This is a genomic window from Stenotrophomonas sp. INTA L402-1 (assembly GCF_059295135.1).
On the sequence record NZ_JCAFWP010000035.1, the window covers coordinates 1 to 53,074 of the forward strand.

Annotated in this window: 47 protein-coding genes; 26 read left to right on the forward strand and 21 right to left on the reverse strand. The window is 63.8% G+C overall.

Annotated features, from left to right (window positions below):
- The first annotated feature begins 243 nt into the window (after positions 1-243).
- Entirely contained in the window at positions 244-651 is a 408-nt protein-coding gene (locus AC5O77_RS17380) for a YciI family protein (RefSeq protein WP_005412102.1), read from the forward strand.
- On the opposite strand, the gene AC5O77_RS17385 is transcribed toward AC5O77_RS17380, so the two are convergent.
- Complete coding sequence (locus AC5O77_RS17385; protein WP_494506991.1) at positions 629-2,710, reverse strand: NHL domain-containing protein; 2,082 nt, start codon at positions 2,708-2,710, stop codon at positions 629-631. The genes AC5O77_RS17380 and AC5O77_RS17385 overlap by 23 nt on opposite strands.
- 165 nt (positions 2,711-2,875) lie before the next feature.
- On the opposite strand from AC5O77_RS17385, the gene AC5O77_RS17390 reads away from it, so the two are divergent.
- Positions 2,876-4,396: a tetratricopeptide repeat protein gene (locus AC5O77_RS17390; protein WP_494506992.1), complete on the forward strand. Its 1,521-nt coding sequence runs from the start codon at positions 2,876-2,878 to the stop codon at positions 4,394-4,396.
- A gap of 42 nt (positions 4,397-4,438) precedes the next feature.
- Here AC5O77_RS17390 and AC5O77_RS17395 read toward each other — a convergent pair whose 3' ends face one another.
- Both AC5O77_RS17395 and cycA read right to left on the reverse strand, forming a co-directional pair.
- Complete coding sequence (locus AC5O77_RS17395) at positions 4,439-5,215, reverse strand: lytic transglycosylase domain-containing protein (RefSeq protein WP_032130442.1); 777 nt, start codon at positions 5,213-5,215, stop codon at positions 4,439-4,441.
- 218 nt (positions 5,216-5,433) lie between these two features.
- Complete coding sequence (cycA, locus tag AC5O77_RS17400; protein WP_049399140.1) at positions 5,434-6,807, reverse strand: D-serine/D-alanine/glycine transporter; 1,374 nt, start codon at positions 6,805-6,807, stop codon at positions 5,434-5,436.
- Positions 6,808-7,036: 229 nt separating this feature from the next.
- On the opposite strand from cycA, the gene AC5O77_RS17405 reads away from it, so the two are divergent.
- Positions 7,037-8,653: an EAL domain-containing protein gene (locus AC5O77_RS17405; RefSeq protein WP_494506993.1), complete on the forward strand. Its 1,617-nt coding sequence runs from the start codon at positions 7,037-7,039 to the stop codon at positions 8,651-8,653.
- A 393-nt stretch (positions 8,654-9,046) separates the two neighbouring features.
- Here the strand turns inward: AC5O77_RS17405 and AC5O77_RS17410 are convergent, their stop codons facing one another.
- Both AC5O77_RS17410 and AC5O77_RS17415 read right to left on the reverse strand, forming a co-directional pair.
- Positions 9,047-10,231: an MFS transporter gene (locus AC5O77_RS17410; protein ID WP_494506994.1), complete on the reverse strand. Its 1,185-nt coding sequence runs from the start codon at positions 10,229-10,231 to the stop codon at positions 9,047-9,049.
- Complete coding sequence (locus AC5O77_RS17415) at positions 10,228-11,406, reverse strand: serine hydrolase domain-containing protein (RefSeq protein ID WP_494506995.1); 1,179 nt, start codon at positions 11,404-11,406, stop codon at positions 10,228-10,230. The genes AC5O77_RS17410 and AC5O77_RS17415 overlap by 4 nt, the downstream gene beginning before the upstream one ends.
- A gap of 228 nt (positions 11,407-11,634) precedes the next feature.
- Between AC5O77_RS17415 and AC5O77_RS17420 the strand changes: the two genes are divergently transcribed.
- Positions 11,635-12,534: a LysR family transcriptional regulator gene (locus AC5O77_RS17420; protein ID WP_494506996.1), complete on the forward strand. Its 900-nt coding sequence runs from the start codon at positions 11,635-11,637 to the stop codon at positions 12,532-12,534.
- 298 nt (positions 12,535-12,832) lie between these two features.
- On the forward strand, positions 12,833-14,440 hold the full coding sequence (locus AC5O77_RS17425; protein WP_494506997.1) for an ATP-binding cassette domain-containing protein: 1,608 nt from the start codon (positions 12,833-12,835) through the stop codon (positions 14,438-14,440).
- A 104-nt stretch (positions 14,441-14,544) separates the two neighbouring features.
- Here AC5O77_RS17425 and AC5O77_RS17430 read toward each other — a convergent pair whose 3' ends face one another.
- Positions 14,545-15,870, reverse strand: a complete 1,326-nt coding sequence (locus AC5O77_RS17430; protein ID WP_494506998.1) for a GTP-binding protein — start codon at positions 15,868-15,870, stop codon at positions 14,545-14,547.
- Between the two features lie 69 nt (positions 15,871-15,939).
- Here AC5O77_RS17430 and AC5O77_RS17435 point away from each other — a divergent pair, with 69 nt between their 5' ends.
- The gene (locus AC5O77_RS17435) at positions 15,940-16,314 is read left to right on the forward strand and encodes a MerC domain-containing protein (RefSeq protein ID WP_253079187.1); all 375 of its coding nucleotides are present in this window, start codon (positions 15,940-15,942) and stop codon (positions 16,312-16,314) included.
- A gap of 221 nt (positions 16,315-16,535) precedes the next feature.
- Here AC5O77_RS17435 and AC5O77_RS17440 read toward each other — a convergent pair whose 3' ends face one another.
- The gene (locus AC5O77_RS17440; RefSeq protein ID WP_197584825.1) at positions 16,536-16,820 is read right to left on the reverse strand and encodes a metal-sensing transcriptional repressor; all 285 of its coding nucleotides are present in this window, start codon (positions 16,818-16,820) and stop codon (positions 16,536-16,538) included.
- Between the two features lie 48 nt (positions 16,821-16,868).
- Here AC5O77_RS17440 and dmeF point away from each other — a divergent pair, with 48 nt between their 5' ends.
- Positions 16,869-17,843 (forward strand): CDF family Co(II)/Ni(II) efflux transporter DmeF, encoded by a 975-nt coding sequence (gene dmeF, locus AC5O77_RS17445; protein WP_494506999.1) that lies wholly within the window; start codon positions 16,869-16,871, stop codon positions 17,841-17,843.
- A 119-nt stretch (positions 17,844-17,962) separates the two neighbouring features.
- Here dmeF and AC5O77_RS17450 read toward each other — a convergent pair whose 3' ends face one another.
- Positions 17,963-18,238 (reverse strand): hypothetical protein, encoded by a 276-nt coding sequence (locus tag AC5O77_RS17450; protein ID WP_494507000.1) that lies wholly within the window; start codon positions 18,236-18,238, stop codon positions 17,963-17,965.
- Between the two features lie 90 nt (positions 18,239-18,328).
- On the opposite strand from AC5O77_RS17450, the gene AC5O77_RS17455 reads away from it, so the two are divergent.
- The 3 genes from AC5O77_RS17455 (at position 18,329) to AC5O77_RS17465 (ending at position 20,108) form a co-directional block, all read left to right on the forward strand.
- Entirely contained in the window at positions 18,329-18,745 is a 417-nt protein-coding gene (locus AC5O77_RS17455; protein ID WP_004139692.1) for a hypothetical protein, read from the forward strand.
- Between the two features lie 69 nt (positions 18,746-18,814).
- Positions 18,815-19,138: a hypothetical protein gene (locus AC5O77_RS17460; RefSeq protein ID WP_494507001.1), complete on the forward strand. Its 324-nt coding sequence runs from the start codon at positions 18,815-18,817 to the stop codon at positions 19,136-19,138.
- Between the two features lie 127 nt (positions 19,139-19,265).
- Positions 19,266-20,108, forward strand: a complete 843-nt coding sequence (locus AC5O77_RS17465; RefSeq protein WP_494507002.1) for a class I SAM-dependent methyltransferase — start codon at positions 19,266-19,268, stop codon at positions 20,106-20,108.
- A gap of 3 nt (positions 20,109-20,111) precedes the next feature.
- Here AC5O77_RS17465 and AC5O77_RS17470 read toward each other — a convergent pair whose 3' ends face one another.
- Entirely contained in the window at positions 20,112-21,080 is a 969-nt protein-coding gene (locus tag AC5O77_RS17470; protein ID WP_494507003.1) for a polysaccharide deacetylase family protein, read from the reverse strand.
- A gap of 70 nt (positions 21,081-21,150) precedes the next feature.
- Positions 21,151-21,810 (reverse strand): hypothetical protein, encoded by a 660-nt coding sequence (locus AC5O77_RS17475; protein ID WP_494507004.1) that lies wholly within the window; start codon positions 21,808-21,810, stop codon positions 21,151-21,153.
- A gap of 133 nt (positions 21,811-21,943) precedes the next feature.
- Between AC5O77_RS17475 and AC5O77_RS17480 the strand changes: the two genes are divergently transcribed.
- Complete coding sequence (locus tag AC5O77_RS17480; RefSeq protein WP_494507005.1) at positions 21,944-22,624, forward strand: hypothetical protein; 681 nt, start codon at positions 21,944-21,946, stop codon at positions 22,622-22,624.
- A gap of 91 nt (positions 22,625-22,715) precedes the next feature.
- Here the strand turns inward: AC5O77_RS17480 and AC5O77_RS17485 are convergent, their stop codons facing one another.
- Both AC5O77_RS17485 and AC5O77_RS17490 read right to left on the reverse strand, forming a co-directional pair.
- Positions 22,716-22,889, reverse strand: coding sequence for a hypothetical protein (locus AC5O77_RS17485; protein ID WP_004139657.1), 174 nt, complete (start codon positions 22,887-22,889; stop codon positions 22,716-22,718).
- 9 nt (positions 22,890-22,898) lie between these two features.
- Positions 22,899-23,711: an alpha/beta fold hydrolase gene (locus AC5O77_RS17490; RefSeq protein WP_494507006.1), complete on the reverse strand. Its 813-nt coding sequence runs from the start codon at positions 23,709-23,711 to the stop codon at positions 22,899-22,901.
- Between the two features lie 222 nt (positions 23,712-23,933).
- Between AC5O77_RS17490 and AC5O77_RS17495 the strand changes: the two genes are divergently transcribed.
- On the forward strand, positions 23,934-24,413 hold the full coding sequence (locus AC5O77_RS17495; RefSeq protein WP_494507007.1) for a nuclear transport factor 2 family protein: 480 nt from the start codon (positions 23,934-23,936) through the stop codon (positions 24,411-24,413).
- A 75-nt stretch (positions 24,414-24,488) separates the two neighbouring features.
- Positions 24,489-24,905 (forward strand): XVIPCD domain-containing protein, encoded by a 417-nt coding sequence (locus AC5O77_RS17500; protein ID WP_494507008.1) that lies wholly within the window; start codon positions 24,489-24,491, stop codon positions 24,903-24,905.
- A gap of 63 nt (positions 24,906-24,968) precedes the next feature.
- Here the strand turns inward: AC5O77_RS17500 and AC5O77_RS17505 are convergent, their stop codons facing one another.
- From AC5O77_RS17505 to AC5O77_RS17525, 5 genes are all read right to left on the reverse strand, one after another.
- Entirely contained in the window at positions 24,969-26,036 is a 1,068-nt protein-coding gene (locus tag AC5O77_RS17505) for an XVIPCD domain-containing protein (protein WP_494507009.1), read from the reverse strand.
- Between the two features lie 40 nt (positions 26,037-26,076).
- Entirely contained in the window at positions 26,077-26,652 is a 576-nt protein-coding gene (locus AC5O77_RS17510; RefSeq protein ID WP_494507010.1) for a hypothetical protein, read from the reverse strand.
- Positions 26,653-26,729: 77 nt separating this feature from the next.
- On the reverse strand, positions 26,730-27,305 hold the full coding sequence (locus tag AC5O77_RS17515; RefSeq protein WP_494507011.1) for a hypothetical protein: 576 nt from the start codon (positions 27,303-27,305) through the stop codon (positions 26,730-26,732).
- Between the two features lie 143 nt (positions 27,306-27,448).
- Positions 27,449-28,594 carry a YncE family protein gene (locus AC5O77_RS17520; protein WP_494507012.1) on the reverse strand — a complete coding sequence of 382 codons (1,146 nt, stop codon included), beginning with the start codon at positions 28,592-28,594 and terminating at the stop codon, positions 27,449-27,451.
- Positions 28,595-28,759: 165 nt separating this feature from the next.
- Positions 28,760-29,686, reverse strand: a complete 927-nt coding sequence (locus AC5O77_RS17525) for an XVIPCD domain-containing protein (RefSeq protein WP_494507013.1) — start codon at positions 29,684-29,686, stop codon at positions 28,760-28,762.
- A gap of 503 nt (positions 29,687-30,189) precedes the next feature.
- Here AC5O77_RS17525 and AC5O77_RS17530 point away from each other — a divergent pair.
- Positions 30,190-30,699, forward strand: a complete 510-nt coding sequence (locus AC5O77_RS17530) for a hypothetical protein (RefSeq protein ID WP_253079199.1) — start codon at positions 30,190-30,192, stop codon at positions 30,697-30,699.
- 1 nt (position 30,700) lies between these two features.
- Positions 30,701-34,516 (forward strand): XVIPCD domain-containing protein, encoded by a 3,816-nt coding sequence (locus tag AC5O77_RS17535; RefSeq protein WP_494507014.1) that lies wholly within the window; start codon positions 30,701-30,703, stop codon positions 34,514-34,516.
- A 324-nt stretch (positions 34,517-34,840) separates the two neighbouring features.
- On the opposite strand, the gene AC5O77_RS17540 is transcribed toward AC5O77_RS17535, so the two are convergent.
- Complete coding sequence (locus AC5O77_RS17540) at positions 34,841-35,395, reverse strand: DUF6988 family protein (protein ID WP_494507015.1); 555 nt, start codon at positions 35,393-35,395, stop codon at positions 34,841-34,843.
- A gap of 131 nt (positions 35,396-35,526) precedes the next feature.
- On the opposite strand from AC5O77_RS17540, the gene AC5O77_RS17545 reads away from it, so the two are divergent.
- The 9 genes from AC5O77_RS17545 (at position 35,527) to AC5O77_RS17585 (ending at position 46,518) form a co-directional block, all read left to right on the forward strand.
- The gene (locus AC5O77_RS17545) at positions 35,527-35,742 is read left to right on the forward strand and encodes a hypothetical protein (protein WP_494507016.1); all 216 of its coding nucleotides are present in this window, start codon (positions 35,527-35,529) and stop codon (positions 35,740-35,742) included.
- 487 nt (positions 35,743-36,229) lie between these two features.
- Positions 36,230-36,598, forward strand: a complete 369-nt coding sequence (locus tag AC5O77_RS17550; protein WP_021202978.1) for a hypothetical protein — start codon at positions 36,230-36,232, stop codon at positions 36,596-36,598.
- 100 nt (positions 36,599-36,698) lie between these two features.
- Entirely contained in the window at positions 36,699-37,061 is a 363-nt protein-coding gene (locus AC5O77_RS17555) for a hypothetical protein (protein WP_494507017.1), read from the forward strand.
- 755 nt (positions 37,062-37,816) lie between these two features.
- On the forward strand, positions 37,817-40,408 hold the full coding sequence (locus AC5O77_RS17560; RefSeq protein WP_494507018.1) for a Z1 domain-containing protein: 2,592 nt from the start codon (positions 37,817-37,819) through the stop codon (positions 40,406-40,408).
- The gene (locus AC5O77_RS17565; protein WP_171956744.1) at positions 40,401-41,405 is read left to right on the forward strand and encodes a PD-(D/E)XK motif protein; all 1,005 of its coding nucleotides are present in this window, start codon (positions 40,401-40,403) and stop codon (positions 41,403-41,405) included. The genes AC5O77_RS17560 and AC5O77_RS17565 overlap by 8 nt, the downstream gene beginning before the upstream one ends.
- Entirely contained in the window at positions 41,402-43,246 is a 1,845-nt protein-coding gene (locus AC5O77_RS17570; protein WP_494507019.1) for a hypothetical protein, read from the forward strand. Before AC5O77_RS17565 ends, AC5O77_RS17570 begins: the two co-directional genes overlap by 4 nt.
- Positions 43,243-44,157 (forward strand): hypothetical protein, encoded by a 915-nt coding sequence (locus tag AC5O77_RS17575; RefSeq protein WP_494507020.1) that lies wholly within the window; start codon positions 43,243-43,245, stop codon positions 44,155-44,157. The genes AC5O77_RS17570 and AC5O77_RS17575 overlap by 4 nt, the downstream gene beginning before the upstream one ends.
- Positions 44,154-44,918: a DUF6339 family protein gene (locus AC5O77_RS17580; RefSeq protein ID WP_494507021.1), complete on the forward strand. Its 765-nt coding sequence runs from the start codon at positions 44,154-44,156 to the stop codon at positions 44,916-44,918. The genes AC5O77_RS17575 and AC5O77_RS17580 overlap by 4 nt, the downstream gene beginning before the upstream one ends.
- An 88-nt stretch (positions 44,919-45,006) precedes the next feature.
- The gene (locus AC5O77_RS17585; protein ID WP_494507022.1) at positions 45,007-46,518 is read left to right on the forward strand and encodes a DNA cytosine methyltransferase; all 1,512 of its coding nucleotides are present in this window, start codon (positions 45,007-45,009) and stop codon (positions 46,516-46,518) included.
- Here AC5O77_RS17585 and AC5O77_RS17590 read toward each other — a convergent pair.
- The 3 genes from AC5O77_RS17590 to aceE all read right to left on the reverse strand — a co-directional run bounded on the left by AC5O77_RS17590 (position 46,497) and on the right by aceE (position 50,967).
- Complete coding sequence (locus tag AC5O77_RS17590; protein ID WP_494507023.1) at positions 46,497-46,958, reverse strand: very short patch repair endonuclease; 462 nt, start codon at positions 46,956-46,958, stop codon at positions 46,497-46,499. The genes AC5O77_RS17585 and AC5O77_RS17590 overlap by 22 nt on opposite strands.
- A gap of 405 nt (positions 46,959-47,363) precedes the next feature.
- Entirely contained in the window at positions 47,364-48,176 is an 813-nt protein-coding gene (locus tag AC5O77_RS17595; RefSeq protein ID WP_494507024.1) for a hypothetical protein, read from the reverse strand.
- Positions 48,177-48,279: 103 nt separating this feature from the next.
- Positions 48,280-50,967 carry a pyruvate dehydrogenase (acetyl-transferring), homodimeric type gene (aceE, locus tag AC5O77_RS17600; protein ID WP_494507025.1) on the reverse strand — a complete coding sequence of 896 codons (2,688 nt, stop codon included), beginning with the start codon at positions 50,965-50,967 and terminating at the stop codon, positions 48,280-48,282.
- A 568-nt stretch (positions 50,968-51,535) separates the two neighbouring features.
- Here aceE and AC5O77_RS17605 point away from each other — a divergent pair.
- Positions 51,536-52,096: a PadR family transcriptional regulator gene (locus AC5O77_RS17605; RefSeq protein WP_494507026.1), complete on the forward strand. Its 561-nt coding sequence runs from the start codon at positions 51,536-51,538 to the stop codon at positions 52,094-52,096.
- A 59-nt stretch (positions 52,097-52,155) separates the two neighbouring features.
- Complete coding sequence (locus tag AC5O77_RS17610) at positions 52,156-52,953, forward strand: siderophore-interacting protein (RefSeq protein WP_100433931.1); 798 nt, start codon at positions 52,156-52,158, stop codon at positions 52,951-52,953.
- Positions 52,954-53,074 lie beyond the last annotated feature (121 nt).

Below are 53,074 nucleotides of genomic sequence, written 5' to 3' on the forward strand. Positions count from 1 at the left end.
AGATGTGTATAAGAGACAGGGATGGCGCGGCTAAGCCTCCAGGGACGGATTCACGGCGTCCCCGCCAATCCCACCCGCCCGACCCACCCTCTGAAACCCAGCTTTCAGCGACCAACCCACCCCCACCACGGAGGGGCTCCGCCGTTCGCCGAATCCCCGCCGAAGGCGCGCCTCCCGCGCTGCAACATGCCCACGCGCCATCCTGCGCCATCATGGGCACCCCGCCCCCGCCAGGACCGTCCCATGCAGCAGTACCTGCTTCTGATCTACATCGAGCCTGCCCTGCTGCAGGCGCTGCCCACCGAAGAATTCAACGCGCTGATGCGCGACTGCCTCGCCCACGCCGACAAACTGCAGGCGGAAGGCACGCTGCTGGCCGCGCAGAAGCTGCAGCCGGTCGACACCGCGCAGACCCTGCGCGTGCGCGATGGCCACAGCCGTGTATTGGATGGCCCGTTCGCCGAAACCCGCGAACTGCTGGCCGGCTTCAACCTGATCGTCGCCCGCGACCGCGACGAAGCCATGCGCATCGCCCGCGATTTCCCGTGGGCACGCTTCGGCAGCATCGAGGTGCGGCCGCTGGAAGACATGGACGCCGAGCGCGAACGCTGCGGCGCCCCGGCTGCGGCTATGGCAGCAGCCGTACTCTGATCTCGCGCGGGCCCACGCCTTCGTTGCCGCTGTAGTCGCGCACGCTGGCGCGCACGGTGTACTCGCCCGGTGGCAATGCCGCCGGCTGCCAGCGCCCGGTTTCCATCAGGCCATCACGCACGGTGTTGGTGGCGAGGTAGCGGAAGCGGGTCACCGCACTGCCATGCACGGTGATGCCGCTGTCCGGTGCATAGGCCACGCGCACCGCTTCGGTCTGCGGCGGCATGCGGTTGAACACGATGTTCCAGCGCGGCTGCTCATAGCCCTGCAGCGGCTGCCCGGCAGCATCGAGGATCTGGTAGCCCACCTGGTACATGCCCAGCCGGCGCCGCGGCAGGTTGTTGTCGACCTGGTCCCAGGCCTCGACCACGATCTGCACGCCGCGGCCCTGCCGCGCCAGCATCACCACGCCGTCGCTGCCGGCCGCCAGCGGTTGGTCGTTGTCGTCCAGCAGCGCCACATCGGTGATGCGCGGTGCGAAGTGGTCGGCGTAGTTATGGAAACCCAGCGCCACGGCGTTGGTTTCGAAGCCGCCGGTGCCCACCGCCAGGTGCACGTGCGCCTGGTTGTTGATGCTGCCCAGGCGATCGCCGACGTGGATGCGCGTGCCGCGACGCACGCGCATCCGCTCCAGCTTGCCCTGCTCGTCGTACAGCGCCTGCCAGCGCGCATCGAACGGCTGGTCGCGCGGGGTGCGGCCGACCCGCATGTGGATGTACTTGAGACGGTCCACGGCCAGGCCCTCGGCCTGCCCACCCAGGCTCCACGCCGCTACCGGGCTGCTGATCTTGCCATCGGCGATCGCCAGCACGGTCTGGCCGACATCGCCGCGCACATCGAAACCGCCGTGCAGGTGGTGGCGGCTCTCGCCCTTGAAGTTGCCGCGCACCTCGCCCAGCGTGCCGACCACTTCATGCCAGCCATCCTGGGGTGCCAATGGCCAGCGCCCACCGGTGTCCGGCAATGCTGCATCGGCAGCGGGCCCGACCAGCGCCGGTGCCGGCAGGTCACCCACCGGCAGCGGGCGCAGGCGGTGCAGGCGATAGCTGGCGGAATCGGCGACCAGCACGCTGCCATCGGCATCCATCGCCAACCCACTGGGGCGGGCCAGGCGTGGCAGGCGGCCGTTGCCCACCAGCGCGATCTGGTGGCCCTGCGGTGTTACCTGCACGATGCGGCCATCAAGGTCACCCACGTACAGCACGCCGTCGTGCGTGGTGGCCAGCGACAGCGGCCCATTGATCACGCCGCCATCGCCCAGCAGCGTGCTGACCATGCCGTCGGCACCGACCCGACGCACCGCGTTGTTGAACAGGTCGGCCACCAGCAGCACGCCGTGCGCATCGAAGGCCAGTGCCACCGGTGTATCGAAGCGTGCATCGCCCGCCAGGCCATCGGCCAGCCCCGGGCGCTCGCCGCCGGCCAGGGTACGCACGTTGCCATCGGTACCAATCACCCGGATGCGGTCGTTGAAGGTGTCGGCCACATAGACCTGGCCCTGCGCGTCCACCGCGATGCCCATCGGTGCATCGAAGCGCGCCTGCGCGGCAGGGCCATCGGCGCAGCCCTGTTCGCCACCGGCCAGCGTGGTCACCTGGCCATCGGTGCCGATACGGCGGATCGCGTGGTTGCCGGTGTCGGCCACATACAGGTTGCCCTGCGCATCGGCGGCGATGCCCGAGGGCGTATTGAAACTGGCCTGCAGTGCAGGGCCATCGATACGCCCCTCGCCCTGCCCGGCCACCGTTTCAACGCGGCCATCGGGAAGGCGGCGACGGATCCGGTTGTTGTCACCGGCATCGGTGAAATAGACGCTGCCATCGGCACTGCGCAGCAACGCGTACGGATCGGCGAAACGCGCCTGCGCGGACGCGCCATCGCGGTCACCGGGATGACCGTCGCCGGCCAGCATCTCGATCTGTGCGGTCCACGCCAGCGGCGTGGGCGCCGGGCCTGCCGGTTCAGCCAAGGTCTGCAGCGGTGAATCCCACCAGGTCGCGGCCAATGCCACTACGGTCGCCAACGCTACGCCTGCCGCCATCCATTGCCACCGTGCCATCGTGCTGCGCTGCCTGCATGCTGTCTGAAGAGGCACCGACAATAGACGCTGAACGCAGGATCCGCCACGGCCAAACGTACTGCCGGATACCAGAGTTCCATGCGTCGCGCTTGTTCTCCCTGGCTACAGCGGGTTCAATGCTCTTCCCACGGATGGAGATCCTCCATGCCCCGCATCTTCCCCCTCGCCGCCCTGCTGGTGGCCGCACTGGCCAGCACGCCGGCCTCCGCCTCGATCTCGGTGGCACCACAGAAGCCGTCAGTCACCGCCGATGCGATGCACCAGGCCTATGCCACGCGATGGGATGAGGCGATCCAGCAGTCACGCAGTGGCAACACGCTGGGCGCACTGATCGCGATGGAACGGCTGATGGAAGATCCGATGCTGGATGACTTCGATGCTGAACATCGCGGCCGCGCCGCGCAGGTGGCCGGCTGGACCGCGATGGTGCAGAAGAAGCCGGACCAGGCTCGCCGCTATCTGCAGCGCGCGCAGGAGGCACTGCCGGACGATGCGCAGATCCTGCTGACCCTGGTCTCGGTGGAACTGTCCGAGAACCAACCGGCGCCTGCCACCCAGCACCTGGTGCAGGCGCTGAAGCATGCCGATGCGCCGTTGCCGGTGGACCACCACGCGATCAACTACCTGCAGTTCCGCCTGCGGGACCAGCCGCAGCAGCGCATGGAACTGCTGCAGGCACTGTTCGACAACGGCTGGAAGAGCGGCGGCCTGGAACCCACCGGTCTGTGGCTGGCACTGGCCACGCTGCAGGCCGACAACGGCCGTGGCGAGGCCATCCCCGCGACCCTGGCCCGCATCTCCGCGCCCGCCGAAATCATCCGGCTGCGCAGTGACAAGCGCTTCGATCCCTATGTCGACCGCGCCAACCCGCGCTTTGATCCCGTGCAGGCTGCACAGAAGCACCTCGACGAACTGCGGGTTTCCGGCCTGCTCGACCGGGCGCTGGACGCGCGCATGGCCGAGTTCAGCAGCACGCTGCTGATGCTGGACCGCAACGAGGAAGTGCTGGCGCTGACCGATGGCATGGCCGCTGCGGCCGCCGAGGGCGAGGCGCCTTCGGCGGCAGAAGCCGAATGGGTGGCATGGCTGCTCAACAGCCGGCTCACCGCGCTGCGCCGGCTGGGCCGCAACGAGGATGCGCTGGCGGCAGCCAAGCTGGCCGCACGCATCGGTGCACTGGGCCCCGATGGTGCCGAGCACCAGTTCAACGTCGGCTTCGTGTTCAGTTCGCTGGGCCGCATGCAGGATGCCGCCACGGCAGTGAATGACATGCCGGGCCTGGCCGGTTACGGCAAGGCGGCCCAGGCACTGCTGCAGTTCGTTGCCGCCCGTGAACGTGGCGATGCCAAGGCCGAACGGGCCGCGCGTGCAGCGATCCTGGCCCAGGGCGATGACGCGCGCCTGTTCCAGCGCGAAATGCTGCTGGACGAGGGCAATCTCGACGGCGCAGCTGCCGTGCTGATCGAACAGTTGCGCTCACCCGTTGAACGCGGAGAAACGCTGGCCAGCCTGCAGGACATGCGCACCTATCCGTCGCTGCCCGGTGACGTGAAGATCGATGCGGCCTGGCGTGCGCTGAAGCAGCGCGCCGACGTGCAGGCCGAGGTTGCCCGCCTGGGCCGCGTCGAACGCTACGAACTGGTCAGCACCTCCACCTCGCGCTGAGCAAGCTCCCATGTAGAACCACGTGCGTGCAGCACCACCCGCCTAGCGCGCCGGCACCTCGGTACGGATGCCCATCGCCTCGCGGTAGCGTGCGTACAGGGCCATCACCTTGTCCACATAGGCCAGGGTTTCGGCATAGGGCGGCACGCCCTTGTAGCGGGTGACCGCGCCGATGCCGGCGTTGTAAGCGGCCGCTGCCAGCGGCCGATCACCGTTGTAGCGACGCAGCAACGCGCGCATGTAGCGGGCGCCGCCATCGATCGACTGCTGCGGCGAGAACGGATCATTCACCCCGTACTCCTGCGCGGTGTCCGGCATCAACTGCATCACGCCCTGTGCGCCTTTGCTGGACACCGCCAGCGCATCGAAGTTGCTTTCGGCATGGGCGATCGCGCGCAGCCACGCATCATCCACGCCGGTGGCCTTGGCGGCGGCCTTGAACTGTTTGGCATGCTGCGCCAGCTGCGGCTTGCCGACCTTGCCCAGGCCTTCGTGGGCAGGCTCACCCGGCGGCGTGGCCATGGTGAACTTCAGGAACACCCGCGAGCCGGGCAGGTTGCGGGTGGAATAGACCAGCGCGCCATCCTGCTCGCGCTCGTACAGCACGCCGCTGAACACGCCCATGTTGCCCCACAGATTCGGGGTCTGGATGGCGTTGTCGTCGATTTCCTTCGGGGTGCAGCGTGAACCGGGTTCCGGCGCGGTGGCCAGGCTGACGGTGTTGCCCTGCACGCAGCGGTAGACGGTGCGCGCGGCGGCCAGCCCGGGCCACAGGCTGGGCAGCAGCAACAGCGCAAGCAGGAGAGGGCGACGGGACATGGCGGCCGGATCATCCGGCCGCGCCCGCTAATGTTGGGTGAATGGGGGTCGGCAGGGCTGCGCCCTGCACCCGTGGTAGTGCCGGCCGCTGGCCGGCAACCTCAACAGCAACGGCAACGGCCGATTTCCTGCGGGGGTCGGATCCCGTTGCTGCGCAACGGCCTCTGACCCCACTCCAGAGAGATCTCTGGATCAATCGATGGAACACAAACGCTGGGTTACTTCGCGGTCCTCCGCCGCACCCAATACCCCACGCCCAACAGCACGAACCACACCGGGCTGGCGACCAGCGCCTGGCGGGTGTCGGCCTGCAGGCTCAGCAGCACCAGCACGGCGGCGAAGAACACCAGGCAGGCCCAGCACATGGCGACGCCGCCGGGCATCTTGAAGATCGAGGCGGCGTGGCGTTCCGGGTAGCGGCGGCGGTAGGCCATGTAGGCCACCAGGATCAGCGACCAGACGAAGATGAAGAGCACGGTGGCCAGCGTCGTCACCAGGGTGAAGGCGGTCACCAGGTTCGGGATCAGGTAGATCAGCAACGTGCCGCCCAGCAGGCACAGGCACGAGAACAGCAGGCCACGGGCGGGCACTGCGGCGCGTGACAACTTCGACAACCCGCGCGGTGCGTGGCCCTCTTCGGCCAGACCGTACAGCATGCGGCTGGTGGAGAAGATGCCGCTGTTGGCCGAGGACGTGGCCGAGGTCAGCACCACGAAGTTGATCAGGCTGGCCGCGGCGGGAATGCCGGCCAGCACGAACAGCTGCACGAACGGGCTCTTGTCCGGCACCACCTGGCGCCACGGGGTGACCGCCATGATCGCGATCAGCGCCAGCACGTAGAAGATGATGATGCGCACCGGGATCGAGTTGATCGCCTTGGGCAGGTTGCGCTCGGGGTCTGCGGTTTCAGCGGCGGTGGTCCCCACCAGCTCGATGCCGACGAAAGCGAACACCGCGATCTGGAAACCGGCGAAGAAGCCGACAAGGCCCATCGGGAACATGCCGCCGTCATTCCACAGGTTCGACAACGACGCGGTGTGGCCACTGGGCGAGGTGAAGCCCCACGCCACCAGCCCGGCGCCGGTGATGATCAGCGCACAGATCGCCACGATCTTGATCAGCGCGAACCAGAATTCCATCTCGCCGAACAGCTTCACCGTCACCAGGTTCAGTGCCAGCAACAGCAGCACGCAGGCCAGTGCCGGTATCCACGCATCCAGCCCGGGGAACCAGAACTGCGCGTAGGCGGCAATCGCGATCACGTCGGCGATGGCGGTGACGATCCAGCAGAACCAGTACGTCCATCCACAGAAGAAGCCGGCCCAGGGACCGAGCAGATCGGTGGAGAAATCGATGAAGGATTTGTACTGCAGGTTGGACAGCAGCAGCTCGCCCATCGCGCGCATCACGAAGAACAGCATCGCGCCGATGATCAGGTAGACGAAGACGATGGACGGGCCGGCCAGGCTGATGGTCTTGCCCGAGCCCATGAACAGGCCGGTGCCGATGGCACCGCCGATGGCGATCAGCTGCAGGTGGCGGTTGGACAGGCTGCGGCGCAGGTGCTCGGGGGGCGTTGCGGGCTCGGTCATGGGCGTGCACTGGGGCGGGCGAAGCGTTCGACGTTAGTCCTCCCCGGCCCGGAGCGCCAGCGCCAGACGGCCCGATTACGTCAATGGCGGTCGCTTTCACCACATTGTGACCAAATACCGGATTCGTCCCATTCCGCCCGGCCCGGCGCCATGCTCAGATAGCCGCACCTGCCCAAGGACCGGCCCCGCCCATGCGCCCTGACCTGCCTGCCCCGCCGGAGCTCCAGCCATGAGCCGCCTGCGCATCATCATTGGTGGCACCGCGCTGGCGCTGCTGGCCGCAGCGGTGCCGATCGCGGTGATGGCCTATGCCACCTGGGACCGTGCGGTCAGTGTCGAGCAGCAGCGCCTGCGCGACATCGCCGGCCGCGCGCTGCGCCGTTCCGACCAGTCCTACCATGACGCGCTGGCCGCGCTGAAGTCGGCGGAGGCGGGCGCCCATGTGCCGTGCAGCCCGGACCATATCCAGCGCATGCAGACCCTGGTGATGACCACGCCGTCGATCGACCAGATGGGCTATTTCGAAGGCGGCACGCTGCGGTGCACGTCGTGGGGCCCGTTCCTGGCCGATGTGAAGCAGCCCAAGGCCGACCATGTGACCAGCGAAGGGGCCGGCATCGCGGTGGACGTGCGCCCCGAAGCCAGCGGCCGCCGCCAGGTGCTGTCGATCCTGTACGGCGCCTACGACGTACTGGTCGACCCGCGCCGTTTCGTCGATGTCATCGCCGACCCCAACGTGCGCCTGGCCCTGGCCAGCCCGGACGGCCGCCTGCTGGCCAAGCAGGACGGCATGGATCCGGCGCTGCTGGAGACCCTGCTGCGCAACCCGGGCGAAGGGCTGGACCACAACACCCTCTACGCCACCGCCCGCAATGGCGAATGGCTGGCGATCGCCACCACGCCACGCACGGCACTGGCCGCCACCTTCCGCCAGCAGGCATGGCTGTACGTACCGCTCGGGTTGCTGATGGCTGCCGTGGGTGCCGGCCTGGTGATCTGGCTGTCGCGCCGCCGGCTGTCGCTGCGCGGCGAACTGGCCACGGCGATCCGCCGCCGCGAGCTGTACCTGCACTACCAGCCGATCATCGAACTGGATACCGGCATCTGCGTCGGCGCCGAAGCATTGATTCGCTGGCAGCGTCAGGATGGAACCCAGGTCCGCCCCGACCTGTTCATTCCCCTGGCCGAAGAGACCGGCATGATCGGCGCGATCACCGACCTGGTGATCGAGAACGTGGTGCGCGACATGCGCGAGCTGCTGGTGGCCGACCGCAGCGCGCACATCGCGATCAATCTCGCCGCCGAGGACATCAGCAGTGGTCGTGCATTGAAGTTGATCGCCAAGCACATGGCCGGCAGCGGCATCCTGCCGCAGCAGATCTGGATGGAAGCGACCGAGCACGGCTTCCTCGACCTGGACCGCGCACGCACGATGCTGGCGCAGGCACGCCGGGCCGGCCACAGCGTGGCGATCGATGACTTCGGCGTGGGCTTTTCCAGCCTGCAGTACCTGGAGCAGCTGCCACTGGATGCACTGAAGATCGACAAGTCGTTCATCGATGCGATCGGCACCGAGAGCGCAACCAGCCCAGTCACGCCGCACATCATCGACATGGCCAAGGAGCTGGGCCTGTGGGTGGTCGCCGAGGGCGTGGAGACCGAGGCACAGCTGGCGTATCTGCATACCCGGAAGGTCGAGTTCGCGCAGGGTTGGCTGTTCTCGCGGCCGCTGCCGCGGGATGAGTTCGTGGTGTTCCATCACAAGCGGCAGCAGCGCTATGGCGCGGCGCGGGAGCACATGCAGAATCCGCGCAGCGTGCCGATCGAGCGTGAGGGGATCGAGTAGGACGGCCAACGGCAGAGCCCCTCGTGGTGGGTCGCGTACGGCTATCCCGGGGTTGGCCGGGACGGTCGGGTTCGCGGGGGACGCCGTAGACCCGTCCATGGGGGCTTGGCCGCGGCTTGCTCGTGTGCGCTGTCCTGCGCACACGGCAAGACCGGGGTTGGGCGTCCTGCCCAACCCGCCCGAGGCATGCCTCGGGCCCATGCCGCGGACACCCCCGCGAACCCGACCGCCCCGGCCTCTGACAGGTTCCGGCGGCGTCCCACCACGGAATCAACAGGAAAATCAAAAGCAAACGCGGGTCGCTGCGCTCGGTGGATCCACGCCATGCGTGGATGGCGTGGACCACGGTAGTGCCGGCCGCTGGCCGGCACCTCGGTAACGTCTGGTCTGCGCCTACGCCCAGGCCTTCGGCCGTGCCAACAGCCACGCCGCGCTCACCGCCAGCAACAGCAACGGCAACCAGCCCAGCTGGCTCGGGCCGCTGACCTGCAACAGCACACCGCCTGCTACGCCACCGGCGGCAATCGCCAGGTTCCAACCGGTCACCAGCATCGACTGCGCCAGGTCGGCGGCAGCACCGGCACGGCGTGCGAGCGCGGTCTGGAACAGGGTCGCAACCGACCCGAACGCCACACCCCACAGGATCGTTGCCAGCAGCAGCGGTGTGGCCTGTCCTGGCCACAACAGCAGGGCCAACACCGGAAGAATGAAACCGATCACGGCCGCCCACACCAGCGTGCGCAGATGACGGTCCACGCCCCAACCGGCAATGCCGATACCAACGATGGCAGCCACGCCGAAGGCCAGCAGCAGGCGGTCCAGCCACCGGCCGGCGCCGGCCTCCACCGCCAGCGGTTCGATGTAGGTGTACAGCACGTTGTGCGCCAGCACGTACAGCACCATCACCGCCAGCGCGCTGCGCACGCCGGGCATGCGCCACACCGTACCCAACGACGTGCGCTGACCGGCCGCGGCCGCCGGTAGCGCCGGCAGTGCCCAGCGCGCGTACGCCAGCAGGCCGACCCCCAGCACGCTCATCAACGCGAACGCCCAGCGCCAGCCGATCTGCTGGCCCAGCAACGTGCCCGCCGGTACACCCAGCGACAGCGCCAACGGCGATCCAACCATCGCCACCGCGATTGCCCGGCCCTGCAGCGACGGCACCACCATGCGCGCCGCATAGCCGGCCACCAGCGACCACAGCAGGCCACCACTCACACCGGCCAGGAAACGCGCGGCAAGGATCAGCGGATAGCTGCTGCTCACGGCGGTCAGCGTGTTGACCACCACGAAGCCGGCAATGGCGGCCAGCAACAAGGGGCGTCGCGGCAGGCGCTGGGTCAACGCGGTCATCGGCAGTGCGGCCATCACCGATCCCAGCGCGTACACGCTGACCAGCTGGCCCACCGCCGCATCACTCACGCCCAGGCTCTCGCCCATCGGCCGCAGTACACCGGCGGGCAGGGTCTCGGTCAGCAGGGTGATGAAGCCGCCACCTGCAAGCGCCAGCAGGCCGGCCCACGGCAGGTGTGTAGCTTCGCCGGCAGGACTCGCCGCATCAATGGCATGGCCGCTCATCGTGCAGCCTCCAGATCGGCGTAGACCGCGTCACGCAGTTCATCGACGAAGGCGCCATCCATGCCTTCGTACAGGGTGTTGGTGAGCGCCACCACGCTCAGCCCGCGCGCGGGATCAACGAACCAGCTGTGGCCATAGGCACCGCCCCAGCGCCAGCTGCCTTCGCTTTGTGGCGTGCCACTGGCGGCGGCATCGCGCAGCACCGCAAAGCCCAGCCCGAAGCCCCAGCCGGCCGGCTCCGGCGGCCCCTGCTCGCCCACCTGCGGAGTGGCCATCTCCGCCACCAGCGCGGGCGGCAACAGATTCGAGGCCTGTACGTCGCGCAGTGCTTCCAGCACCGCCATCACCTCATCGGCGCTGCCAATCAATCCAGCACCGGCCGAAGGGAAACGGCTGGCATCGGTAGCACGGGCGAGGCTGTACTCGATGCCGACCGTACCCTCGAACGGTGCGACCACTTCGCCTTCCTGCAGGCGATGCGGCTGCGGTGCGTCACTCACATACGGCGTGGCCAGCCGCGCCGCGTTGGTGGTCGCGAATGCGGTGTCGCGCAGGCCCAAGCGTGCGGCCAGCAAGCGCTCGAACAGTGCCTGCAGCGTTTCACCGGTCGCGGCTTCGGCCACGGCACCGGCCACATCCACGCCCAACGAGTACAACCATTGGCTCCCCGGCTCGAACAGCAGCGGCGCCTGCGCGATGCGATGCACGTTGTCGGCCAATGTCAGCGGATTCGCATCCATGCCATCGCTGACGCCGGCCCGGGCGTACGGGCCATCCGCATCGGCTTCGAGGAAGCGGTAGCCCAGCCCGCTGCTGTGGCTGAGCAGTTGGCGCAGGCTGATCGGCGGCGTGCTGCCATCGGCCAGCGCCGGACGGAAGTCCGGCAACCAGCGCTGTACCGGCGCATCCAGGTCCAGCACACCTTCGGCCACCAGGCGCAGGATCACCGTGGTCAGCAGCGGCTTGCTCACCGACGCCAGCCGGAACAACTGCTCGCGCTGCATCGCGGCACCCGATTCACGATCGGCCAGGCCGGTGGCGCTGGCATGGCGCAGCACGCCGTGCTCGCGCACCAGCACCACCGCGCCGACCAGGCGTTGCGGGTGGACCTGCTGCAGCAACCGCTGCACCGACGGCAGGGCCGGCGCGGGGGCAAGGGAAAGGGCAGCGTTCATCGCGGTGATCCGTGGGGAGAGGCCCGCCACGTTAGGCAGCAGGCCACCGGGCAAAAAGCCGGTTGCCGCTCCGTGCATCATGGACCCTGCAGTCCGCAATCGGCATGATGGCCGGAACTGCAAGGCCGCAACGGTCGCCGCGCCGCCCCGCACCACAGTGTTGCGGTGGCGGTGCCTGGCCCCGCGATCGCAGCCACCTACCCTGCCGCTTTCATTGCCCACACGCCCATGTCAGTCCTGGACAACCTCGCCAATCTGCAGACCTTCGTGCACGCGGCCGATACCCGCAGCTTCGTCGAGACCGGGCGCCTGCAGGGCATCTCGGCCTCGGCCGCCGGCAAGTGCGTTGCACGGTTGGAGCACGCACTCGGCGTGCGCCTGTTCCACCGCAGCACGCGCAGCATCACCCTCACCGCCGAGGGCCAGCTGTTCCTGGCACGCTGCCGGCGCATCCTCGACGAGCGCGATGCCGCGCGCACCGAACTGGCGCAGCCGCATGCCGCACCGAGCGGCACACTGCGCATCGGCCTGCCGTTGGTGGGTGACCTGACCCTGCCGCTGATGGCCGAGTTCATGGCCGCGTATCCGGACATCCGTCTGGACCTGGATTTCAGCGACCGGCTGGTCGATGTCATCGAGGAAGGCTTCGACGCTGTGCTACGCGTCGGCGAACCCAGCGACTCACGCATGAACGCCCGACGCCTGGGCGTGTTCCCGCGCCGCATCGTCGCCTCGCCGGCGTACCTGCAGCGTCGCGGTGTTCCGCGTGCGCCGGCCGACCTGCTCCAACACACCCTGCTGCATTACCGCTTCCCCAGCACCGGCAAGCTGGAGCTGTGGCCGATCCAGTGGCCCGGCAATGACGCCCCGCAGGAGCTACCCGTGCACATGGTGGCCAACACCATCGAAGCGCGCGTGGCGCTGGCACTACGCGATACTGGACTGGCCTTCGTGCCAGTGCACTCGGTACGCGATGCGCTGGCCGATGGCCGGCTGGTGACCGTGCTCGACGAGCATGTGCACTCCTGCGGTATCTTCCACCTGCTGTGGCCGTCCGGCCGCCACGTGCTTCCGAAGCTTCGGGTGTTCATCGACTTTGTCAGCGCACGCCTGGAAACCGTGCCGTAGGTCATGCCATGCGCGGATGCCTCTTGTAGAGTCGAGCCATGCTCGACTCACCGCATGCCAAGCGAAGCGCAGCCGAGCATGGGCTCGGCTCTACAACGGAACCACCCGAACACTGGTAGCGCCGGGCCATGCCAGCGGCCGCCGCACCCGACCATTCAGCCAACCCCGCTATACTGGCCGCTCATTCCTCCCAGAGGCTCGCGACCAATGCGCCATTGATGCCGCCGTCTTCCCACTAGACGGCCTGACTCTTCCCGCCCCTGCGCGCAGGGGAGAACCCGGCATCCATGGAGGTCGCATGACCCCGCATTCCCTCACGCTCGATCGCGTGTCGTATCGATTGGCCGACGGCCGAGTGCTGTTTTCCGATCTGTCGTTTTCCTTCGAACCGGTCGCCACCGGCCTGGTCGGTGCCAATGGCACCGGCAAAAGCGTGCTCGCACGCCTGCTGGCCGGGCGGCTGTCGCCCGACAGTGGCCAGGTGCGTGGCAGTGACCGCGTGTTCCTGTTGCCCACACCGGGCTATCCACCAGCCGGCACCGTCGGTGAGTTGGCCGGTGTGGGTGAAGCGCTGTCCGCGCTGGCACGCATCGAAGCCGGCAGCGTCGATGAGGCCGACTTCACCTGCGTAGGCGAGCGCTGGGACCTGCGCGAACGCCTGCAGCAGCAATGGCAGGCGCTAGGACTGCCCGACGATCTCGATCACGCCCAGCCTGCCGCACGCCTCAGTGGCGGCCAGGCGATGCAGGTGGCGCTGTCCGGCGCGTGGGCCAGCGGCGCCGACTGGTTGATCCTGGACGAACCCAGCAATCACCTTGATGCGCGTCATCGCCAGCAGCTGTACAAGCAGTTGCAGCAATGGCGCGGCGGCCTGCTGGCAATCAGCCATGATCGCGAACTGCTGGGCCGCATGCAGCAGATTGTCGAACTTGATGCGCGTGGCCTGCATCGCTATGGCGGCGCGTGGCAGCACTATGCCGAGGTGCGCGCCGCCGAACGCGAAGCCGCCGCCACCCAGCTCGACCATGCGCGCGCCCAGCACCGACAGCAACAACGCAGCGCGCGCGAGCAGCACGAACGCCAACAGCAACGCCAGGCACGTGGCAACCGCGATGCGAAGCAGGCCAACCAGGCGCCGATCCTGCTCGGCCGCCAGAAGCAGCGCGCCGAAGCCAGTCATGGGCGCGCGCAGCAGGTGCAGGCCGAGCGGCTGCAGGCCAGCGCAGAGCAGCTGCGCGCAGCGGCATCCGCGGTTCATGCGGCACCGGAACTGGCGCTATTTGCCGGTGGGGGTGAACGTGGCAACACGCGTCTGCTGCAGACCGAGGCGCTGGTGCTGCCACATGGCTGCAGTGCCCCGTTGCAGCTGGAGATCCGTCGAGGGCAGCGCATCGCCGTGGTCGGTGACAACGGCAGTGGCAAATCCACCCTGCTGCGTGTGCTGGCCGGCCAGCTGCGAGCGCGCGATGGCACTGTGCAACGCCACGCGCCACTGGCGCTGCTTGACCAGCAACTACTGGGATTGTCCGGCGAGCACAGCATCCTCGATAGCTTACAGGCCGCCAATCCGGGTGCGGACCCGGGCGAACTGCGCACCCGGCTCGCGCTGCTGGGACTGGATGCACAACGCATCCAGCGCCCCGCCCGCAGCCTCAGCGATGGCGAACGGGTGAAGGGCGCACTAGCCAGCGTGCTGTATGCCGATCCCGCGCCGCAGCTGTTGCTGCTGGACGAGCCCGGCAATGCACTGGACCTAAGCGCATTGCAGGCACTGGAGGAACTGCTGGCGGCATGGCCGGGTGCCTTGATGATGGTCAGCCACGATCTGCATCTGCTGCAGGCATTGCGGCCGACGCAGGTATTGCAGGTCACCGCCAACAGCTGGCAATGGCGCGACAGTCTGTAGAGTCGAGCCATGCTCGACTCCGCCATGCATCCATCCACGCATGACGTATCGACCAGGGGTAGTGCCGGCCGCTGGCCGGCAACCCATGGATCATCAATGCACCGTCAACGCTTCCACACAGGGAACGCCTGCGGCAACTGGTGCCACAACAATGGCCCCGCACGCAGCTCCTGGTCGTTGAGAAGGCACGCATCCAGCTCCGCACGCACCGCGCGCTCGTCCATGTGCACACCAATCACCACTAGCTCCTGGCGGCGATCACCCCACAATGGGTGCCACAGCCGCTGCATCGCCGTGTGCGCGGCCGAATCCGGGAATTCCTCAAGCCCCGGCAGCGGCGCGCTCCAGCAATCGGCCTGCTGCCGCGCCCATCCCAGGTCGCTGTAAGGCAACGGCGTCGGCGGCAACAACGGTGTGGTGTCTTCCAGCCCAGCCCGCACGCGGTCGCGCGCGGCATACCAGAAACCCGCCGCCTGCGTCCGCGTCGCCGCGCCCACGGTGTTCAACTCGCCTACCCAATCCATGCGGTTGGCCAGCCAGAACCAGCCCTTGCTGCGGATCACGCCGGGCATGCCGGACTGCAGCGCGCGGGCGAATCGCGCGGGGTGGAACGGACGCCGCGAACGGTAGACGAAGCTGCCGATGCCGTACTCTTCGGTTTCCGGTGTGTGCTCGCCACGCAGCTCCTTCACCCAACCCGGCGCGCGTTGCGCACGCTCCATGTCGAAGCGACCGGTATCCAGCAGCTCGGCCAACGGCACATCACCGAAGCTGGACAGCAGCAGCTTGGCGTCGCGGTTCAACCCGCGCAGCACGGCCAGCGTGTCCTGCAGCACTTCGTCATCCACCTGGTCGACCTTGCTGACCACGATCACGTCGGCGAACTCCACCTGCTCGCACAGCAGATCGACCACACCGCGGTCATCGTCCGGACCAGCCTGCTGACCACGCTCGGCCAGCCGCAGGGTCGAACCGAAGTCGGCAAGGAATGCGCTGCCGTCAACTACCGTCACCATCGTGTCCAGCCGCGCGGCGTCACTCAGGCTGAAACCCTGCTCGTCTCGTACGGCGAACGTGGCCGCCACTGGCATCGGCTCGCCGATGCCGGTCGATTCGATCAACAGGTAGTCGTAGCGACCCGCATCAGCCAGGCGCCGCACTTCCTGCAGCAGGTCATCGCGCAGCGTGCAGCAGATGCAGCCGTTGCTGAATTCCACCAGTGTCTCTTCAGTGCGGCGCAGCTCGGCGCCACCTTCGCGCACCAGCTGCGCATCAATGTTGACCTCGCTCATGTCGTTGACGATGACCGCCACGCGCAGGCCCTCGCGGTTGCGCAGGATCTGGTTGAGCAGGGTGGTCTTGCCGGCCCCAAGGAAGCCGGACAGCACGGTGACCGGAAGGCGACGGTCGGCGCGGGAAACAGTGTTCATGTCGGAGCGGGTTGGCTGCGGAACGGAAATGTTACTGTATAACAATTGTTGCGCAAGGAACCTCCCCTGATGAAGTCGCCTTCTGCCGCCCTGCTCGATGCCGGCGCGGTCGCCCTGTCCAGCCTGTGCCTGCTGCACTGCCTGGCGCTGCCCCTGCTGGCCGCCGCGCTGCCGCTGTTCGGCACCTGGGCCGAAGCGGAATGGGTCCACCTGCTGTTCGTGGCCATCGCCCTGCCACTGACCGGCTACGCGCTGTGGCGGGCCGAGCGCCGTCACCCGCTGCCGGTACTGGCCTGGGCCACCGCCGGCGTGGGTCTTGGCCTGCTGCTGGCCGGCGCACTGGCGCTGCCGACGCATGCATGGGAAACACCGATGACCGTCACCGGCAGCCTGCTGCTGGCCGCCACGCATATCTGGAACGCGCGGCACCGGCACGCGGGGTAGTGCCGGCCGCTGGCCGGCAACCGCATGAGCTTCGGACGCCACGGGTAGTGCCGGCCGCTGGCCGGCAACCGCATGAACTTCAGACGCCACGGGTAGTGCCGGCCGCTGGCCGGCAACTGCATGAGCTCCGGACGCCACGGGTAGTGCCGGCCACTGGCCGGCAACCGCATGAGCTTCGGACGCAACCTGCAGTTGCCGGCCGACGGCCGGCACTACCCCTGCTATTTGCCATAGCGGCGCAGCAACTCCACCAGCACCGCAGCCTCGTCCGCCCGCTGCTGCGGGTCATCGGCACCCACTACGTGTTCCTGCAGGTGCTCGTGCAGCAGCTCCATCAGCAGGCTGTGGGCCGCACCGCGCACGGCGGCCACCTGCACCAGCACGTCCGCGCAGTCACCCGCTTCCCCCTCGGGGGTGTCCAGCGCCTGCTCCAACGCCGCCACCTGACCCGCGATACGGCGTACCCGTGTCAGCAGCTGCTTTCGATTCTTGTGTACATGGGCCATGGCGGGATCATATACCCTATGGGGGTATCCACTCCAGCTCCCACCGCCATGCAATTGGACGCCCTCGCCGCCGCCCGCCGCCACGAACACCGCTTCGACGATGGCAACCCGCTGGCCGAACGCAATACCCGCCGCGCCCTGTGGCTCACCGTCGCCATGATGCTGGTAGAGATCGTCGGCGGCTGGTGGTTCAACTCCATGGCCGTGCTCGCCGACGGCTGGCACATGAGTTCGCACGCGCTGGCGCTGGGCCTCTCGGTGTTCGCCTACCGCTGTGCGCGGCGCTACGCACACGATCCGCGCTTCGCCTTCGGCACCTGGAAGATCGAGATCCTGGCCGGCTACACCAGCGCCATCGCCCTGCTTGGCGTCGCCGCATTGATGGCCGTGCAATCGCTGGAACGGCTGTGGGTGCCCGCCCCCATCCACTACAACGAAGCCATCGCCATCGCAGCGGTGGGCCTGGGCGTGAACCTGCTCTGCGCCTGGTGGTTGCACGACAGCCCGGGCCACGCGCATCATCACCACGGGCATGACCATGGCCATCATCACGGACATGACCACGAACACCACGATCACGGCCATGCACACGGTCACGACCTCAACCTGCGCTCGGCCTACGTGCACGTGCTGGCCGACGCCGCCACCTCGGTACTGGCCATCGTCGCCCTGCTCGGCGGCAAGCTGCTCGGCCTGACCTGGCTGGACCCGGTGATGGGCCTGGTCGGCGCCGTGCTGGTTACTGTCTGGGCGATCGGCCTGCTGCGCGACAGTGGCCGCATCCTGCTCGATGCGCAGATGGACGCGCCGGTGGTGGCCGAAGTGCGCGAAGCGATCGAAAAAGGCCCGTGGCCGGCACGCCTGGCGGACCTGCACGTCTGGCAGGTGGGTCGCGGCAAGTACGCGGTCAGCGCCAGCGTGGTCACCAGCGACGTCAGTCTGGATGCCGATACCGTGCGCAACGCGCTGGCGATTCATGAGGAGCTGGTGCACGTGACGGTGGAGATTCACCGCAGCGCATGATCCACGCCGGGTAGTGCCGGCCGCTGGCCGGCATGGCATGCTCCGGCCGCCGCTGACCAGTAGAGCCAGGCCATGCCTGGCTGCGTTGCCCACAAGTCGAGCATGGCTCGACTCTACAACTACAGCTTCAACATCATCCGCAACAGGTACATCAGCAGCGGCAGCGCGCTCAGCACTGCACCACCGATGCCGATCCACGGCCAGCGCTCACCGCGCACGCGCGAAGCCACCGCCAGACCGCAGCCCACCAGCGCCGCGCCCAGCACGCCAACGCCCAGCCCCGCCGCCAGGCTGTTGTCTCCCGCCGCCTGCGCTGCGAGCGTACCCGCGCCCCAGCCCACCACGATCCCCAGCCAACTGGCCACGCCGCACCACGGTGCCTTGCCCTTCGCCATCCGAAAACCCCTGTGTCCTTGCCGAATTTCTGTACGGACCACGCCCGTGTGCTGCCTACACTAGCCGCACCTGCCCCGTCGGGACATCCCATGCGCACGCTCCGCCTGCTGCTGCCAGGTGCCCTCCTGCTGCTCACCGCCTGCAGCGGTGATGCCGGGCTTCCTTTCAGCGCCGACCCATTGCAGGGCTGCTTCGCCACCGGCGCGCGCAAACCGGCCGACTTCCGCATCGAGAAGGAAGGCGGCCAGTACTTCGTCTCCTTCAGCCGTGGCGAGCAGTGGCAGCGCGAGCCGAATGCCCTGCACAAGGCCACCCGCAGCGAGATCAGCCGCTACTTCCGCGACGACGCCGAGCAGATCGACAGCGCCTTGATCCGCATGGCCGGTGGCTTCGGCATCTTCCACTTCAACAAGGGCGCGACGCTGAAGGGCAAGGCCAGCGACAGTGACTACATGGCGTTGATGCTGATTGGGGCCGGGCCGGTTTATGCGGTGAAGTGCCCGTAAGATGCAATGATTCTGATGGCCGCGCACGCCTGTCTGAGCACATCCTGCGCACTTTGAGGATCAACACCAATGCTGCTCTTCCTGCTGCTTGCGGTGAGCACCGCCAAAACCCAGGGTGCCTATGACGAAGTCCGGGAACTGCCCGACGGCCAGACGCTGATATTGCGCACCCTGGACTGGGATCTCGGCGATGGTCGCCACGAGCGCGTTACCGTGCATTGGCTGCTGCAGGAAGACGGCAGCCTGCGCTACGACTTTGATCGGCAGCCACCGGAAACCCAGGAGGTCCACCGTCAGTCGTGCGCGCTGCAGGGCATGCGGCCTTCGCGTGGCGTCAACATGATCTCAGGAGAAGGAGCCACGCACGGCTTCAGCTGCACCAGCCAGCGGTAGCGCCGAGCCCACGCTCGGCTCCTCCCGTCTACATCCACGCATGGCGTGGATCTACTGCAGCAGCCACGCGTGGCCCCGGCAACAGCTGCGGTACCATGCCCTCCCCCGAACCGCCCCGGTACCCGCCTTGCCCCATTACACCGGCCCCCTGCTGACCCGCGACAGCGCTGACACCCTGCGCCGTGCCCATAACAAGGGCGCTGCCGACTGGCAGGGCTCGCTCGACCTTGGCCGCAGCGAGGACAGCGTGGTGCTGGATGCCGACGGCTTCCACTTCCGTGGCCAGCGCTACCCGTGGCCGGGCAAGCTGAAGGACCGCACGCTGTACTACTGGGATGGCGAGGACTTCGCACCTATCTCGCGCTACAGCAGCTCGCTGATCAAGCTGGTGCCGACCGAATGGGGCGCACCGACCTTCGAGATCGACGGCATCAAGATGCTGCCGACCTCCAAGCTGTCACCGTTCGAGGATGCGCGCCGTAAGGTCGAGCTGGTCGCCCCGGCCGGCAAGGTCATCCTCGATACCTGCGGCGGCCTGGGCTACTTCGCCGCCTGCGCGCTGGAGGCCGGTGTCGGCCAGATCCGCTCGTTCGAGAAGAACACCGACGTGATGTGGCTGCGCACGCTCAACCCGTGGTCCCCGGATCCGGACTCGGCCGCGGCCGGTGGACGCCTGCAGTTCAGCCACGGCGATGTCTCACAGCAGATTGAACAGGTGGCCAGCAACAGCGTCGACGCGATCCTGCACGACCCGCCGCGCTTCGGCATCGCCGGCGAACTGTACTCACAGGTGTTCTACGACCACCTCGCCCGCGTCATCCGCAAAGGCGGGCGCTTGTTCCACTACACCGGCGCGCCGAACAAGCTGACCAGCGGCCGCGACGTGCCGCGTGAAGTAGCCAAGCGCCTGGAAAAGGCCGGCTTCAAGGCCGAACTGGCGCTTGACGGCGTGCTTGCCGTCAAGCGCTGAGCCTCACTCCGAATCCACCTTCGCCAGCTTCATCACCCACGCCGGCACCTCGGGTTCACCGGCGTAGAAGTCTTTCGGCTTCTTCTCGGCCATCGCCCAGCGGTGCAGCCAGCTCGGGCCATAGCGACCGCTGTAGCCCTCGGCGCCACGCGCATAAGCAGGGTCGCGCATCGCGTCCTCCAGCGAGATGAAGCGATAGCCGCGCCGCTTGGTCGCCGCCACCAGTTCGGCAAACGTGGCTGCATTGAGTTCATTCGCATGCATCAGCCAGACCTGCGGCAGCGCGTAGCCCAGCAGCGCCTGCGACTGCTTCTCGTAGTAGTCCAGCTTGTTCAGCATGTAGGGCACATAGCCCTTGCGCAGCTGCGCCAGCGTCGCCTCGCGTTCGGGCGAGTCAGGCTGTTCGTTCATCACGTTGGCATAGGCGAAGGCCCACACCCACTCACCGTTGTCGACCGTCACCGGCGCCACGCGGTAGCCGTGCGCCTTGAAGAACACGTCCATCTCCGCGCGTTCTTCCGGTGTGCGTCCGGCACGTAGATAGGGATGGCGCATCCACTGCGGCTTCAGTCCGCGCTCGGCCAGCAAGGGTCGCAGCACCGTTTGACCACGCAGGAAATCCTGCTGGAACGCAGGCACGCCCTTGGCGTTCAGATCCATGTGCGAATAGGTGTGGTTGCCCAGCACATAACCGGCATCCAGCCAGTCGCGCAGCATCTGCACCCGCGCCGGCTGCACCTGCCCGTCGACCTCAAGCTTGTTCTCGTTGACGAAGCCCACCACCGGCACGCCCGCCTGGCGCAGCTCTGCCATCAGCGCTTCATGCCGCGACTGCAGGTCCGGCGGAACGATCTCGTCCACGCGCGCCCAAGGCAGGTCGTCGATGGTCACCGCAATCCGGCGGTCCACTTCGGCGGCGTGTACCGCCAACGAACACAGCAGCAACGGCACAGCACGCATCAACCAACGCATCAGCACTTCCTTGCAGGAGCGAAGTGCTGACTTTAGCGCGATTGCGGGCGCGTGGTTGGTCACACACCCGCTATGGGCTGGGCGACTGCACCTGACGTTCGCGCACTATCGCCCGCCACAGCATGAACCCCGCAGCCATCGCCATCAGCATCAACGCGACCAGCACCAGGGCAAGATCATCAGGGTTGCGCAGCAGCGGCGCATGCTCATGGGTGAGGATCTCGAACACTACCTGCTGCGCCTGCGCCAGCGGCAACCTGCCCTGCTCACCCAGCTCAACCATGCACGCCGCAGGAGACAGCGTCGCTACGCTGGTCCATGCCGTGTCGTACAGACGCAGCGCCCAACTGGCCAACGCCAGTATCACGCCATGCAGTGCCATCATTCCCCAGTTGGCCACGCGCAGTCTCCCCGGCAGGCGCCCGAGCCGATAGAGACTGATCGACATCGCACCCAGCATGGCCAGTGTCACGCCGGCCAGCGGAATCCAATGCAACGGCTGCCAAGGCTCAAGCGCCAGCGAACGGGCCATCAACTGCTCCGCCACCTGCATGCGTGCCACCGAATCCGGGCCGCCGCAGGTTTCATCCACCGGCTCCAGCAGAAGATCCACGCGGTAATGGAAGAAGCCGGCTGCCAGCGCCATCGACAGCAGCGCCACCACCTGCAGCACCATCAGGATCGGGCCGGGACCACAGATACGACAGAAGCGGGTAGCAGCAGAGACCATCGGTTCATCCATGACAACAAAGGACCATCCTAACCAAGCGCCCTGTGCTTGTCGGCTGGCGGATACGACAACCGGCGCGCGGTCCCGGTAGGATGTGGATGAGCATGGATGGTCGTATGTAGAGGTGTTGTGGATGGTCACGCTGTATCTGTGGGTGCGAACGCTGCTTCCGCTGTTGGCGTTCGTGATCGCGTGGATGCTGCTGTCGCGCCTGATCAAGGCCCGCGCAGCGCGCCTTCCACGGGTTCCCTTTAACCTGCCCGAGCACGGCAGCAGCCCGCGCAGGAAGGACCGGCGCATCTACGCGCGCAAGCTGCGGTGCAAACCGGGCCTGCGCACCGCAACTCGCCCGGCCACCGCACCGCGCAGCTGGAACCTCGCGGCGGTGTTCGTTTCGCTCTCCGCATTGATCGCCGCCGTGCTGGTCGTGCCGGATGGCGCGCACTTCCAGGTCATGGTCGAGAGCCTCACCGGCTACCCGGCCACGATTGCTGAAGTACGTGTTCCCGCTGCCCGGCAGCCCCTCGTAATGCAGGCATGGCAGCCAGCACTGACGCAGCTGTCGCGGCCGGTAGCAATGCGCTACCCGATCGGGCGCACCGGCGGCGAGCATGATGCGTGCGCCACGCTACCGGTACAGGTGAGGCATCAGGGTGATCGCCTGCAGGTGGCTACGGCCATACCGGTGGACGCCGATGTTCTGCGTGCGGAGCTTGCGCGCCTGGCTGAGGTGCCGGTTGAGGCAATCACCGTCCGCCAGCGCGAGACCTCACCCTGGCTGGAACCCGGCTGGAAGCCGCTGGCCGACCTGTAGAGCCGAGCCCATGCTCGGCTGCTTTTGCCGTAGATCCACGCCATGCGTGGATGGATGCAGAGCGGAGTCGAGCATGGCTCGACTCCACAGATCAGGATCCGCGTGGCAGCTTCGCCGCCCACATGTTGTCCACCAGATTCGGATAACGCCGCCCGTTCTCTTCCGCACGCTGCCGAGCTGCCTCTTTCTGGGCGGCCGACAACGGCTGCGACGTCTGGCCCTTGGGATTGGGCTTCTTCCAAGGCGGTGTCTTCGGTTCGCGCATCGCGGCAGCTTACCGTTTCAGGAAGTTCAGCAGTGCCAGATTGAAGTGATCAGCATGACTGGTGTTGCAGCCATGCGGCGCATCTTCAAGGATCACCACTTCGCTGCCGGCAATCGTCTGATGGGTGCGTTCGCCAGAACCCTCGAACGGCACGATGGCATCGCTGTCGCCGTGCAGGATCAGGGTGGGCACGGTGATCTTCTTCAGGTCTTCGCGGAAATCGGTTGTAGCAAACGCCTTCATGCACCCCAGCGCTGCGTTCTGGTCCGATTGATGGCACAGCGCGATCGCCGCCTGACGCGTCTCTTCGGTCACCATCAACTGGCCATTGGCGCTGAAGAAATCGCGGGTGAAGCCATCGAAGAACGCCTCACGATCCTTCTCAAGACCACTGCGCATTTCAGCGGCCTTTTCCTGGGTGAGCGGGCCATGCGGATTGTCATCACTGCGCAGCAGATACGGCGGCACGGCAGCAGCAAACACCACGCTGTGCAGGCGCTCCTGACCGTGGTTGGCCACATAGCGCGCCACCTCACCGCCGCCCATCGAGAAGCCGACCAGGGTGACGTCGCGAAGATCACGCTCTTCGATCAACCCGGCTAGGTCTGCGGCCAGCGTGTCGTAGTCATAACCCTCGCCCGGCTTGTCGGAGCGGCCAAAGCCGCGGCGGTCGTAGCTGATCACGCGGTACTGGGCATCGCGCAGGATCGACACCTGTTGTTTCCAGGCATCGGCGGACAGCGGCCAGCCGTGGATCAGAATGACCGGGCGGCCGTCACCACCGGTGTCTTCAACGTGCAGGCGAATGCGGGAAGCAGGCATGGGAGCTCCTGTGGAAGGGGAGGATTTCAGGCTAGTGGCCGGCCCCTATCGCGACCGTGATGGAATCGCCGATCGCCATGACATCGCCTGCACAGGCGACGCCGCTGGAGCCGGGCCGTCAATGCGGGCATTCGCTCCGCGGAAAGCCCGTTTCGTCGCAGGTCGGCTGCAGCGGCCCAGATGCCATGCGAGCCTGCGTGAACCATCCCCGGGAGTTTCGCCATGCTGCTGCTCACCCTGCCCCTGCTCGCCGCCGGTCTCGCTGCCGCACCGTCGCCCGCCGATGACCTGCGCCAACAGATCCGCCAGGCCGACACCCAGCTCTTTGCTGTGGCCTTCGAGGCCTGCGATGCCGACCGGGCCGCCGCGATGACCACCGAAGACATGGAGTTCTTCCATGACAAGGACGGCAAGTCAGCCAGCAACCGCGAGGACTTCCGCCGCAGCGTGGCCAACATGTGCAGCAATGCGCGCAAGGGCGGCTGGAGCCTGCGTCGTGAGCTGGTGGAACCTTCGCTGCAGGTGTTCCCGTTGCACTACGAGCGGGCGCTGGAGATCGGCGACCACCGTTTCCATGAACGTGGCAAGGACGGTGTGGAACGCTGGGTGGGCCAGGCCCGCTTCATCCAGGTCTGGCGCCGCGTGGACGGGCGCTGGTTGGCCGAGCGGGTGATCAGCTACGACCATCGGCCGGCGGACTGACCCCTCGGGCGCGCTTCACGGGCCGGATCTATACTGACCGGGCCCACCACGACCCACCGCTACCGTTCGATCGCCATGGCAGAGATCACCAACAACCACCCCGACTACGGCCTCAACCAGCAGATCCGCCAGGGCGTGGCCACACTGGACGCCCAGCATGGTCGCCCGTTCGACCAGACCAGCGAGCGACTAACTGCCAGCCTGACCGTGCTCGCCCGCGAGCGGGGCCTGCAGCAGGTCGACCATGTGCTGGTCAGCAATGCGACGGCCCAGCATCCGGCCGGGCACAACATCTTCGTGGTGCAGGGCGACCCGGCCAATCCTGCGCATCTGCGGGCGATGATGCCGACCGCTGTGGCGGCGCAGACGCCGGTGGAGCAGTCGATGCAGAAGCTGGGCATTGCCCCGCAGCAACCCACCGTGGGACAGCTGCCCGAACAGCAGGCCCGAGAGCAGGAACAGCAGCAGAACCCGGCACACCGCCTGGGCTGAACCGCCTCCAGCGTTGCTGGCGGCCCAGCGCGAGAATGCCGGCTCGCCGTGGCGCTTGCCGCCCTAGGCCATACGCGGCCCGGACTGCTCCTGCACTTGGCGCTGCTGCAGCTCATCCTGCGTGCGCGACTGCGCAGACTGCGACAGCTGCTCGGCACGCTCGAACGAGGTTTCCGCCGGTGTCTGCGCGGCCACCGCAGTTGGCATGCTGGCGCGCAGCTGTGCCGGGTCGTCGCGCTCGCCCTGCACGATGAAGATGTTCTGCGCCACATCGGCCTGCGCCGTGCGATCGCTCAACAGCACGTGGTCGACCTGGGTCAGGCCGTTCGCCTTGGCCAGGGCGTACAGGCTGGCGCTGATGTTCTCGCTGGCGGCATCGAAGGCGCGGCCCCGCTCTGCATCGAGCAGGGCCACGCCCTGGTGGATCTGCGAGAGCAGCAAGTCGTTGCCGTGCCTGGCGAGATGAACACCGCTTCGTTCGCCCACGCCCTCAGCGTCGCTCAGGATGCGTTGCTGGAAGCTGCGCGCGGGCAAGGGATTGGTTTTCTTCTGATTGAGCTCGCTGTCCGGAAACGGCGGATCAATGCTGTCCACACCATGGATGTTGCGCAGCGGTCGGAATCCATCCTTGCCTGCGCCCTTGCTCTCCAAGGGAATACGGACATCGGGAAGCAATTGACCAATACCGCCTCCCAGCGCGTTCACGTCGATGCTCTTTTTCCGCTCGATGCCCGCGTGGTTCAACGCTTCCCAGGTGAAGTCAACGCAGTTGTGGCGCACGTCCTTGTATTGCAGATCGAAGCCGTACTTACTTGGGTACGTGCCGAACGCTTCAAGCTTCTTGTACTGCTCCTCGCTGATTTCGAGAGTGCGGCTGTAATGGGGGTCCTTGTAGATTGTCGCATCATCATTCATGACCTTGCCTTGGCCGTTCACGCTTCCGTGTTCTATGGGTGCAAACCCGTAGCTCTGAGGCTGCTGACCGGGTGCACGAAGCACGTAGAACATGTGGCCTGGCCCGGAAGTCTGCGGCACCCCATCAATAACTTCCTGGCTACCGGTCTTCTTGTCTATCAACGGCGTACCGGGGGCGGCGATGATGATCTCGACGGCGTAACGTGGCTTGTCCATAAGAAGACCCCTTCAATTCCCATCAGAGGTGTGACAGTGGCTATTTTCCAGAGAGTGGGTCGGCATGAACCCGCAGCTGTGCCGGGTAATGCTGGAGCGCAGCGGTGGGCTGCACCGTGCGCACATCCAGGCGGTAGCGGGCACCCGTTTCCAGCGGCAGCGTAACGATGCTCAACCTGTATCGGTTGGCGTCCATCGATACCTGCTGCGCGTAGCGCCAGTCTGCCGATGCATGCCATTCGGGGAGCGGCTCACCCAGATTGCGCGCCCTTGCCTGATGGACATCAGAGGTTGCAACGTCCTGCCAGGCACCTGCTACCCAGCGCTGTAGGGACAGCTGGAAGGGAACATGAACACTGTCCATATCTGGCTCACTGCCGGGCCCGGGTCCATGTCGCTGCACTTCAAGATCCAGCACATAGGGTCGACCCGGATAGAAGTTGCGGGTATTTGTCTCGAACTCGAACCGCACCGCCTGGCCGGGTTCGGCCACGTCGATCGGCTTGACCAGATCCAGCGGCTCCGGCGCATCCGGTATGCGGCTGTTGCAGGCGCCGAGTGCGCCCGCCAGCGTGAAGATCAGGCCGGCAAGCAACCAGCGATGGATACCCAGCATGATTCAGACCCTTTGGCTCCCTGCCATGAAGTTTCTACCCTGGCGAGCGAACAAAGGCGCCACAACCAAGCGATTGATTACTTTCCAGCGGGACGGGCGGCATGGACCCGCAAACGGGCCGAGTAATCCTGCAGTGCCGTGGTCCTCTGCACCGTACGCACGTCCACGCGGTAGCGGGAGTCAATTTCCAGTGGCAGAGCAACCAGGCTCAGCGTGTACTGGCCGTCACTGCCCATGTGCGGCGACGTATACCGCCATTCGCTGGATGCATGCCATTCTGGAAGTGCTGCCCCCGCGTTGCGAGCCATTGCCTGGTAGCTGTCGTAGGTCGCAACGTCCTGCCAAGCACCTGCGGTCAAGCGCTGCAGGGACACCTCAAAGGGGATCTGCATCGTGGCGATACTCGGCTCGCGGGTGTCCTCCGGCCCCTGATGCTCAACTTCCAGCTCCAGCGCATACGTGCGACCCGGATAGAAGTTGCGGGCATTCGTCTCGAATTCGAACCGCACCTCCTGGCCGGGTTCGGCAACGTCGATCGATTTGACCAGATCCAGCGGCTCCGGCGCGTCCGGTACGCGGCTGCTGCAGCCGCCGAGTGCGCCCGCCAGCATGAAGAACAGGCCGGCACGCAGCCAGCGATGGGTACCCAGCATGATTCAGACCCTTTGGCTCCCTGCCATGGGCTTCAACCCTAGCGGGCGGCCTCCGGCACTGCAACCGGGCAAAGAAAAAGGCAGGGTCTGCACCCTGCCTTCTTCACGCGGCACGTCGGCGGGCGTGGCCCGGCGTCATCGCATTACAGCTGAATCCGCGCCACGCTCTCGTCGGCGCCCTTGTCATCCTTCTCGCCGTTCTTGATGCTCACGAACAACACGTTGTTCTTCGCATCCAGCGCCAGGCTGTTCGGGTGGGTCGGCACCGTGTAGGTGGCCACCTTCTGGTAGCTGTCACTGTTGTAGGCGGTCACCGTGCCGGCTTCGCGGTTGGTCACGTACAGGCGCTTGCGCGGTGCATCCAGCAGGATGCCCAGCGGGCCGGCATCGGTCGGGATGCTGGCCAGTTCCTTGCCGGTGCTGCGGTCCAGCACCAGCACGCGCTGGCCCGGGTGCTTGCTGACCAGGCCGCTGCTCTTGGCCTGGTAGCCACGCAGGAATTCCGAGCCCTGATCGGTCACGAACAGGCGCTTACCGGCCGGGTCCAGCGCGATGTTCATCGGCTGCTCGGCGGCGATCTTGTGCTGCGCCACCACCTTGTTCGAATCGGTGCCCACCACCACCAGATCGGCCAGCAGGTTACTGGTGTAGACGCGCTTGTTGGCCGCATCCAGCGCCAGGCCCGGCGCCTTGGCATTGCCCAGGCCGTCGATGGTGTTGATCACCTTCAGCGTGGTGGTATCGATCACGAACAGCACGCTGCTCACGTCCGGCTGGCTGCTGTGGCCGGTCACGTACAGGCGGTTGGCGGCGCTGTCGACCACCAGCTCGCGCAGGTCGTGGGTGTAGGCGGCCTTGCCGTCCTTGCCGGTCTTCTTCTCCATCAGCTGGATGGTGCCGACGGCCTTGTTCTGCGCGGTGTCGACCACGGTCACCGACAGGTCCACGGTGTTGCCCACGTACAGGCGATTGTGGGCGTCATCCAGCACCACGCCGAACGCTTTGCGCTCCAGCGGGATGCGGGTTTCCACGGCCAGCGTGGTCGGGTTCAGGCGCAGCACCTGGGCCGGGCCAGCGTCATCGCCGAAGCCGCCAGAGGAGGCCACGAACACGGCGTTCTGCTTCGGGCTGTAGGCCAGCTCGTACAGGCCCATGGCCACAGCCTGGCGCTGCACCGCAGTGGTGGCGCTGGCAGCAGGTGCGTTGTCGGCAAATGCGGAGGGCACGCCGAGGCTGAGCGAAACGGCAACGGCCAGGGCGGCCGAGCGGAAGAGAGGATTACGGAACATGCGAGCGTCCTTGAATGGGCACGGGAGGGTGTCCTGGCTCGCTGGGCCGTTCTACGACGGCCCGACCTGCATCTGTCTGCGCGGGGTGGGCTGGCTGGGTAGCGGGGGAATGGTAGCAGGTGGGGGGCGTGGCGTGCGTCTGAGCGCGTATGGCAGGCGCGCGGATTACTGCTCTTTCAAGCGCAGCGAATCAGCCACATCGGTCTTGGCCGCCACCTCGGTGGCGATGCTGGCACGGCGGTGCCCCGGGTCGTTGCGATCGCCCTGCACGATGAAGATGCTTTCGGCGGCATGGCTGCTCTTGGTTGGTTGGCTGAGCAGCACGTGATCTACCCGCGAGAGATTGTTCTGCTTGGCCAGTACCAGCAGGCTGGCGCTGATGCGCTGGCTGGCCGCATCGAACGGGCGGCCATGCGCGGCGTCCAGCTCGGCCACCTTCTGGATCAGCTGCGCGAACAGGCGATGGTCCGGATGCGAGGGGTCCAGCAGCGTGCCGGCCACTTCGATCGGTGTCGGCGGCGGCTCATCGCTGGCACGGTCGCCCTGGCGATGGTGCTCGGCCTCGCGCTCCGGCATCGCATGGTGGGTTTCGGCATTCAGGTCACTGCCCGGGAACGGCGCGGCAATGCACTGGATTTCCGGCAGGTTGAACAGCACCGCGAACTCGCCCAGGTTGCTGCCGCCGTCCAGCGGCGCTGGCAGCGGATGCAGGCCGGCGTAGTGCAGCGCCGCCCAGACGAAATCGCTGCAACGGTTGATGGTGGCCGGGCGATCCACATCGAATTCGAACTCGGCCGGTTCCTCGGCGAAATCACGCAGGCAACCGTAGTGCTCCTCGGTGATTTCCAGAGTGCGACTGTAATACGGGTCCAGATGCTCATCGGCATCGTCGTGGCGCACCTGCGCGTACTGCACGCCGGTGTGGGTATCGCCCGGCGCTAGGCGCGGCGGTGCGAAGCCGTAGCTGTGGGCCTCGTCGCCCGCGGCTACCTGCAGGTACATGTGGCCGCGCGGCGAGATGCCCCCGCTCTTAAGCGGGGTGCCGGGGGCGGCCAGGTACAGCGTTGCCGTGTAGCGTGTTGCCTGCTCCATGCCTGTTCAGCCTTGATGGGTGCTGCGGTCCTGAGCGGATGATGGCATAGGTGGGATGGCGGGCAGGTGGAGAAGCCCAAGCTGCGGGATCGGCTTTCTGAATGTGTGAACCAGCATGCATTCCGGCAGCGTAAGGCCGAAGATGTGGAGTACGGCGGGAGGGAGTCGTATATTCTTTAGAAAGAGAGCAATGGAATTGCTGATGAACACATCTTCGCCAGTCCGCGTGCCGCAATCTGAGCGTGATGAGCCCACCGAACGGGACAGCGGGCAGAATGCGTTCTGTTGTGTGTGGCCAGGAAAGCCTTGGCGGGTACAGACCCTGGCCACAGATGCGACTCTTACTCCATTTCCTTGCAGCGGTTTCGGTCGGAGTCCGTGTACGGCGCATGCCGTTATTCCTGACCCTGCGCAGCTACAGCACCTGTAGGCGGAAACTAGCAACGCACAGGCGCGCTACATTCATCACCAGCTCCAATCAATACCAATCCCAGGAAAAGACGATGCCCATCGAATTCAGGCCCGACTCCAACTCTGCATTCGATGCACTCAGCGCGGTGAGAATTTCTTACCCGCGGGTTCAACCTGCCACGCTGTCCGATGGGCGCGAAGTCACTGAGTATCAATACACTTTCCGTCGTGACGGTGAGCGGGTAGCGTCGCTTGGCATCTTTGGAACAGAAACGCTTGCGATTGACGAGAACGGCCGTGAGCGAATTTACACATTGGACCTTAGTACCAGTGAAGTACTGAAATCGATCATCGATTTCAAAGAGGAAATAGGAAATTCCGATGAAGCTTCTGCATTCATCCGCGCCGTCGCGCAGGGACTGGTTAATGTATTTTCCAATCAACCCAGCATTTTTGAGAGCATTCGCTACATCGCAGTCGCTCGGATTGATTCATTGCTTCAACTTGGCATCGCAATGCCAGCGGACAGAATTCAGCTACAGAACGAAGAAGTAGTTCTAGGCAGCTTGTTTGTTCCGCAGAAGCAGGCTGAGGCAGGGTGATATGCCCCAGTTCTCATTTGAAAATTTCGCACTGACGACCCTGACGCCTGCCACAGATGCGGCCAGTGGGGCACTGCTTACCGACCTGCAGAAGGCAGAGGTGGTCAGCTACCTGAAATCCCCAGGCTCCGGGCCCGACGGAGTGACGAGCTACGAAGAGTTCGTAAACTCAAAGCTGCGCACCTTCCCCGCTGAACTTCCGCCCGGCGTTGATTATGTAGCGTTCTCGGGTACGGACAGCTTCGACAAGGGAAACTATTTCAATGCAACGGACTACGGTAAGAATTTACAGGGAAGGACAGGTATCATCGGGGATACCCCGTGGGGAAAGTACATTGAAGAGATTGTAGACAAACCTGAAGCCCATCCGGACTTTCACACGGTTGCCGACAAGTTCCAGGCATTCATGGATGCTCGGGGCTTCAAGCCGATGGGCAACGGTGTTGGCGCGCTCCAAGACATGATGTGGAACGCTGGCAGCCCCAAGTTTTTCGAGAACGCCATCGCCACAGGCAAGCCCTTGGTGGCATTTGTCGAGAATGCCAAGCTCGAGCGTGGCTTCCACAAATTTGAGCTAGCCACCGCCCTCGACCACCCCACCGTCCGCATCAACGGCTACCCCATAAGCGCCTTCGGGCCTGAGCCGCTGGCCTTCGCAAGCCAGTCCGCCGCCGAGTACCAGGCGCTTGAGCGCAGCCTCGCGCAGCATGCCACTACCAACAGCGCGCACCCCGTCGACGTCGCGCAGGTGCGCCTGCATCTCAAGCCCATCGACGGCTATGACGCTGTCAGCAAGACACTCTTCGAACGACCGCTGCACGACTACAGCGCGTTGAACCTGAGCGAGATGTCGACCACGCGCGCGAACTGGGTCGCCGCGCATGCCAACCTGGGCACAGGACCACGTCTGTTCGCTGATCTTCCCGAACCACCATCGCACGCGCCCCTGCAGCCAGGAGCTCCACGCGGCCCTCCTCGTGCGGCGACGGTTGCCGAAGCAGTGACCGACGTTGCACCGCATGGCATGCACGCCGGAATCAACCCCGCTATCAAGGTTGCCGGCGTTGCAGGCGTCGCCCTGCTTGCGCACGACTTCGCCACCTCTGGACACAAGTGGATCGAACTCAACTCGCAGGGCAATGCCGCAGGCGCAGATTCCACCGCTGCACACTTCGTGGGCCGCAACTTCGGCGGCGCAGTGGGTGGCTTTCTTGGCGGCGCTGGTGTCGGCCTCGCTTCGGGTTCATGGACGGGGCCCGGCGCCATTGCAACGGGTATCGGTGGCGGCGTCCTGGGTGCGTATCTCGGCGAACGCTGGGCCGAGCAGAAAGACATTGAACGCGTCTACTCCCAGGTTGACCCGATGGGGCGCACCTGGACGCGCGACCCCGCTGATCCCAATGGGCGCTGGCTACGAGCCGGCGAACAGCAGCAGGTCCAGAGCACCGACCTGGGCAGCGGCGTCGAAGTCCGCCCGGTGCAGACGGCACAGGGTGACGACGTCACCTTCCGCACCAGCTATGTTGCCACCGGCACACTAGAGCGCCAGTTGAACTGGCAGGCGGCTCGGGCCTCCTATGAGCTGGGTCTGTCGAACCCACCACCACCGCTGGATCCCTACCGACTGAGCGCACATGGCTCGGCCGAGCCCGCGCGAGGTGCCTTCGAAACCGATCGCGCCTTTGTACGCGATGCCAGCTCGGGGAAATGGGAACTTGAAATCAAGGAAATGGTGGATGGTCGAGTGCCCAACAGCCGCCACCTGCCGGTCTCGGCGGAGCAGGCGCAGGCGCTGGATGAACAGTCGCGCGCGGTCATCGCCCAGAACGCATCCAACACCAAAGCCGCGATGGCTGCGCGCTATATGGTTGCTCACGAGCAAGGGCGTTGGAGTGACTTCGGCGACGCGAACGATCCATCCATTCCCCGTGCCGTTCAGGACGCGCAGGCCAGCGCCAACACGTTGAAGGCGAGTGATGGCAATGCCTATACACGGCAGGCGGATGGCCAATGGGTCAGCAAGGGCATGATCTTTGACAGCATCGCCAACCGGAACCTGAGCGACGAACTGGAGATCACCTGGCAAAGCCAGAATGACGGCATCGCCGGACTGCACGACATCGCGAGGCAGCTCAAGGACACCGCGCAGGTTGCACACGAAGGTATTCGCGGCCAGGTGGATGCGCTCTACGCGCGCCATGGCATCGAGCGCACCGAGCATCAGCTTGCAGCTACAGCCGTCGCTGTAGAGCAGACGCTGAACCTGCAAAGCAAAACAGGCGACGTGGTTCTGGAACTGATGCCAGACCCACGTACCCACGCGCCCAGCGCAGAAAGTGCCATCGCCACGTTCGGTGATGCGGGCGGCAACCGGATGATGCTCACCGGCACCACCACCACTGAAGATATTGCACGCGCTCAATCACAGCTTCGGCCTGAGGCCTCACTGGCTGCCCAAGGCGCTGCGCTTGCAGATCAGGCGACGACGCCCGACGTGCCCGAGCTACGCATTGCTGCGTTGACTGCAAAGGAGCAGGACGCACACCGGCAAGCGCTGCAGGAGGCCAATCGTCAAGGCAGTGCGGCGGTGGATGCGCAGCAGGCAGCGTCTGCGGCCGTGCTGGAGGCGCGAGGGGGCCATGTCGACCCGGTTGAGATACTGAAGGTCGACAGTAACCTGCAGCCAGGTGCGGCAACCGCCGGCGCCACCGTTGAGTCCGCTCGCCAGCCCGCTCCGACGCCCGCTCCTGTCATCGCGGCGCCCTCGGCGGTGATTGTTGAGCCAGAACGCACACGTCCTTCGCGAGAGAGTGAGCAACGAGTCGAGAATCGCTCTGAACGGCAAGCCGATTCGGCGCAGCGCGCAGAGGATGCCGCCCGGCAAGATGTTCGGAAGGAGGCGCCGGCACCGACTGCACCAGCAGTGGGCCCTCAAAGTGCCTCGCAGCATGAACCGACTGTAGAGCAGGCCCGTCAGGAGCAGAATGCCTCGGTCGTAAATACTGCGGCCAGTGCAGGCTCGAGCCAGCCAGTTCAGATGCAAGAGCATTGGACTGAGGATCCCGCGCACCAGGGCAGTGCTGAGCCGCAGAAGCTTGCGGATGCGCTGCAGGCGCAGCCCGCCGCCGCTACAGCTCAAGACAAAGCAGAGACGCAACCTTCTGAGAGCGAGCAGACACCAAGGACCGCACAGGAAGTCCCGTTGGATCCCCCAGTTCCGCCACCACCGGCCCGGGACAATCCAGAGCTGGAACCTACAGACCCCAGAACGGCTGACGTTGGCGGAGACGCTACCCATCAGACAGCGCCTCCCTCTTCCGCCTCAGATGAGGAGCGCGACCTCCCTGAGCATGTAACGCCGCAGCCGGCCACTCTGACGGAAAGCAATCCAATGCAGCCCGGCCATCCCGATCACCCGCTCTATCAGCAGATCCGCGAGGGGGTGGAAGAGCTGGACGCCAAGCACGGCCGGAGCTTCGATGCGGCAAGCGAGAGAATGACCGCCAGCCTGCTGGTTCTGGCCAAGGACAATGATCTGTCCCACGTTGATCATGTGCTCGTAAGCAACGCCACTGCAACGCATCCTGCCGGCCATACCCTCTTCGTGGTGCAGGGCGAGGCGAACGATCCTGCCCATCTGCGCGCCTCCATGCCAACGGCAGAAGCCGCGCAGACGCCTGTGGAGGAATCACTGCTGCAGTTCGATTCGGTCAGCAGGGAAGCGCAGCAGCGCGCACTGGCCAATCAGCAGGAACAGCTGTTGCAGGATGAGCGAGCGCAGCAGGACATCCAGGTGCGCGCAGCAAACGCGTGGTAGCTGCGAGGATCCGACGGCACGGCGATCAGCTGTTGAACCACCACTCGCCCTTCGCACTCACATGGCGACTGCAGAGGCCGCCCAGCGGCCAGTGCAGGAGAGCTTGAACCAGGTGGAAGCAATCGGCCACCGGCAAGCGCATGAGCAGGCAGACATGCAGCGCACGCAGGAGCAACAGCAGCGGGTTTCGGCGCCGTCGATGTAGGCTACTGGCTTCAGCTAGCTCGACTATTCCACCGGCGGCCTCGCCTCGATGGCCCGGCGCTTTTCTTCATCGAAGAGAAGGCACTCGGCAAAGGTCTCATCGAGCCGCAGCACTTGCTTCTACAATTCCGGGACGCCCGTAAGAATGGCGAGGTGCTGCCCCGCCATCATTGAAAGGTTGTTGCTCATCCGGATGACGTTGATCGCCAAGGGCATGGGGAAGCCATCGCGACTCCGGCTCATTGCGTGTACCCCTGCGTGTACGAATGAGTTCAGCGGAGCCCAGGCGTGGACCTTCAGCTCGATGAGGTGCGGAAGTAGATTGTCCAGTTCCGCTACTTTTGCGAATGCTTCCAGCATCTTCGAAAGCATCGGCAACTTTTGCTTGCTCGTTCCAGCCTCCGGCGGCAGGCACAGCAACTCGACCTGCTCGTCGGCTGCGCAATGCAGGATCCAGACGGACCGCGTGAAGGCCTCGTACTGGCAGCGCATCAATGCCATCGCAGAGGACGCCATGGCCTGCAGCAGCGTACGAAGGGCGTCTGCGTGTTCAAGGCTCAGCAACGCTGCGTCCATTGACGCCAACAATCTGGGCGAGTCATCCGCCAACGAATGATCCACCGTAGAGAGGATCGCCTCGCGAAGCAGCGCGGATCGATTGAGCAGGTCTTCCATGACGATGACTCCTGGTATCGGCGGGTGGAGCATATCCAGCGGAGGGAGCTGCCCGTCAGAGCGCATGCCCGACTGGTCCCGTGCTTTGAGACCGCTCCGGGCCATCCTCCCCTCTCCATTGGAGGATGCCCATGACCAGAATCGACCCCACATGGCTGGAAGCCTTCGACAAAGAGCTCCTCCACCTGTTCGCCATCGACCATCGCGATGCCGGCATGGATGAGTATCTGCTGGGCTGCTATGCAGACCTTCCGCCACGCGAGGCGGCGCTGGCGTTCGGCAGCGACTACGACCTGGAGCGCGACGATGCGCTGTGGCCTCGGCCGGGCGTGGCGCTGCAAAGTTAAGTTGTGTCGCAATCGGCACGCTGCGCGAATGAGCCCTGTGGGCTACGTGTCGCTTTTGGGATCCCGAACAGCTGCAAACCGTGCTTTTCAATGCACATTCGGGCGGTAACTTAACACCGGCCGAAACCACTGCACCGCAAGGGTTCTGCCACGCGCGCCCCATGCAACAATGCTGTAAGCGTCAGCATTTGCGGCCTCTGCGGCCTACGGTTTCTTGGCATCTCGCAGTCATGCGAGTACACCTTGGCGTGCCACCTCGCACTAGGTGGCGCGGGACTCGAAAACCCGTCTGAATACCCAGTGCTTTGCGCTTGCCAGTCGGCGTCATCCTCGGATGGCGCCGGCTGGCAATCCGTTCGCGATCCATGGCGGGCGGTGCGTGGGGGTCCTCGGACCCGCCGGATTGGGTATTCACCGGTTTTCGAGACACGCACCGTCCGCCGCCTTTATCGGTGGCGTTGCTATCTGTCCTGTACGGAGCATTGCCATGAACACATCGGACTTCCGTTCCCTGCACGCGCAGTACGATCCGGACAACGCCGAACCCGAGCGCGAACCGTCCGTCGATCCCAACGCCTTCGTCGCCACGCTGCACCGCATCGGAACCGGTGCGGCTGCGGATGGCCAGCCTTGGCCTGAACGGCATCAACTGCCTGGGCGGTGTCTTCAGCTGGCTGATGCGGATTGCGCGCTAGCCGGGCTGCGCGTGGTGGCGGAGCTGATGCTGGCTGCGGAGCGCACCCGGCAGAACGGTGCGCCCGAGGAGTACCTCGGGGATCGGGTGATGGAAGGGTTGAAGATGGCGTGTGTGGCGTTGACTGCGCAGGTGGCTGAGCGGTTGCAGGTGCGGGAGTAGCCTAGGTGGATCTGGCCGCCTGTCGCTCGACCGCTGGCCATCCGAGCGCCATCGGTTGACCATTCGTTTTCTAGTCCACCCGCTATCTGCAGAGTGTCAAATGAAGCTTCTGATCTACGGCGCTGTGCTGCTGGCGGCGCTGTCTGCGGCGATCGCCAGCCGGCATGCACCCAAGGCCGACTTGGAACTGCGGACGTTTCGGAAGGTGTCCGACGCTGAATTTGCTGTCATGCGCGAGGAAGCCGTTCGACTGTTGCGCGGGGGCCTAGTACAGCACGCGCGCTACGCGGGAGACCGATACTTCGAGGTCAGCTGTGACGGCATACCCGTGATGCTGGTGGATAACTCGTTGGAGCAGCTTGTTATTGTGCTGTACGCGGATAGGGAAATTGATGTTCCCTGCGTTGTGCCGCTGCTATTGCATTGGAGTGGGCGGTTTGTGGCGGAGCGGGCGCGCGCCTAGCGAATGTGAGTACAGCGGAATGGGAGACCACTCTGGACTACCTCTGCAAGGCCCGCATTATGATACGACTAGCCGCCACCACTGTGCCCTGCACCTTAATCTCGTGCTGCACACTCTCGTCGTCCGCATGCAGTTGGCTGACGCCAATTGCACCTTAGCCTCCCCTACGGGCCCCAGCCGAACTGGACTTGGCTAAGGAGCTCACGCGGTAGAACGGCGCGCCCGAGAAGCGTCTGGTCAACCGGCAAATGTAGGGGCTACTGATGGCGGTACTTTCGTTGACGGTGATGGCCAGCGAGTGGGTGCAGCTGCAGCGGTAGGAGCCTGCACCGGCATCCCCTCGATCACGCACCACAGGCCATCTGCTTGGCACCGTAGGTACGGGCACCCCAAGGTCAAAACCAACAGGCTCGGTTGGCCCATGAGGTAAAGGCGTCCACCTGAGCGTTGCTTGCTGCTTCGGCTGGCAACACAAGCCCTGTGTGGCTCATGTCACAAGCCCGGCTGTCGATGTTCACAAGCCTACAGTGCGCGCCAAGGGGCGACGCTCGGCTGAAGGCTGAAGATCCGTGGGGATAGCCGAATTTGAGGCCGAATGCGACCAAATGGTGGTTGCATGGACGGTTCTTGTCGTAAACAATCAGAGACAAGGGTCACTCTCTGACGACCCTCCCAAAGGGCATGGATGTCGCAGGGGGCGCATTCGGCTCGATGCCTGTCGCCGCCCCCAGTTTACGAATGCGCAGGATGCCGACTTGAATACACAAGTAGAAGCCCTCTCCACGATTATCCGGGAGAAGCTCCCAAGTTATGACACCTTGGACGCAGCCGCGGCGGCGGCGCGCCAGGCCCTCGAAACGGTGATGGGCCCATTCCCTGAACAGATGGATGCCAACTTCCAGGCGGCTATCGAGTTGGTGCGTTCGTCGTTCCAGAACGTAGAGATCCTGCGCAGGAACTCGCTGATCAAGCCACGGCCGACTTGGTACAACGGGCCGACGGAACATGACAAGCACTGGCCCGCGCTCCTGAACTATCTCCGCGAAGTCAAGAAGTGGAAGGATGCGTCCGAGTCGCTGGATGACTCCTCCTCCGAGATCGTCTCTCTGCTAGCAAATCCAGCCGAGGACGAGTTCAGATGTCGAGGACTGGTCGTTGGCTATGTCCAGTCAGGAAAGACTGCAAACATGACCGCGGTCATCGCCAAGGCGGTGGATGCTGGTTACAACCTCATCATTCTTCTCGGTGGCGTCACAAACAAGCTTCGCGCACAGACTCAGCGCCGCATCGAAGCAGATGTTGTGAACAGGCACGGCACCCTGTGGCAGAAGTACACCACTGCGGAAGACAGCGGCGACTTTGTCAGGCCTCCAAACGGTCAATTTGTGATGCCGCACAAGGGTGGCGCTCAGCTGGCTGTAATTAAAAAGGAGTCTACGCGCCTCGAGAAATTGCTCGAGACTGTGACAAATACGGCTCGGCCAATTAAGCGAAAGCTCAAGGCACTGATCATCGATGACGAGTGTGATCAGGCATCCGTGAATTCCGGTGCCGATGATGAAGAGATGACTCGGATCAACGAAGCGATCCGAAGGCTGATAGCGGCGCTGCCTTGCGTTTCGTACGTCGGCTATACCGCCACGCCGTTTGCAAATGTATTCATCAATCCGTTCCCGGTTCGCGCAGACAAACTGGACGACCTCTATCCCGAGGACTTCATTACAGCACTGCCTCGTCCCAAGGGCTACTTCGGCACACTTGAGGTCTTCGGTGAGGCCGACGCATCCGCCGACGATAATGCTGTCGACTTCGGACGAGACATGTTCCGATCCATACCGTCGGAAGAGGTCGATCAGCTGGTTCCTAAGGGAAAGAACGGCCACAAAACTTTCACACCGGATGTGACGCCTCAGCTTCAGAAGGCAATCGTCTGGTTCCTGATCACTTGCGCCGTTCGCCGCGCGCGAGGGCAGCAGAGCGAGCACATGACGATGCTTGTTCACACCTCCGCATACATTGCACAGCACGACAGCATGGCGGATGCCATTCGCGCCTGGCTGGCAGCCAATCGTCGCTCTATTGAATCGCTCTCCGGAGCCGTCGGAGACTTGGTGCGCCAAGTTTTCTCAGAGGAGATTGTCAGAAGCCCCCTGAGTGATCAGAGCGACCCAACACTCTTGGACAGCACACTCAAGCCCCTCCTCCCGGAGGTTCTGGAAGCCTTGGAACTCGTTGTTGAGAACGGCGAGAGTCTCGAGCGCCTGGACTTTACTGGCGATGCGAAGACCTACATTGTCGTGGGCGGATCGGTGCTGGCGCGCGGACTTACCCTTGAAGGACTCTCAGTGTCTTTCTTCCTGCGCACCTCTCGCCAGTACGACACGTTGCTACAGATGGGGCGCTGGTTTGGGTTCAGAAAGGGATACGAGGATCTCCCGCGTCTCTGGACGACCCAAGACCTGATATCAAACTTCCGAGCGCTGGCGCAGGTAGAGGAGGAGATCCGAAAGGAAATTTCCACCTATCGTTCGGCAGAGGTTTCGCCACTGGACTTCGCAGTAAAGGTTCGGTCAATTCCCGGACTCGCGATCACGTCAGCGGCGAAGATGCGGCATGCAATCAGGACGAGCATCAGCTTCGACGGAAAGCACGAGCAAACGACTCGCTTTGATCACACCGACTCGGACGTGGTTTCCAGGAACTGGAGCGCCGCGGCGAGCCTTGTTGACCAGCTGATTGCTGAGAAATACTCGCGGATAAAGGAGAACGTCTTCATGGATGTTCCCGGCACTGTAGTTCGAAAGTTCCTGGCCAACTACAGCATGTGCGACAAGCAGCTAAATCTCACCAAAGAGATGTTGCTGACCTACATTGATGGATCCGCCAGTCGCATGCCGTTCTGGAATGTCGCGATTGTGAGCTCCAGCAGGGCTGAGCGGCGAGTCCACTTGGGTGGCCTGAGTGACATTGGACCTGTCATTCGTTCCAGGTTGCCCGAGTCATCTGACTATGCCGACATCAAGGCTTTGATGTCGAAACAAGATGTGCTCGCTGATGTTGAGGACTCTGATGCTCAGTCGACCGATGGATGGGAAAAGCTGAAGAGCTATCGTCCCGATACTCCCCTTCTCTTGGTGTACCCGATAGACAGTGTCTCTGAACCGAGCAGGGCCGGCGATCATCGCGTAGCACTGAACGCCAAGGGCGACCTCATCGGCCTCGGATTCGTATTCCCAGGGCGCATTGACCGAACCGGTCGTTACTTCAGCGTGGAACTGAACGTCCCTACGCCAGATCAGCTCGAGGATGGGGAAGCAGGCAATACAGAGCAGGCGCAGGATGCGTGAGACTGCCCACGAACACTGGCTCTCGCTTCGCAGCAGCACGCAGCGGAGAGACGGAGTGGACGTCGCAACGGTGGCCGCAGGGGTTGACTCCGGGTTTGGTGCCATTCGCTATGCACTTACACCTGACGCAGCTCCGAGACTGCTGATTCCAGTGTCAGCTGGGGTGTCGGCCTCTGATGTACGAAAGCTTGGGGGACCCAGCGTTGATATATCTATCACGCGACTTTCGCTCAGTGGCATCTGGTCGCTCTACGTCGACATTGGCCTTCGCGAGCGGCGACTGGAGAGTCTTTTCGGCGATCTCTGCACGCAAATCATTTCTAGAATCGCAGACGGCATACCTCCGCTGGCCGCCGTGGCGTCCTGCATCAGAGATTTTCGAATTCTACTGGCAGAGGAGCCTCAAGCTCCGGTTGACGTGAGCACGGTGCTCGGCTTGCTCGGCGAGCTTGTGGTTCTTCGAGAGGGTGTAAGGCGAAGCGCGCAGGCAGTTGACTCCTGGACCGGCCCCTTGGGTCAACGACACGACTTTCGAGGTCCAGGCGGCGCGTTGGAAGTCAAGTCCACCGCCTTTCTGCAGAGCTCAAATGTGCACATCCATGGGCTCGAACAGCTCTCTCCGCCCGCTGACACCCCGCTTTGGTTAGCTCACGTAGTGCTTGAGAGGGCTGCGGCCGGAAATGTTTATGTAGAACAGCTCTGCAAAGAGTTGATCGCATTGGGAGTTAAGGAAGATGCCATTGTCAGTCGTCTGGCATCGATGGGCTGTCAGGACTCCAGGGCTCCGGAGTGGAACGCTCTGCGCACCACCTTGGAGGCCATCAGGCTTTATTCAGTCTCTGACAACTTCCCAAGGCTCACCACCAGCCTGCTGCCACATGGACAACTTCCGGCCGGCGTTGGCGATGTCCAATACACGATTGATTTGGGTTCAGCCGCGGACCAGTTGGTACCGAGCACTCAGCATGAACACGTCTACGAGGCGGTCTTCTCATGAAACTTGAGCTGTACAGCGAACCCTTCTCAAAGAATGGGAACCTTGCGGGGGAAGGCTTCAAGCGACTGTTGGGGAGACCCAACCTCAACCTGCTTCAGACATTAGTGCGCGAGAGTCTGCAGAACGTAATTGACGCAACCCTGCCTGGACGATCCCCTGAGGCACGTATTCGCCTGCGGAAGTTGAGGGACACCGAGCGGAACACCCTGTCGAACTCAGTGTTGGCCCAGATGCCAGCCGGCGGTCCTTCCAAGCAGATTCTCAGCGACTCTTTGGAGAAGCCCGAACTCTGGGTTTTTGAGATAGCCGATTTTGGTACGGTGGGCCTTTCTGGCCCTGTAGAGGCCGATGTCGCGCCGTCGGGAGAGGAGCGGGCTAACTTCGTCAACTTCCTCAAGAACGTTGGGGCAGCACGAGACAGCCACCAAGGTGGCGGCACCTACGGTTATGGAAAGAGCTCGCTCTACGCAATGAGTTCGTGCTCGCTTGTCCTAGTTGATAGCCAAACTTTCAATGAGGGAAAGCCGGTTCGCCGTCTTATGGCCTGCCACTTGGGAGAGGCTTTCGACGCGAGTGTCGGAACTGGCATTCGGCGTTTCACGGGGCGCCACTGGTGGGGCATGCCCGCGGGCAGCGACAGCGTGGCTCCCGCGACCGGAGCGCACGCACTCGACTTGAGTGGCGAGTTGGGGATGTTCTCTCGATCCGAGGCTGATAGCGGGACCTCTATCGTTATCGTAGATCCCGAGCTTGAAGTCTCTTCCACCCAGGAACTGGGTCGTGAGCTGATTACGTGCGTACTCCTGAACTTCTGGCCAAGAATGTCGGATACGACCGCGGCTGACCGCCGCCTGACGGTCAGCATCGAGATTGACGGCCAGCCGCTGGATGTCCCAGCGCCTGAGGCTTTCCCGCCACTGGACCTCTTCTGCCGGGCACTCGCCGACATTCGTTCCAATGCGGGTTCATTGAAGGAAGTTCGATCTCAGCGTCCTGCAAAGGCTTTGGGCAAGCTCGCATTCACCCCAGGGGTTGCGGCGCAGAGGCATCCGCTGGCCTCTTCCAATGGTGAAGACATCCTGGCAGGTGCATCACACATTGCCTTGATGCGCCCTGTCGAATTGGTGGTGAAGTACATGCGCGGCGCCCCCTATCCGGACTCCTTGCATGAGTGGGCTGGGGTTTTTGTCTGCTCGGCTGAGTCGGAGGTGGAGGAAGCCTTTGCTCAGGCGGAGCCGCCAACGCACGATGACTGGGCACCGGACAATCTTCCCAAGGGGAAGCAGCAGACGATGGTTCGAGTCGGCATGCGGGCTCTCAGAACCCATGCCGATACATTTGTGCCCACCAAGTCGCTCAGCAGATCAGCGGACCCTGCATCCCCCAGTCTCGCGGCAACTGCTGGGCAGATGGGGCGCTTTCTCTCGCCTACAAGCGCCCGTGGCGCTGGAAAACCTAAAGTATCCAGGCGCGGTGGTCCATCATCCAAGAAGGGCGTCCGGCTGTCGTCCCCCGAGATGATTGGACTCTCTCTTGCTCAGGACGGTGCGGCTCTTGCGACGTTCAGGGTTGATCTGACCAATGACGGGAGCCAAGGGCCGCTCACGCTCATCGTCGAACCGAAGCTGGTCGCTGATGGCAATGGAATCAGTGCAGAAGACGTACCCTCGAATCTGCTTCCACGACTACACAGCGTGTCACTGGAAGCCCATGACCTGATCAGCAAGGATCAGATCCTCGACGTGGGGCTATTGAGCGGGGAGGTTACCGCGGTCGTTCGAATGGTGAAGGGCGCTGCTGTGACTGTCGCAGTCCGAGTACTTAGTGAGGACGCGGCATGAGCAGAATCGCGTACCCGTACCTAAGAATTCCCGATGAAGCGGTCCAATTCAGTGGCTGGTTTGTGGGAGACCCCAATGCCCCCCTTCTTCCTGCGCCCGAAGTCCTGGCCGACTGGGACTACGCCCGTGACTTGGTCGTACGAGGGAGTGTTCAAATCGATTGGGATTCCGCGTCCAAGTCGCTTCAGTTTGGAGAGGAGGATTGGCTGGCATCCGCGCAGCTTCTGATTGGAACAGGGCAGGGTCAGTTGCCCAGGCAAGTTCAGTACGCACAGGCACTGCCACTCTCCAAGCAAAACCCATCAGCGCTTCTGGAGGTATCGGTTCCAGGCAGCACGCTGTCCTCTCAGCTGGTCATGCGCTTGACGATTGTGTTGACCGCTCCGTCCGCTGAAGCAACGCCACTTTCACCAGTGCTGAAAGGATCTCGCTTGTGGGAGAACAGTTGTGATGTGCTGATCGAAGACGGAGGCTCTTCCAGGTTCCCGGTCTCCGCCATTGGCTTTGGAACTGCCTTCGCTGGCAAGCCGCATGAGCATGCTCCTTGGTATGTCGAATGGCGGCCAGAGGATCTTTCCGGCGACTTTTCCTCGAAGGTCGTTCTCTATGTCAACTCTGACGAGGAGACGTTCCTTGAGAAGTTCCTGCTGGGTGATCGCGCAACTATCCAGGCGGTGCTTGGTGGCGTCGCCTCACACATGTGCTCAACCATTCTCCTCCGTAACGGCAAGGACTTGGATCTCGAAGCTTTCGAGGAAGGTTCGGTTGGCGCGGTGGCGTATCACTGGCTCAGTCAGGCGTTCCCCAATGAAGGCGGGCTGGCAGGTATCGTCCGATTGCTCGAGAGTGACCCTGGCGCATTCAACGCTGCACTGATTGCATCCGCCGACGTTGGGGAGCAGACCGCATGACTACCATTCTTCTTCCAAGATTGTCTCGCTTGGGCGTCAGTCGCCTAATGACGGAGCTCGGCACGGGTTACTCGTCCGACGATGCCGTAGCCTTTGTGAATGACCACGCCTCACTATCGAGCTTTTCAGCGAGTGGGGGAGTTAGAGAGCATCGTGTGGCTGAAGAGATCGCCGCGACCGTTCGCAAGACTGCGGAAGGGTGTGGGTTTCCCACCCTGTCGGGGCAGACCGGGCGCGCCAAGTTCGATCGTGACGCAGCCATTGCCCTTGCGTCGTTCAGCGCGTTGGCAAGTGGCGAAGGGTTGCGGGATGACGTTTGGGCCTATCTGACCACTGTATTGCTACCCGACGTTGTGCGCTGGCGATTCGAGAGCAAGTCTCAAGACCGATTCGGCGGCGGGGTACGTAACGCTCTGCAGCGGCTCTACATGCGAGCGTCTGCGCTTGACTTGGGGCCCGAAGCGGGCGTTGATCGGTGGCGCCTGCTTAGAGCTCTGACAGAGGACGCCCACGTAGCGATCTTTGAGCGTCCACTGATTGGCGGGAACCCGGTACTTGCAAAGGCTATCGCTCACGGTTGGGCCCAAGCGGCAGCAAGCGAGTCCAAAGGGAACATGGAAGACATCATGCGTTGCGCCATAAAGCTCCTGCGCCTCAGGTACCAGATCGTTGATCTTGGCGTACTGGAAGATCAGGAACTCGCTGACACCGTTGCGAGCGTATTCAAGGATGCAGCGGCCCAAGTGACCGAAGTGGTCTGATTCTTATTGAAAAGTGCCCCAGGGCATGACATCCTGGCGGCGTTAGAGGGGCGCATCTGCGCCCCTATTTATAATTGTGAAGCAAGGCATGCACATCCCAGTCGTCGACATCTTCGCAGGCCCCGGTGGGCTGGGCGAAGGGTTCTCCGCTTACACCCCTTCCCGCTCTTCGAAGTCACGCCCGTTCAAGATCGCCATTTCGGCCGAAATGGAGGTCAATGCAGCCAAGACGCTTCGACTTCGCGCGTTCTATCGCCAATTCGCACCCCACAAGGTGCCGGATAGCTACTACGACTACGTGGCGGGACGGGTGGACCGGCCTTGGACGGAGGCGACCAAGACTGAGTGGGAGAATGCCTGCCATGAGGCGAGGCAGTTGAAGCTCGGCGATTCCGAAGACGACAAGGTGCTTCATGCCCGCATTCGCGAAGTTGCATCGCAGGAAGACCCATGGGTTCTGATTGGTGGACCTCCCTGCCAGGCGTACTCCTTGGTCGGGCGTGCCAGAAACCGCGGCGTAGTGGGCTACAAGGCAGAGGAGGATCCGCGCCATTTCCTCTACCAGCACTACTTGAAGATCATCAAGAAGTACTCACCCGCTGCGTTTGTGATGGAGAACGTCAAGGGCATTCTCTCCTCGAAAGTAGGTGGTGAGCTGATGTTCCCGCGCATTCTCGCGGACCTTCGAGCTCCTGGTGGCCGGAACGGCCCGCGCTACCGAATTATCCCTTTGGTAGAGGATCAGAGTGGTCTGTTCGATGACGACGATGGACGCCGTTACATTCTGAGGGCCGAGGAGCTTGGTGTTCCTCAGGCACGGCACCGTGTGGTTCTTTTCGGTGTCCGGGAGGACATTGACGTTTCATCGCTACGCCAGATCAATCGCGCGCCGGCCAAATACAGCGTGGGCGAAGTTATCGGCGGAATGCCTCATCTCAGAAGCGGCATCACCAATATCGATTTCGATAACTGGCCCGATGCAGCCAAGGAGATTCTGCTCCGTGCGGCAGAACTATCTGACGATGCGAGGGTTTCAGCTGAACTACGCACCCAAGCGAAGCTGGTACCTGCTCTGGATGCTGGCGCTGGTGGCAGGGCTAGGCCGTGGACGGCAACAGTGGATGAGGTTCCAGAACATCTCAAGCCGTGGTTGCTGGACGAGCGACTCGGCTACATTTTGAATCATGAGGTTCGCCCTCATATGTGGATGGATCTCGTTCGCTATGGTTACGCATCGGCTTTCACGAAGATTCATGGCAGATCGCCGCGTGGTGCTGGCGAATTCCCTGAAGGCATGCATCCAGACCATGAGAACTGGACAAGCGGGAAGTTTGTTGACCGCTTCAAGGTCCAACGCAGAGACGAGTCAAGCTCAACGGTAACAAGCCACCTTCAGAAGGACGGCCATTATTTCATTCACCCGGACCCGTCGCAGTTGAGGAGTCTCTCAGTACGCGAAGCCGCGAGACTGCAAACCTTTCCGGACAACTATTTCTTCGAAGGCTCACGTGGAGCTCAGTTCCGCCAAGTTGGCAATGCAGTGCCGCCATGGATGGCGCGGCAGATTGCGGATGTAGTTTATTCCGTGCTTGCACCTTGAGACAGAGAGTACTCTTGAAACTTTCGGTTAGAGTGAATAAAGCTCTTCAAACCTTCCAGCACGACCTGAGGAGAATGTCGCAGCGCGCACTCCCATATGACAGCGACTCGCCATTCCATGGCTAGCAAAGACGCTTGATTTCTATCATCACGCAAACGATTACCATCAAGCTTCGCCAACCAAAAATCCCTCCTCGCAGTGGGAGTTGACGCATACTTGCAGCCTGGGTGCCTATGCCAAAAGCATCCATGAACAAATATAGCAACCCGATCTCGAACTAAAACAATGTCCGGCGCTCCGGGCAGATCCTTTCGATGCAGGCGATAGCGAAAACCACACGAATGCAGAAAGCGACGAACCTGCATTTCCGGCTTAGTGTTTTTCCCTTTAATACCTGACATCATCTGCGAACGTTTTAACTTACCTACGACGTCCGTCATCTACGGCTCCGCACGAACCAGGTTATTTGCCCTGCAAGAACTACTTGCTATAGAAAACTCGCGAACGAACAATTTGAGTCTCAATAAGCGATATAACCCGCCTCTCTAATTGATCGAAATTACCATCTCTCTTAAACAAGCTCTCGAGAGCATTCTTCATCTTCTCGTCCCTGCAATCGTCCGCGCGTCCATTCTCTTTGAGAATTAGTTTTACGACTCGATTCGAACCTTTTTCGACAGAAACAATAGCCCCGGCATCTTCATGAACCCGTACCCTTCCAGTCGAAGGACTCAAGTAGCGAAAGATATACTCAGGGCACTCATCCTTATTCAATTCGAAGCCAATCTTCCTAGGTATCTTCGTCTCGGGTAGACCATCTTGGCCTGCATCAATCATTTTCCATCTCATGACATTCCCCCTTCAATAGCTCTAGCAAGCACTCCAACGACTAGTTGATCAGAGGTTTGATGCCCAGCCCCCGCCTCCAACACCTTAGGAGGAGCTGGCAGGTCAAACACTACCACGCCCCAGCATCTATCGCCGGAAATATCGATTCGGCGCCCATAAATGTATGGAGACAGCGTTTTCTTGCTTGCCAAGCGTCGCTGGTACTCCCTGTCGGAAAGGAACATCTTCTTCGCTGTGCTTTGAGCGTGGGCACGCTGCTTACGACCGTCGGTCGGTGTAGGCTCTGCACTGAATACGTGCCTGCCCTTACTCCAGATCGCACCTGTGACACCATGGTAATCACCTTTGGTGCATTGAACGCGTGATGCTCTGAACACTGTTTGGCCGATCACGGGTATCGAATGTGCACCGGAGCGAGAAACTGGCACAAGCCAACCCGCCCAAGGCATACGATACTCTCCCCAGACCTGCCTGTAAGAAATACACGCAAGAAAGCTGATCCGGCGGAACCTGTATACCGTCGCACGACAGAGCTCGTCGTCATAGGAATCCTTGACGTCGAACTCAACAGCCAAGTCCAAGACGTGTTTAACAAAAGCATCCAGTCGCTTACGGCGATCTACCAGCCAGTAAAGCAGTAGAATAAGAGCGAGAGCGATCGCAGAAAAGTAGTACTGGACCCAGTACGCAATCAGATGGGCACCAATCCCGGACTTAAAGAAACCTAGCGTCAGGATGCTGCTGTTTGTCGCGATAGCGAGCCAAACATTGGCCACGGTTAGAACCGCAGCAGAAGTTAATTTAGCCAAGTCCCCCCCCCTTGGGATCATTCCTTGAAGCTCGCGCTGCGATCCGATCGCTTTTGAAACCTAGGGGGCGCAGGCTTATTCGCCTGCGGCCCCTAAAGAAGCATCAAACCCCAACAGGATTAGCCTTCTCCGGATCAATCTTGTACTGCTTGATCGCCCGGGCCACATCCTTCGCGGTCATCTTCCCTTCCTTCGCCAGCGCCGCAATCGCGGCATGCGCGATGTAGTACCGGTCAACCTCAAAGAACCGGCGCAGGTTCGCACGCGTATCCGAACGGCCAAACCCATCCGTACCCAGCACGGTGTACGACATCGGCACGAACGCACGGATCTGGTCCGCATACGCACGCACATAGTCGGTAGCGGCAATCGCCGGACCCTGGCGGCCTTCCAGCAGCTCGGTCACGTAGGCCTTGCGCTGCTCACCTTCCGGGTGCAGACGGTTGGCACGCTCCACGTCGAAACCATCGCGACGCAGCTCGTTGAAGCTCGGGCAGCTCCAGATATCGGCGGTCACGCCGAAGTCCTTGTCCAGCAGCTCGGCGGCGGCAATGGCTTCGCGCAGGATGGTGCCCGAACCCAGCAGCTGCACGCGCAGCTCGCCCTTCTTCGGCTTGCCGGCGTCGGTCAGCAGGTACATGCCCTTGACGATGCCTTCGGCCGCGCCTTCCGGCATTTCCGGGTGTGTGTAGTTCTCGTTCATCAGGGTGACGTAGTAATACTCGTCCACCTGGTCTTCCATCATGCGCTTGGTGCCGTGCTGCAGGATCACCGTCACTTCGAAGCCGAAGGTCGGGTCGTAGCTGCGCACGTTCGGGATGCCACCGGCCACCAGATGGCTGAAGCCATCTTCGTGCTGCAGGCCTTCACCGTTCAGCGTGGTGCGGCCGGCGGTGCCACCCAGCAGGAAGCCGCGGGTACGCATGTCGGCGGCCTGCCAGGCGATGTCGCCCACGCGCTGGAAGCCGAACATCGAGTAGTAGATGTAGAACGGCAGCATCGGCACGTTGCTGACCGAGTAGCTGGTACCGGCGGCCATCCACGAGCTGATCGCACCCGGCTCGCTGATGCCCTGCTGCAGCACCTGGCCGCTCTGGTCTTCGCGGTAGAACATCAGCTGGTCGGCGTCGACCGGCTTGTACTTCTGGCCGAACGGCGCGTAGATGCCGATCTGGCGGAACAGGCCTTCCATACCGAAGGTACGGGCTTCGTCGGCCACGATCGGCACGATGTGCGGGCCCAGTTCCTTGTCACGCAGGGTGATGTTCAGGCTCTGCACGAACGCCATGGTGGTGGAGTAGCTGCGCTCGCCGCTGCTCTTCAGCAGGCGCTCGTAGGCGTCCAGCTTCGGTGCCACGAAGGTCTTGTCGGCCTTGCGGCGGCGCTGCGGCAGGTAACCGCCCAGCGCGGCACGGCGTTCCTGCAGGTACTGCACTTCCGGCGAATCCGGGCCCGGGTGGTAGAACGGCACCTGGCCGTCGGCCAGCTGCGCGTCGGTCACCGGAATGTTGAAGCGGTCGCGGAAGTGGCGCACCGCTTCGTCGTCCAGCTTCTTGGTCTGGTGGGTCGGGTTCAGTGCCTCACCGGCGCTGCCCATGCCGTAACCCTTCACGGTCTTGGCCAGGATGACGGTCGGCATGCCCTTGGTGTTCACGGCCTGGTGGTAGGCGGCGTACACCTTGTGCGGGTCGTGGCCACCACGGTTCAGGCGCCAGATGTCGTCGTCGGAAAGGCCGGCCACCATCGCAGCGGTTTCCGGGTACTTGCCGAAGAAATGCTCGCGGGTATACGCGCCGCCGAAGGCCTTGCAGTTCTGGTACTCGCCGTCGACGGTTTCCATCATCAGCTTCTTCAGGACGCCGTCGCTGTCCTTGGCCAGCAGGGCATCCCAGTAACCGCCCCACAGCAGCTTGATCACGTTCCAGCCGCCGCCACGGAACACGCCTTCCAGTTCCTGGATGATCTTGCCGTTGCCGCGCACCGGGCCGTCCAGGCGCTGCAGGTTGCAGTTCACCACAAAGATCAGGTTGTCCAGGCCTTCACGGCCGGCCAGGGCGATGGCGCCCAGGGTTTCCGGCTCGTCGCTCTCGCCGTCGCCGATGAAGCACCACACCTTGCGGTCGGACTTCTCGATCAGGCCACGGTTTTCCAGGTAGCGCATGAACTGCGCCTGGTAGATGGCGGCCAGCGGGCCCAGGCCCATCGACACGGTCGGGGTCTGCCAGTATTCCGGCATCAGCCACGGGTGCGGGTAGGAGGACAGGCCACCGCCGTCCACTTCCATGCGGAACTTGTCCAGCTGCTCTTCGCTGATGCGGCCTTCCAGGAAGGAACGCGCGTAGATGCCCGGGGCGCTGTGGCCCTGGATGAACAGCAGGTCGCCCGGGTGGCTTTCGCTCGGGGCGCGCCAGAAGTGGTTGAAGCCCACGTCGTACAGGGTGGCGCCGGAGGCGAACGAGGCGATGTGGCCGCCCAGGTCACCCGGCTTGCGGTTGGCGCGCACCACGGTGGCCATCGCATTCCAGCGGATGATCGAACGGATGCGCCATTCCAGCTCGGCATTGCCCGGGCTCTTGGCCTCGAGCTGCGGCTCGATGGTGTTGACGTACTCGGTGGTGGGAGAGAACGGCAGGTAGGCGCCCGAACGACGGGTCAGTTCCACCATGCCTTCCAGCAGCTGATGCGCGCGCTCGGAGCCCTCGACATCAATAACGGCCTTCAACGACTCGATCCACTCCTGGGTTTCCACAGGATTCGGGTCGTTGTTCAGCACCTCGTTCAACCAGTTCATTAGCGCTCCCATAACCGCACGCACGCGCGCGACTGTTGTATAGATTTCTAGACCGCAAAGTGTAGCGCACCAAGGGCTTTCGTCACTTGGCTACGCAGGCGTATGGATGCAACCGGCCAGTGTCCGCAAGGGGCTTGCCGGGCCCGCTGAAGGCCCTGCGGCGGGCCTTGTTGGCTGCGCGGGCTGTCGCTTGCGGGCCGCTGCGCCCATGTGCAGGACGCAGTGTTACCGCTGCCGATGACGGTTGTAGGGCAGCGCCATGCCCACCTGTATCGGCTCCGCGTGCTGGCGCTGAACGGGCGACAACGTGTCGCACCTGCCTCTGGATCGCCCCCCGCCCTGCCCTCAGGGTAGGGCTCGAGTGTTGGCCTCGCCCGCTTCGGTCCGCCGTCTGGCCCTGCCTCACTCCCTTCCACAGTGTTGCCCGGGGCGCCTCGCAAGGGGCGCCCCTTTTGCTGTGGGCGGGGCCGGCCGTGGCCCAAAACTGACCTGCTTGTGGCCGGATCGATGATTGTCGGCTTCGATATATCGATATATCGTTTGCACACTCGTTTACCGATATATCGAAATGAGCCGTACCGCTTCTCCCAGAACCCGTTCCACCAATCCGGAAGTGCCACGCCGCAACGGCCAGCCGCGGGTGCTCAGCCGCGGCGACCTGCGCCTGCTGGTGCTGGCCCTGATCGGCGAGCAGCCGCGCCACGGCTACGAGCTGATGCAGCTGATCAGCAACCAGTTCATGCAGGCCTACACGCCCAGCGCCGGCACCATGTACCCGCTCCTGGCCAGCTTCGAGCAGGCCGGTTGGATCGAGGCCGAGGAAGTGGACGGCAAGCGGATCTTCCGCATCACCGCCGCCGGCGAGTTCGAGCTGAAGGTGCAGCGCACCCAGGTGCGCCTGGCGCAGCGGCGTGCCTTCGACCGCGCCCGCGAGATCACCAAGGCCTCGCTGCCGCCGCCGCTGGCCGGTGCCCTGCGCGAGTTCAAGCGGGCGCTGGTGCATCACCACGGCCGCTGGGCCGAGGGCGAGGCGGAAGAAGTTGCGGCGCTGCTGACGCGGGCATCCGCGCTGCTCAACGGTACGGCCGGTAGCGAGAGCCAATCCTTTTCAACGACCCAGCCAGACTGACTCCAGCCAGGTCGCCCCTACGCCGCGCGCCCCCGCGCGACACCTCTACAGGTAACCCCATGACCGAACACAACAACACGCGCCTGCGCCTGGATGTGCGCTTCCGTGAACTGACCGTGCTGCGCACCGAAGAGGTCACCCCGCACATGCGCCGCATCGTGCTGGGTGGCGCCGAGCTGGCCGGTTTCGATTCGCCCGGCGCTGACGATCACATCAAGCTGTTCTTCCCCAACGCCAGCGGCGAGATGGTGCTGCCGGTGGTCACTGCCGAAGGCCGCAGCTATCCGGCCGGCAAGGAGCCCTCACCGGCCCGCGACTACACCCCGCGCTGGTGGGACCACGAAACCGGCGAGCTGGCCATCGACTTCGTGCTGCACGACCAGGGCATTGCCGGGCCGTGGGCCGAGCAGGCCCAGGCTGGCGATACGCTGGTGATCGGCGGCCCGCGCGGCTCGTTCGTGGTGGCCGACAGCTACGACGCCTATGTGCTGATTGGCGATGAAACCGCGCTGCCGGCCATCGCCCGCTGGCTGGACGTGCTGCCGGAGGATGCCGAGGTGCAGGCCTTCATCGAAGTGAGCGATGAAGCCGAACGCCAGGACCTGCCGCAGTACGAGAACGTGCGTATCCACTGGCTGGAGCGCAATGGCTTCCCCGCGGCCAGCAGCACGCTGCTGGAAGACATGCTGACCGACTTCGAAGCCCCGGAAGGTGATGTCTTCTACTGGATCGCCACCGAATCGCGCCGCGCACGGATGATGCGCAAGTTCATCGAAGGCCACCTGGGCGTGCCGCGCGACTGGATCCGTTCCACCGGCTACTGGAAGGCCCACCCGGACGAAACCGACGGCGATTGACCGGACAGCCGGTGGGTGCGGCCCCTGCTTGGTGGGTGCGGACCGTTGGTCCGCACGCCCTGCAACAGGTAGTGCCGGCCGCTGGCCGGCAACCTCATGAACCTGTCTCTTATACACATCT

What these genes read in the sequence shown, in the direction of transcription:
- AC5O77_RS17475 (WP_494507004.1), bottom strand. Translation starts at nt 21,810, where the DNA reads ATGGTCTCTGCTGCTACCCGCTTCTGTCGTATCTGTGGTCCCGGCCCG.
- AC5O77_RS17410 (WP_494506994.1), bottom strand. Translation starts at nt 10,231, where the DNA reads ATGAGCGGCCATGCCATTGATGCGGCGAGTCCTGCCGGCGAAGCTACA.
- AC5O77_RS17585 (WP_494507022.1), top strand. Translation starts at nt 45,007, where the DNA reads ATGCACATCCCAGTCGTCGACATCTTCGCAGGCCCCGGTGGGCTGGGC.
- AC5O77_RS17500 (WP_494507008.1), top strand. Translation starts at nt 24,489, where the DNA reads ATGGCAGAGATCACCAACAACCACCCCGACTACGGCCTCAACCAGCAG.
- AC5O77_RS17550 (WP_021202978.1), top strand. Translation starts at nt 36,230, where the DNA reads ATGAACACATCGGACTTCCGTTCCCTGCACGCGCAGTACGATCCGGAC.
- AC5O77_RS17430 (WP_494506998.1), bottom strand. Translation starts at nt 15,870, where the DNA reads ATGAACACTGTTTCCCGCGCCGACCGTCGCCTTCCGGTCACCGTGCTG.
- AC5O77_RS17485 (WP_004139657.1), bottom strand. Translation starts at nt 22,889, where the DNA reads ATGCGCGAACCGAAGACACCGCCTTGGAAGAAGCCCAATCCCAAGGGC.
- AC5O77_RS17570 (WP_494507019.1), top strand. Translation starts at nt 41,402, where the DNA reads ATGAAACTTGAGCTGTACAGCGAACCCTTCTCAAAGAATGGGAACCTT.
- AC5O77_RS17450 (WP_494507000.1), bottom strand. Translation starts at nt 18,238, where the DNA reads ATGGCGAAGGGCAAGGCACCGTGGTGCGGCGTGGCCAGTTGGCTGGGG.
- AC5O77_RS17495 (WP_494507007.1), top strand. Translation starts at nt 23,934, where the DNA reads ATGCTGCTGCTCACCCTGCCCCTGCTCGCCGCCGGTCTCGCTGCCGCA.
- AC5O77_RS17545 (WP_494507016.1), top strand. Translation starts at nt 35,527, where the DNA reads ATGACCAGAATCGACCCCACATGGCTGGAAGCCTTCGACAAAGAGCTC.
- AC5O77_RS17440 (WP_197584825.1), bottom strand. Translation starts at nt 16,820, where the DNA reads ATGGCCCATGTACACAAGAATCGAAAGCAGCTGCTGACACGGGTACGC.
- AC5O77_RS17525 (WP_494507013.1), bottom strand. Translation starts at nt 29,686, where the DNA reads ATGGAGCAGGCAACACGCTACACGGCAACGCTGTACCTGGCCGCCCCC.
- AC5O77_RS17480 (WP_494507005.1), top strand. Translation starts at nt 21,944, where the DNA reads ATGGTCACGCTGTATCTGTGGGTGCGAACGCTGCTTCCGCTGTTGGCG.
- AC5O77_RS17580 (WP_494507021.1), top strand. Translation starts at nt 44,154, where the DNA reads ATGACTACCATTCTTCTTCCAAGATTGTCTCGCTTGGGCGTCAGTCGC.
- AC5O77_RS17395 (WP_032130442.1), bottom strand. Translation starts at nt 5,215, where the DNA reads ATGTCCCGTCGCCCTCTCCTGCTTGCGCTGTTGCTGCTGCCCAGCCTG.
- AC5O77_RS17455 (WP_004139692.1), top strand. Translation starts at nt 18,329, where the DNA reads ATGCGCACGCTCCGCCTGCTGCTGCCAGGTGCCCTCCTGCTGCTCACC.
- AC5O77_RS17555 (WP_494507017.1), top strand. Translation starts at nt 36,699, where the DNA reads ATGAAGCTTCTGATCTACGGCGCTGTGCTGCTGGCGGCGCTGTCTGCG.
- cycA (WP_049399140.1), bottom strand. Translation starts at nt 6,807, where the DNA reads ATGACCGAGCCCGCAACGCCCCCCGAGCACCTGCGCCGCAGCCTGTCC.
- AC5O77_RS17490 (WP_494507006.1), bottom strand. Translation starts at nt 23,711, where the DNA reads ATGCCTGCTTCCCGCATTCGCCTGCACGTTGAAGACACCGGTGGTGAC.
- AC5O77_RS17425 (WP_494506997.1), top strand. Translation starts at nt 12,833, where the DNA reads ATGACCCCGCATTCCCTCACGCTCGATCGCGTGTCGTATCGATTGGCC.
- AC5O77_RS17415 (WP_494506995.1), bottom strand. Translation starts at nt 11,406, where the DNA reads ATGAACGCTGCCCTTTCCCTTGCCCCCGCGCCGGCCCTGCCGTCGGTG.
- AC5O77_RS17605 (WP_494507026.1), top strand. Translation starts at nt 51,536, where the DNA reads ATGAGCCGTACCGCTTCTCCCAGAACCCGTTCCACCAATCCGGAAGTG.
- AC5O77_RS17435 (WP_253079187.1), top strand. Translation starts at nt 15,940, where the DNA reads ATGAAGTCGCCTTCTGCCGCCCTGCTCGATGCCGGCGCGGTCGCCCTG.
- AC5O77_RS17505 (WP_494507009.1), bottom strand. Translation starts at nt 26,036, where the DNA reads ATGGACAAGCCACGTTACGCCGTCGAGATCATCATCGCCGCCCCCGGT.
- AC5O77_RS17610 (WP_100433931.1), top strand. Translation starts at nt 52,156, where the DNA reads ATGACCGAACACAACAACACGCGCCTGCGCCTGGATGTGCGCTTCCGT.
- AC5O77_RS17575 (WP_494507020.1), top strand. Translation starts at nt 43,243, where the DNA reads ATGAGCAGAATCGCGTACCCGTACCTAAGAATTCCCGATGAAGCGGTC.
- AC5O77_RS17510 (WP_494507010.1), bottom strand. Translation starts at nt 26,652, where the DNA reads ATGCTGGGTATCCATCGCTGGTTGCTTGCCGGCCTGATCTTCACGCTG.
- AC5O77_RS17390 (WP_494506992.1), top strand. Translation starts at nt 2,876, where the DNA reads ATGCCCCGCATCTTCCCCCTCGCCGCCCTGCTGGTGGCCGCACTGGCC.
- AC5O77_RS17535 (WP_494507014.1), top strand. Translation starts at nt 30,701, where the DNA reads ATGCCCCAGTTCTCATTTGAAAATTTCGCACTGACGACCCTGACGCCT.
- AC5O77_RS17460 (WP_494507001.1), top strand. Translation starts at nt 18,815, where the DNA reads ATGCTGCTCTTCCTGCTGCTTGCGGTGAGCACCGCCAAAACCCAGGGT.
- AC5O77_RS17530 (WP_253079199.1), top strand. Translation starts at nt 30,190, where the DNA reads ATGCCCATCGAATTCAGGCCCGACTCCAACTCTGCATTCGATGCACTC.
- AC5O77_RS17565 (WP_171956744.1), top strand. Translation starts at nt 40,401, where the DNA reads ATGCGTGAGACTGCCCACGAACACTGGCTCTCGCTTCGCAGCAGCACG.
- AC5O77_RS17540 (WP_494507015.1), bottom strand. Translation starts at nt 35,395, where the DNA reads ATGGAAGACCTGCTCAATCGATCCGCGCTGCTTCGCGAGGCGATCCTC.
- AC5O77_RS17405 (WP_494506993.1), top strand. Translation starts at nt 7,037, where the DNA reads ATGAGCCGCCTGCGCATCATCATTGGTGGCACCGCGCTGGCGCTGCTG.
- AC5O77_RS17385 (WP_494506991.1), bottom strand. Translation starts at nt 2,710, where the DNA reads ATGGCACGGTGGCAATGGATGGCGGCAGGCGTAGCGTTGGCGACCGTA.
- AC5O77_RS17470 (WP_494507003.1), bottom strand. Translation starts at nt 21,080, where the DNA reads ATGCGTTGGTTGATGCGTGCTGTGCCGTTGCTGCTGTGTTCGTTGGCG.
- AC5O77_RS17515 (WP_494507011.1), bottom strand. Translation starts at nt 27,305, where the DNA reads ATGCTGGGTACCCATCGCTGGCTGCGTGCCGGCCTGTTCTTCATGCTG.
- dmeF (WP_494506999.1), top strand. Translation starts at nt 16,869, where the DNA reads ATGCAATTGGACGCCCTCGCCGCCGCCCGCCGCCACGAACACCGCTTC.
- aceE (WP_494507025.1), bottom strand. Translation starts at nt 50,967, where the DNA reads ATGAACTGGTTGAACGAGGTGCTGAACAACGACCCGAATCCTGTGGAA.
- AC5O77_RS17420 (WP_494506996.1), top strand. Translation starts at nt 11,635, where the DNA reads ATGTCAGTCCTGGACAACCTCGCCAATCTGCAGACCTTCGTGCACGCG.
- AC5O77_RS17590 (WP_494507023.1), bottom strand. Translation starts at nt 46,958, where the DNA reads ATGACGGACGTCGTAGGTAAGTTAAAACGTTCGCAGATGATGTCAGGT.
- AC5O77_RS17380 (WP_005412102.1), top strand. Translation starts at nt 244, where the DNA reads ATGCAGCAGTACCTGCTTCTGATCTACATCGAGCCTGCCCTGCTGCAG.
- AC5O77_RS17520 (WP_494507012.1), bottom strand. Translation starts at nt 28,594, where the DNA reads ATGTTCCGTAATCCTCTCTTCCGCTCGGCCGCCCTGGCCGTTGCCGTT.